The sequence below is a fragment of the Cupriavidus sp. CP313 genome, assembly GCF_054072015.1.
This window is the reverse complement of sequence record NZ_JBSVZB010000019.1, coordinates 1-54,481: the sequence shown is the minus strand read 5'-3', so window position 1 is coordinate 54,481 and position 54,481 is coordinate 1. Positions and strand designations below refer to the sequence as shown.

At 68.9% G+C, this 54,481-nt stretch carries 55 protein-coding genes and 1 tRNA gene (1 of these 56 cut by a window edge); 22 read left to right on the top strand and 34 right to left on the bottom strand.

The window, feature by feature from the left end; all coding sequences use genetic code 11:
* The 9 genes from soxY to ACW4E8_RS24050 form a co-directional block, all read left to right on the top strand.
* A protein-coding gene (gene soxY / locus ACW4E8_RS24090) for a thiosulfate oxidation carrier protein SoxY (RefSeq protein WP_010812118.1) crosses the window boundary here: on the top strand, window positions 1-326 show its 3' portion. Its footprint begins 130 nt before the window's first position; 326 of the gene's 456 nt are visible here — the last part of the coding sequence; its start codon lies off the left edge, out of view; the stop codon is at window positions 324-326.
* Window positions 327-372: 46 nt separating this feature from the next.
* Window positions 373-684, top strand: a complete 312-nt coding sequence (gene soxZ, locus ACW4E8_RS24085; RefSeq protein ID WP_018006135.1) for a thiosulfate oxidation carrier complex protein SoxZ — start codon at window positions 373-375, stop codon at window positions 682-684.
* 85 nt (window positions 685-769) lie between these two features.
* Window positions 770-1,222 (top strand): DsrE family protein, encoded by a 453-nt coding sequence (locus ACW4E8_RS24080; protein ID WP_456806811.1) that lies wholly within the window; start codon window positions 770-772, stop codon window positions 1,220-1,222.
* A gap of 73 nt (window positions 1,223-1,295) precedes the next feature.
* A complete protein-coding gene (soxA, locus tag ACW4E8_RS24075; protein WP_456806810.1) occupies window positions 1,296-2,123 on the top strand; it encodes a sulfur oxidation c-type cytochrome SoxA in 828 nt (275 codons plus the stop codon).
* A 19-nt stretch (window positions 2,124-2,142) separates the two neighbouring features.
* Window positions 2,143-2,805 carry a sulfur oxidation c-type cytochrome SoxX gene (gene soxX, locus ACW4E8_RS24070; RefSeq protein ID WP_456806809.1) on the top strand — a complete coding sequence of 221 codons (663 nt, stop codon included), beginning with the start codon at window positions 2,143-2,145 and terminating at the stop codon, window positions 2,803-2,805.
* Window positions 2,806-2,810: 5 nt separating this feature from the next.
* Window positions 2,811-3,302: a TlpA family protein disulfide reductase gene (locus tag ACW4E8_RS24065; protein ID WP_456806808.1), complete on the top strand. Its 492-nt coding sequence runs from the start codon at window positions 2,811-2,813 to the stop codon at window positions 3,300-3,302.
* Window positions 3,303-3,524: 222 nt separating this feature from the next.
* A complete protein-coding gene (gene soxB, locus ACW4E8_RS24060; protein WP_456806807.1) occupies window positions 3,525-5,246 on the top strand; it encodes a thiosulfohydrolase SoxB in 1,722 nt (573 codons plus the stop codon).
* A 74-nt stretch (window positions 5,247-5,320) separates the two neighbouring features.
* Window positions 5,321-5,396 (top strand) — tRNA-Ala (locus tag ACW4E8_RS24055).
* Window positions 5,397-5,651: 255 nt separating this feature from the next.
* The gene (locus ACW4E8_RS24050; RefSeq protein ID WP_456806806.1) at window positions 5,652-6,329 is read left to right on the top strand and encodes an aspartate/glutamate racemase family protein; all 678 of its coding nucleotides are present in this window, start codon (window positions 5,652-5,654) and stop codon (window positions 6,327-6,329) included.
* Window positions 6,330-6,408: 79 nt separating this feature from the next.
* Here ACW4E8_RS24050 and ACW4E8_RS24045 read toward each other — a convergent pair whose 3' ends face one another.
* Entirely contained in the window at window positions 6,409-6,660 is a 252-nt protein-coding gene (locus ACW4E8_RS24045; protein ID WP_456806805.1) for a hypothetical protein, read from the bottom strand.
* Window positions 6,661-6,810: 150 nt separating this feature from the next.
* Between ACW4E8_RS24045 and ACW4E8_RS24040 the strand changes: the two genes are divergently transcribed.
* Window positions 6,811-7,779, top strand: coding sequence for a cation diffusion facilitator family transporter (locus ACW4E8_RS24040; RefSeq protein WP_456806804.1), 969 nt, complete (start codon window positions 6,811-6,813; stop codon window positions 7,777-7,779).
* Between the two features lie 416 nt (window positions 7,780-8,195).
* Here ACW4E8_RS24040 and ACW4E8_RS24035 read toward each other — a convergent pair whose 3' ends face one another.
* Entirely contained in the window at window positions 8,196-8,813 is a 618-nt protein-coding gene (locus ACW4E8_RS24035) for a DNA-3-methyladenine glycosylase I (protein WP_456806803.1), read from the bottom strand.
* A 105-nt stretch (window positions 8,814-8,918) separates the two neighbouring features.
* Between ACW4E8_RS24035 and ACW4E8_RS24030 the strand changes: the two genes are divergently transcribed.
* Window positions 8,919-9,275 carry a DUF2314 domain-containing protein gene (locus ACW4E8_RS24030; protein WP_340521787.1) on the top strand — a complete coding sequence of 119 codons (357 nt, stop codon included), beginning with the start codon at window positions 8,919-8,921 and terminating at the stop codon, window positions 9,273-9,275.
* A 97-nt stretch (window positions 9,276-9,372) separates the two neighbouring features.
* On the opposite strand, the gene ACW4E8_RS24025 is transcribed toward ACW4E8_RS24030, so the two are convergent.
* Window positions 9,373-10,389 (bottom strand): hypothetical protein, encoded by a 1,017-nt coding sequence (locus tag ACW4E8_RS24025; protein ID WP_456806802.1) that lies wholly within the window; start codon window positions 10,387-10,389, stop codon window positions 9,373-9,375.
* A 152-nt stretch (window positions 10,390-10,541) separates the two neighbouring features.
* Entirely contained in the window at window positions 10,542-10,925 is a 384-nt protein-coding gene (locus ACW4E8_RS24020) for a hypothetical protein (protein ID WP_456806801.1), read from the bottom strand.
* Between the two features lie 233 nt (window positions 10,926-11,158).
* Here ACW4E8_RS24020 and ACW4E8_RS24015 point away from each other — a divergent pair, with 233 nt between their 5' ends.
* Complete coding sequence (locus ACW4E8_RS24015; RefSeq protein WP_456806800.1) at window positions 11,159-12,043, top strand: DODA-type extradiol aromatic ring-opening family dioxygenase; 885 nt, start codon at window positions 11,159-11,161, stop codon at window positions 12,041-12,043.
* A 4-nt stretch (window positions 12,044-12,047) separates the two neighbouring features.
* Here ACW4E8_RS24015 and ACW4E8_RS24010 read toward each other — a convergent pair whose 3' ends face one another.
* The 5 genes from ACW4E8_RS24010 to ACW4E8_RS23990 all read right to left on the bottom strand — a co-directional run bounded on the left by ACW4E8_RS24010 (window position 12,048) and on the right by ACW4E8_RS23990 (window position 15,986).
* Window positions 12,048-13,271, bottom strand: coding sequence for an MFS transporter (locus ACW4E8_RS24010; RefSeq protein ID WP_456806799.1), 1,224 nt, complete (start codon window positions 13,269-13,271; stop codon window positions 12,048-12,050).
* An 87-nt stretch (window positions 13,272-13,358) separates the two neighbouring features.
* Complete coding sequence (locus ACW4E8_RS24005; protein ID WP_456806798.1) at window positions 13,359-14,648, bottom strand: MFS transporter; 1,290 nt, start codon at window positions 14,646-14,648, stop codon at window positions 13,359-13,361.
* 108 nt (window positions 14,649-14,756) lie between these two features.
* Window positions 14,757-15,176 (bottom strand): VOC family protein, encoded by a 420-nt coding sequence (locus tag ACW4E8_RS24000; protein ID WP_456806797.1) that lies wholly within the window; start codon window positions 15,174-15,176, stop codon window positions 14,757-14,759.
* A 7-nt stretch (window positions 15,177-15,183) separates the two neighbouring features.
* Entirely contained in the window at window positions 15,184-15,534 is a 351-nt protein-coding gene (locus ACW4E8_RS23995; protein ID WP_456806796.1) for a GFA family protein, read from the bottom strand.
* Window positions 15,535-15,566: 32 nt separating this feature from the next.
* Complete coding sequence (locus ACW4E8_RS23990) at window positions 15,567-15,986, bottom strand: GNAT family acetyltransferase (RefSeq protein WP_456806795.1); 420 nt, start codon at window positions 15,984-15,986, stop codon at window positions 15,567-15,569.
* 138 nt (window positions 15,987-16,124) lie between these two features.
* Between ACW4E8_RS23990 and ACW4E8_RS23985 the strand changes: the two genes are divergently transcribed.
* Window positions 16,125-16,736, top strand: coding sequence for an HD domain-containing protein (locus ACW4E8_RS23985; protein WP_456806794.1), 612 nt, complete (start codon window positions 16,125-16,127; stop codon window positions 16,734-16,736).
* A gap of 56 nt (window positions 16,737-16,792) precedes the next feature.
* On the opposite strand, the gene ACW4E8_RS23980 is transcribed toward ACW4E8_RS23985, so the two are convergent.
* The gene (locus ACW4E8_RS23980) at window positions 16,793-20,386 is read right to left on the bottom strand and encodes an indolepyruvate ferredoxin oxidoreductase family protein (RefSeq protein WP_456806793.1); all 3,594 of its coding nucleotides are present in this window, start codon (window positions 20,384-20,386) and stop codon (window positions 16,793-16,795) included.
* Between the two features lie 348 nt (window positions 20,387-20,734).
* Here ACW4E8_RS23980 and ACW4E8_RS23975 point away from each other — a divergent pair, with 348 nt between their 5' ends.
* Entirely contained in the window at window positions 20,735-22,054 is a 1,320-nt protein-coding gene (locus ACW4E8_RS23975; protein ID WP_456806792.1) for an NYN domain-containing protein, read from the top strand.
* Between the two features lie 66 nt (window positions 22,055-22,120).
* Here the strand turns inward: ACW4E8_RS23975 and gspF are convergent, their stop codons facing one another.
* The 11 genes from gspF to gspG form a co-directional block, all read right to left on the bottom strand.
* A complete protein-coding gene (gene gspF, locus ACW4E8_RS23970; protein ID WP_456806791.1) occupies window positions 22,121-23,338 on the bottom strand; it encodes a type II secretion system inner membrane protein GspF in 1,218 nt (405 codons plus the stop codon).
* A gap of 15 nt (window positions 23,339-23,353) precedes the next feature.
* Window positions 23,354-24,907, bottom strand: a complete 1,554-nt coding sequence (gene gspE / locus ACW4E8_RS23965) for a type II secretion system ATPase GspE (RefSeq protein WP_456806790.1) — start codon at window positions 24,905-24,907, stop codon at window positions 23,354-23,356.
* An 8-nt stretch (window positions 24,908-24,915) separates the two neighbouring features.
* Complete coding sequence (gspD, locus tag ACW4E8_RS23960) at window positions 24,916-27,345, bottom strand: type II secretion system secretin GspD (protein WP_456806908.1); 2,430 nt, start codon at window positions 27,343-27,345, stop codon at window positions 24,916-24,918.
* A gap of 34 nt (window positions 27,346-27,379) precedes the next feature.
* Window positions 27,380-28,189: a type II secretion system protein N gene (gene gspN, locus ACW4E8_RS23955; protein WP_456806789.1), complete on the bottom strand. Its 810-nt coding sequence runs from the start codon at window positions 28,187-28,189 to the stop codon at window positions 27,380-27,382.
* Window positions 28,189-28,797: a type II secretion system protein M gene (locus ACW4E8_RS23950; RefSeq protein ID WP_456806788.1), complete on the bottom strand. Its 609-nt coding sequence runs from the start codon at window positions 28,795-28,797 to the stop codon at window positions 28,189-28,191. Before ACW4E8_RS23950 ends, gspN begins: the two co-directional genes overlap by 1 nt.
* Window positions 28,798-28,815: 18 nt before the next feature.
* The gene (gene gspL, locus ACW4E8_RS23945) at window positions 28,816-30,243 is read right to left on the bottom strand and encodes a type II secretion system protein GspL (RefSeq protein WP_456806787.1); all 1,428 of its coding nucleotides are present in this window, start codon (window positions 30,241-30,243) and stop codon (window positions 28,816-28,818) included.
* A 270-nt stretch (window positions 30,244-30,513) separates the two neighbouring features.
* Window positions 30,514-31,554 carry a type II secretion system minor pseudopilin GspK gene (gspK, locus tag ACW4E8_RS23940; RefSeq protein WP_456806786.1) on the bottom strand — a complete coding sequence of 347 codons (1,041 nt, stop codon included), beginning with the start codon at window positions 31,552-31,554 and terminating at the stop codon, window positions 30,514-30,516.
* Entirely contained in the window at window positions 31,551-32,255 is a 705-nt protein-coding gene (locus ACW4E8_RS23935) for a PulJ/GspJ family protein (protein WP_456806785.1), read from the bottom strand. Before ACW4E8_RS23935 ends, gspK begins: the two co-directional genes overlap by 4 nt.
* Window positions 32,233-32,655, bottom strand: a complete 423-nt coding sequence (gene gspI, locus ACW4E8_RS23930) for a type II secretion system minor pseudopilin GspI (protein WP_456806784.1) — start codon at window positions 32,653-32,655, stop codon at window positions 32,233-32,235. Before gspI ends, ACW4E8_RS23935 begins: the two co-directional genes overlap by 23 nt.
* Window positions 32,652-33,152: a GspH/FimT family pseudopilin gene (locus ACW4E8_RS23925; RefSeq protein ID WP_456806783.1), complete on the bottom strand. Its 501-nt coding sequence runs from the start codon at window positions 33,150-33,152 to the stop codon at window positions 32,652-32,654. Before ACW4E8_RS23925 ends, gspI begins: the two co-directional genes overlap by 4 nt.
* A 29-nt stretch (window positions 33,153-33,181) precedes the next feature.
* On the bottom strand, window positions 33,182-33,649 hold the full coding sequence (gene gspG / locus ACW4E8_RS23920; RefSeq protein WP_035823430.1) for a type II secretion system major pseudopilin GspG: 468 nt from the start codon (window positions 33,647-33,649) through the stop codon (window positions 33,182-33,184).
* Between the two features lie 219 nt (window positions 33,650-33,868).
* On the opposite strand from gspG, the gene ACW4E8_RS23915 reads away from it, so the two are divergent.
* The 5 genes from ACW4E8_RS23915 to ACW4E8_RS23895 all read left to right on the top strand — a co-directional run bounded on the left by ACW4E8_RS23915 (window position 33,869) and on the right by ACW4E8_RS23895 (window position 38,108).
* A complete protein-coding gene (locus ACW4E8_RS23915; RefSeq protein ID WP_018310196.1) occupies window positions 33,869-34,321 on the top strand; it encodes an RrF2 family transcriptional regulator in 453 nt (150 codons plus the stop codon).
* A 93-nt stretch (window positions 34,322-34,414) separates the two neighbouring features.
* On the top strand, window positions 34,415-35,635 hold the full coding sequence (locus ACW4E8_RS23910; RefSeq protein WP_456806782.1) for a globin domain-containing protein: 1,221 nt from the start codon (window positions 34,415-34,417) through the stop codon (window positions 35,633-35,635).
* 114 nt (window positions 35,636-35,749) lie between these two features.
* The gene (locus ACW4E8_RS23905; protein WP_456806781.1) at window positions 35,750-36,445 is read left to right on the top strand and encodes a type II secretion system protein N; all 696 of its coding nucleotides are present in this window, start codon (window positions 35,750-35,752) and stop codon (window positions 36,443-36,445) included.
* 152 nt (window positions 36,446-36,597) lie between these two features.
* Entirely contained in the window at window positions 36,598-37,209 is a 612-nt protein-coding gene (locus ACW4E8_RS23900) for an EF-hand domain-containing protein (protein WP_456806780.1), read from the top strand.
* A 404-nt stretch (window positions 37,210-37,613) separates the two neighbouring features.
* Entirely contained in the window at window positions 37,614-38,108 is a 495-nt protein-coding gene (locus ACW4E8_RS23895; protein ID WP_010813460.1) for an Lrp/AsnC family transcriptional regulator, read from the top strand.
* A gap of 88 nt (window positions 38,109-38,196) precedes the next feature.
* Here ACW4E8_RS23895 and ACW4E8_RS23890 read toward each other — a convergent pair whose 3' ends face one another.
* Window positions 38,197-38,895: a GNAT family N-acetyltransferase gene (locus ACW4E8_RS23890; RefSeq protein ID WP_010813461.1), complete on the bottom strand. Its 699-nt coding sequence runs from the start codon at window positions 38,893-38,895 to the stop codon at window positions 38,197-38,199.
* 330 nt (window positions 38,896-39,225) lie between these two features.
* Between ACW4E8_RS23890 and kefF the strand changes: the two genes are divergently transcribed.
* Together kefF and kefC are read left to right on the top strand one after the other, a co-directional pair.
* Window positions 39,226-39,780 (top strand): glutathione-regulated potassium-efflux system oxidoreductase KefF, encoded by a 555-nt coding sequence (kefF, locus tag ACW4E8_RS23885; protein ID WP_456806779.1) that lies wholly within the window; start codon window positions 39,226-39,228, stop codon window positions 39,778-39,780.
* A complete protein-coding gene (kefC, locus tag ACW4E8_RS23880; protein ID WP_456806778.1) occupies window positions 39,777-41,591 on the top strand; it encodes a glutathione-regulated potassium-efflux system protein KefC in 1,815 nt (604 codons plus the stop codon). The genes kefF and kefC overlap by 4 nt, the downstream gene beginning before the upstream one ends.
* Window positions 41,592-41,618: 27 nt before the next feature.
* On the opposite strand, the gene ACW4E8_RS23875 is transcribed toward kefC, so the two are convergent.
* From ACW4E8_RS23875 to paaA, 7 genes are all read right to left on the bottom strand, one after another.
* Complete coding sequence (locus ACW4E8_RS23875; protein ID WP_316151782.1) at window positions 41,619-42,236, bottom strand: TetR/AcrR family transcriptional regulator; 618 nt, start codon at window positions 42,234-42,236, stop codon at window positions 41,619-41,621.
* An 8-nt stretch (window positions 42,237-42,244) separates the two neighbouring features.
* Window positions 42,245-43,048, bottom strand: a complete 804-nt coding sequence (locus ACW4E8_RS23870) for a DUF1835 domain-containing protein (RefSeq protein WP_456806777.1) — start codon at window positions 43,046-43,048, stop codon at window positions 42,245-42,247.
* A 195-nt stretch (window positions 43,049-43,243) separates the two neighbouring features.
* Window positions 43,244-44,332, bottom strand: coding sequence for a 1,2-phenylacetyl-CoA epoxidase subunit PaaE (paaE, locus tag ACW4E8_RS23865; RefSeq protein ID WP_456806776.1), 1,089 nt, complete (start codon window positions 44,330-44,332; stop codon window positions 43,244-43,246).
* Between the two features lie 27 nt (window positions 44,333-44,359).
* Window positions 44,360-44,920, bottom strand: coding sequence for a 1,2-phenylacetyl-CoA epoxidase subunit PaaD (gene paaD, locus ACW4E8_RS23860; RefSeq protein ID WP_456806775.1), 561 nt, complete (start codon window positions 44,918-44,920; stop codon window positions 44,360-44,362).
* Window positions 44,921-44,951: 31 nt separating this feature from the next.
* Window positions 44,952-45,803: a 1,2-phenylacetyl-CoA epoxidase subunit PaaC gene (paaC, locus tag ACW4E8_RS23855; RefSeq protein WP_456806774.1), complete on the bottom strand. Its 852-nt coding sequence runs from the start codon at window positions 45,801-45,803 to the stop codon at window positions 44,952-44,954.
* 10 nt (window positions 45,804-45,813) lie between these two features.
* Window positions 45,814-46,101: a 1,2-phenylacetyl-CoA epoxidase subunit PaaB gene (gene paaB / locus ACW4E8_RS23850; RefSeq protein ID WP_012354162.1), complete on the bottom strand. Its 288-nt coding sequence runs from the start codon at window positions 46,099-46,101 to the stop codon at window positions 45,814-45,816.
* Between the two features lie 31 nt (window positions 46,102-46,132).
* Window positions 46,133-47,152, bottom strand: coding sequence for a 1,2-phenylacetyl-CoA epoxidase subunit PaaA (gene paaA, locus ACW4E8_RS23845; RefSeq protein WP_456806773.1), 1,020 nt, complete (start codon window positions 47,150-47,152; stop codon window positions 46,133-46,135).
* A 210-nt stretch (window positions 47,153-47,362) separates the two neighbouring features.
* On the opposite strand from paaA, the gene ACW4E8_RS23840 reads away from it, so the two are divergent.
* Window positions 47,363-47,833: a universal stress protein gene (locus ACW4E8_RS23840; protein WP_456806772.1), complete on the top strand. Its 471-nt coding sequence runs from the start codon at window positions 47,363-47,365 to the stop codon at window positions 47,831-47,833.
* A gap of 53 nt (window positions 47,834-47,886) precedes the next feature.
* Here ACW4E8_RS23840 and ACW4E8_RS23835 read toward each other — a convergent pair whose 3' ends face one another.
* The 5 genes from ACW4E8_RS23835 to ACW4E8_RS23815 form a co-directional block, all read right to left on the bottom strand.
* Complete coding sequence (locus ACW4E8_RS23835) at window positions 47,887-48,165, bottom strand: DUF1488 family protein (RefSeq protein WP_013958269.1); 279 nt, start codon at window positions 48,163-48,165, stop codon at window positions 47,887-47,889.
* A gap of 100 nt (window positions 48,166-48,265) precedes the next feature.
* Window positions 48,266-50,383, bottom strand: a complete 2,118-nt coding sequence (locus tag ACW4E8_RS23830) for an FUSC family protein (RefSeq protein WP_456806771.1) — start codon at window positions 50,381-50,383, stop codon at window positions 48,266-48,268.
* A 401-nt stretch (window positions 50,384-50,784) separates the two neighbouring features.
* Window positions 50,785-52,029: a nucleoside recognition domain-containing protein gene (locus ACW4E8_RS23825; protein ID WP_456806770.1), complete on the bottom strand. Its 1,245-nt coding sequence runs from the start codon at window positions 52,027-52,029 to the stop codon at window positions 50,785-50,787.
* 57 nt (window positions 52,030-52,086) lie between these two features.
* Complete coding sequence (locus ACW4E8_RS23820; RefSeq protein ID WP_456806769.1) at window positions 52,087-52,473, bottom strand: DUF488 domain-containing protein; 387 nt, start codon at window positions 52,471-52,473, stop codon at window positions 52,087-52,089.
* A 40-nt stretch (window positions 52,474-52,513) separates the two neighbouring features.
* Window positions 52,514-54,187 carry an AMP-binding protein gene (locus tag ACW4E8_RS23815; RefSeq protein ID WP_456806768.1) on the bottom strand — a complete coding sequence of 558 codons (1,674 nt, stop codon included), beginning with the start codon at window positions 54,185-54,187 and terminating at the stop codon, window positions 52,514-52,516.
* Window positions 54,188-54,481 lie beyond the last annotated feature (294 nt).

Below are 54,481 nucleotides of genomic sequence, written 5' to 3'. Positions count from 1 at the left end.
ACGTGATCAAGGCGCTCGGCGGCAGCGGCACCGAGAAAAGCACCGCCATCACCTTCACCGCCCCCGATATCGCCGAGAACGGTGCCGTGGTGCCGGTGGCCGTGACCAGCACCATCCCGGATACCGAGCAGATCGCGATCCTGGTGGAAAAGAACCCCAACACGCTGGCCGCCGACTTCATCATCCCGGCCGGCACCGAGCCGTTCGTCTCCACGCGTGTGAAGATGGGCCAGACCTCGGTCGTGCATGCCGCGGTCAAGGCCGGCGGCAAGTGGTACGTGGCATCGAAGGAAATCAAGGTCACGCTGGGCGGCTGCGGCGGCTGACGCCGCGCCCCGGATCGAGATTCCCAAACTGCAACAGGAGAAACACATGGCAGACCCGATGCGCGTACGCGCCACCGAAAACGGCGGCGTGGTTGACGTCAAGATTCTGATGAAGCACGACATGGAAACCGGCCAGCGCAAGGACGCGTCCGGCAAGGTCGTGCCGGCCTGGCATATCCAGACCGTGACCGCCCAGTGCAAGGGCAAGGAAGTGTTCCGCGCCCAGTTCGGCCCGGCGGTGTCGAAGGACCCGTTCCTGAATTTCAAGTTCAAGGGCGGCGCCAAGGGCGACAAGGTCGCCGTGACCTGGATCGACAACAAGGGCGACAAGCGCACCGACGAAGCGACCATCGCCTGATAGCCGTTCCGCGGCCGGCGGGCCACGCCGTCGTCTGCTAAGGTTCGGGACGGATGCCGGGGCTGGCCCGGCGGGAAGGAACAACATGCGGCGAGCATTTATTCGAGCATCGGCGGCACTGGCCGCCATCGGCCTGAGCGCCAGGGCGGCAGCGCAGGCTGCTCCGGCTGCTGGCAAGGGCGGGCGCGTGAAAGTGGTGTACCAGCTGTCCGAAGGCATCGACCAGGCGGTGCGCGCGATGGGCAACCTGCGCAACCACCTGAACGGCGCGCCGGGCACCAGGATCGTGGTGGTGGCGTTCGGCTACGGCATCGATTTCCTGGTCGAAGGCGCCAAGGATGGGCGCGGCAACACCTTTGATGGCCCGGTGGGCGCGCTGGCCTCGGCTGGGGTGGAGTTCCGCGTGTGCCGCAACACGCTGACCGCACGCAAGATTGCAGAATCGAGCCTGTTGATGGAAGCCAAAGTGGTACCGGCCGGCGTGGTCGAGATTGCCCGCCTGCAGGCCGAAGAAGGCTACGCCTATATCAAGCCCTGAGCCGGGCGGCGCAGCTTCCGGCAACAAAAGAGAGAACGGCCCGCCACGGTGCGAGGCCGCGAGGAGAAGCCCCATGAACACCATCCGAAGCCTGGCCCGGCGCGCCGCGCTGGCCGCGGCGGCCACCGCTGCGGTGGCCTCCGCTGCCGCCGTGCATGCGCAGGGCAGCACCGCCGACGAAATCGCCAAGTACCGCCAGATGCTGGCCGAAGGCAATCCCGCCGAGTTGTGGGAAGCCGCCGGCGAAGAGCTGTGGAAGAAGCCGGCCGGCCCGAAGAACGCCTCGCTGGAACAGTGCGACCTGGGCAAGGGCCCGGGCGTGACCAAGGGCGCCTACGCCGAGCTGCCGCGCTACTTCAAGGACGCCAGCAAGGTGATGGACCTGGAGCAGCGGCTGGCTTACTGCCGCATGACGCTGCAGGGGCTGACCAGGGAAGAGGCAACGAAGATCCCGTTCTCGTCGTCGGGCAAGCCGTCCGAGATCGAGCGCCTGGTGGCCTACCTGACCGGCGAGTCGCGCGGCGTGAAGATGAACGTGCAGCTCAGCCATCCCGAAGAAAAGCGTACCTATGCGCTGGGCGAGAAGATGTTCTTCTACCGCGGCGGCGCCTATGACTTTGCCTGCGCCACCTGCCATGCAGTGGACGGCCAGCGCATCCGCCTGCAGGATCTGCCCAACCTGCTGACCGACAAGGGCGCGCAGGCGGCCTACACCACCTGGCCCGCCTACCGCGTCTCGCAGGGCGAGGTCCGCACCATGCAGCACCGCCTGTACGACTGCCTGCGCCAGCAGCGCTTTCCCGAACCCGCCTATGGCTCGGACGTGATCACCGCGCTGACCATGTTCCTGGCGAAGAACGCCAACGGCGGGACCTACGACGGCCCGGCGATGAAGCGCTGACCAGTACGGGAGAGACACCATGCAACGACAACACCAGGCACTGGCCATCGCGGCCCTGGCCACCCTGCTGGCAACCGGCGCCCACGCGCAGGACAGCACCAAGGCCCACGCGCCCAAGGGCAAGCCCGCCGCCGTCAGCGGCGCCGACATGAAGCACCTGATCGAGGATTCGTTCTCGTCCCGCGGCCCGGTCACGGTCGAGGGCGTGCTCAGCCAGGACGGCATGCAGCAGGCCTGCAGCCAGTACCCGGACCGCACCAAGGTGCCGGCAAAGCTTGCCAAGAAGATCGAAGCCGCCGAGCTCAAGCAGGTGAAATACCCCGCCGAAGACAAATGGCTGGGCGACTGGAAGGAAGGCGAAAAGGTCGCCCAGAACGGCCGCGGCATGCAGTTCACCGACCAGGTCGGCGGCACCAACGGCGGCAACTGCTACGCCTGCCACCAGATGACCAAGGCCGAGATCTCGTTCGGCAATATCGGCCCGTCGCTGTACCAGTACGGCAAGCTGCGCGGCAACTCGCAGGATGTCATCAAGTACACCTGGGGCAAGATCTGGGACTCCAGCGCCTACGCCGCCTGCTCCAACATGCCGCGCTTTGGCCACAAGGGCATCCTGACCGAGGCCCAGATCCGCGACGTAATGGCGCTGCTGCTCGACCCGGCCTCGCCGGTCAACCAGTAAGGCCGATGCGCGCGCCTGCCGTGCTGCTGCGCTGGCTGCTGGCCTTCGGCCTGGCCGGCGCTGCAGCCGGCGCGGCGGCGCTGGAGGTAGGCGACACCGTGCGCCTGCCCGAAGTGCGTACACTCGACGGTCGCACGCTCGGCGCCGCCGCGCTGGCCGGCAAGCCGCTGGTGGTTGAATACTGGGCCTCGTGGTGCCCGTTCTGCGCGATGCAGAACCCGCGCCTGCAGAAGCTCCATGAACGCACGCGCGGCACGCTGCAGGTGCTGACCATCAGCATCGACAAGGATCCGCGCGAGGCAGCCGACTACATGAAGAAGCGCGGCTACACTTTCCCGGCGACGATGGATTCGCCCGCGCTGCAGGCCGTGTTCGGCAAGCGCAAGGGGCTGCCGGAGCTGTACGTGATCGACGCGCGCGGCCGCGTGGTGCAGAAGGAAGTGGGCGAAATGCTTGAAGACGACGTGGCGGCGCTGGAGCGGTACGCGCGGCCATAGTGTCCTGTTCCGTAGATGGCTTGCCAAAATGAAATCGTCCAGTTGGCTGTCAGGCTAGGCGCGAGGAGGCGCCATAGCCGTAGCTATGGCAACGACGAGCAACGACGCATGGCGGCCAACTGGGCGATTTCATGGCAAGGGATCTGCGGAACAGGACACCTTAATGCGATGGCGGACGCCTGCGCCACGGGCCGACCGCCACCGCCAATTCCAGGAAGAGACATGAACCGACGCGAGTTCCTGCAGGTGCTGGCCATTGCCGGCGCCGGCGGCATGACGTTCCCCCATCAAGACGCGCACGCCGCGCAGGCCGCCGAGGCCATGTACGAGCTGCCGCGCTTTGGCAACGTCCACCTGCTGCATTTCACCGACTGCCATGCGCAGCTGCGGCCGGTGTACTTCCGCGAACCCAACGTCAACCTCGGCATCGGCGACTATGCCGGCAAGCCGCCGCACCTGGTCGGCGACGCGCTGCTGCGCCAGTACGGCATCCGCCCCGGCACGCCGCAGGCGCATGCGTTCACCTACCTGGACTTCAACGAGGCCGCGCGCCGCTATGGCAAGGTCGGCGGGTTTGCGCACCTGGCCACGCTGGTGAAACGGCTGAAGGCGGGCCGGCCGGGCGCCTTGCTGCTGGACGGCGGCGATACCTGGCAGGGCTCGGCCACCGCGCTGTGGACCAAGGGCCAGGACATGGTGGATGCCGCGCTGGCGCTGGGCGTGGACGTGATGACGCCGCACTGGGAGATGACCCTGGGTGCGGACCGCGTGAAGGAGATCGTCGACAAGGACTTCAAGGGCAAGGTCGCCTTCCTGGCGCAGAACATCAAGACCAACGATTTCGGCGATCCGGTGTTCGATCCGTACGTGATCCGCGAGATCAACGGCGTGCCGGTGGCCATCATCGGCCAGGCCTTCCCGTACACGCCGATCGCCAACCCGCGCTACTTCGTGCCGGACTGGACCTTCGGCATCCAGGAAGAGAACCTGCAGCAGGTCATCGACGCAGCGCGCGGCAAGGGCGCGCAGGCGGTGGTGCTGCTGTCGCACAACGGCATGGATGTGGACCTGAAGCTGGCCTCGCGCGTGCGCGGGCTCGACGCCATCCTGGGCGGCCATACCCATGACGGCATGCCCGCGCCGGTGCCGGTGAAGCATGCCGGCGGCACCACGCTGGTGACCAATGCCGGCTCCAACGGCAAGTTCCTCGGCGTGCTGGACTTTGACGTGAAGGGCGGCAAGGTCGCGGACTTTCGCTACCGGCTGCTGCCGGTGTTCGCCAACTACCTGCCGGCCGACCCTGCCATGGACGCGCTGATCAAGAAGGTTCGCGCGCCCTATGAGCAAAAACTGGGCGAAGTGCTGGCCGTCAACCGCGGCCTGCTATACCGCCGCGGCAATTTCAACGGCACCTTCGACCAGCTGATCCTGGACGGCCTGATGCAGGCCCAGGGCGCGCAGATCGCGTTCTCGCCGGGCTTCCGCTGGGGCACCACGCTGCTGCCGGGCGAGGCCATCACCATGGAACACCTGATGGACCAGACCGCCATCACCTACCCGTACACCACGGTGACGCAGATGAGCGGCGAGACCATCAAGACCATCCTGGAAGACGTGGCCGACAACCTGTTCAACCCCGACCCGTACTACCAGCAGGGCGGCGACATGGTGCGCGTGGGCGGGCTGCAGTACACCATCGATCCGACCGCTGGCATGGGCAAGCGCATCAGCGACATGCGCCTGGCCGGCAAGCCGCTGGAAGCCGGCAAGACCTACAAGGTGGCGGGCTGGGCGCCGGTGGCCGAAGAAGCGCGCCAGGCCGGCGGCGCGCCGATCTGGGACGTGATGGCACAGTGGCTGCGCAGCACCAAGGAAGTCAGCGCCCGCCCGCTGAACCTGCCGCGCGTGCGCGGCATGGACGGCAATCCGGGCATGGCCGCCTGATGTTGCGCAGCCCCCTCATGCGCCGCCCCGAGGATTGAAGGGCGCTGCCGTATTACGCTACAATCAACCGCCACGGGCCGATAGCTCAGCTGGGAGAGCGCTGCGTTCGCAATGCAGAGGTCGGGAGTTCGATCCTCCTTCGGTCCACCAGATATCACTCGCAAAAGCCCCGGAAAGCCAACGCTTTCCGGGGCTTTTGTGCTTCTGCTGCCTGCGCTGTCCGCCATCTCGCGCTGGCAGCCGCCATACGCTATCGTTGACCCCTCGGCACAGGCGTACGCGCCTTGTGCCGCCGCCAACCTACGCCCGCCGGGGCCTTGTTCGATCCCATGCAAGCCAACAGGAAATCGAGCCACCCGCTGGCGATGTACCTGCGCTGGCATTCCTGAATCTCAAGAGGCATCCATGAGCCACATCCTGCTGATCAACCCGAATACGTCGAGCGCCACCACGCAGATGATGGTCGAGATCGCGCGCGCCTGGTTCGCGCAGGCCATGGCCGCGCCGCCGGCCGTGGTCGGCGCGACGGTCACGCGCGGGGCGCCGATGATCATCGACGAAGACGACCTTGCCGTGGCCGCTGAGGCGATCTGCGATGCAGACATGCTGCGCCTGGCCGGCGGTGCCGACGGCGTGATCGTCGGCGCCTTCGGCGACCCCGGCATCGAGGCCCTGCGCGCGCACCTGTCGGTGCCGGTGGTAGGCATCGGCGAAGCCTCGATGCATGCGGCCGCGGCCGGGCGGCGGCGCTTCGGCATCGCCACCACCACGCCGCGGCTGGCGGCGTCGATCAGCGCCGGCGTGCGCCGGCAGGGGTTGGGCGAGCTCTTCACGGGCGCGCGCTTCACCGAAGGCGATCCGCGCGCGCTGGGCGGCACGCCGCAGCAGCAGGAAGACCTGCTGGCGGGCGCGGTCGATACCTGCATCCGCGCCGATGGGGCGCAAGCCGTGATCATCGGCGGCGGCCCGCTGGGGGAGGCCGCCCGGGCGCTGGGCCAGCGCTTTCCGATTCCCGTCATCGGCCCGGTGCCGGCCGCGTGCGAAGCCATGTCGCAGGCGCTGCGCTATTGCCCGGCGGCGTAGGCCGGCCCGTGGGGACAACAAGGAGCGCGAGCGATCTGCCCGGCCGTGTGGATCGCGCCAGCGTACAGGCGCGGGTAGGCTAGGCCACCCGGGTCGGCCGGCGGGCCTTCATCGCCGACGGCCGTACCTGTTGCAGCGCGCGCAGCGACTGCAGCGCGTCCTCGACCGCCTCGATGCCGTCGCGCAGGCGGCCGATGGCATAGCCAAGGCGGCTTTGTGCGTCGTCGTCGGGGGTGGAAAGGTTTTCTAGTGCGTCGACTTCCGCCTGCATCTGTCCGACCAGGTGGCGCAGCTGGGATGTGCTGTGCGAGGCAAGTGACCGAATCGCCATCGTTGGGCCCTCCTTGCAGTGACCGGGTGTGCCCGTTCCGTCTAACGGTAAAGGCGACACCAAAACTTCGCCAGCGCTGTTACGAAATCGGCACGGCAGCGCCGCTATGGCCCGATCCGCCCATCGCGGATGTTGGGCTATAGTCACCCGATGGAATCGCAATACAACCCTCTGCGGCCCGCCTCCGCCGGCCTTCCGGACGATGCCACCGCCGCCAGCGCGGCCGAGGCCGACGCGCGCCACCGGGCCGGCCGGCGCAGCACGCTGGTCAGCGTGGCCGTCAATATCGGCCTGACCGCCGTTCAGGCCGTGGCCGGTGTCATCTCTGGCTCGCAGGCGCTGATCGCCGACGCCGCGCATTCCCTCTCAGACCTGCTGTCCGACTTCGTGGTGCTGCTGGCCGGCTGGCAGAGCCGCAAGGACCCGGACGCCGACCACCAGTACGGCCACCTGCGCTTCGAGACCGCGGCGTCGCTGGCAGTCGGCGGGCTGCTGCTGGCGGTGGGGGCGGGCATGCTGTGGGCGGCGGTGGACAAATTGCAGCATCCGGCCAGCCTGCAGCCGGTGCAGCCGGTGGCCTTGTGGGTGGCGCTGGCCGCGCTGGTGTCCAAGGAGCTGCTGTTCCGCTACATGCTGGCGGTGGCGCGGCGCGTGCGCTCGGGCATGCTGGTGGCCAATGCGTGGCATGCGCGCTCGGATGCGGCTTCGTCGCTGGTGGTGGCGCTGGGCATTGGCGGCAACCTGCTGGGCTACCACATGCTGGATCCGGTGGCGGCCATCGTGGTGGGGCTGATGGTGGCACGCATGGGCCTGCGTTTCGGCTGGGATGCGCTCGACGACCTGATGGACCGCGCGGCCGACGAGGAGACCGTCGCGGCGATCCGCGCGACCATGCTGGGCACGCCCGGCGTGCTGGGCCTGCACGACCTGCGCACCCGCAAGATGGGCGACCAGGTGCTGGTGGACGTGCACCTGGAGATCGATGCCACGCTGACGGTGGCGCAGGGACATGCAATCGCAGTCGAAGCCCGGCGCCGCACCCTGGAGCACCATCACGTGCTCAACGTGATGACGCACGTCGACCCCGTATACATGAGCAGCCAGGCCAGCGCTGCCTGAGCCCGGCCTGTGGACATCTTCGCCGGTTGCTGGGGATAACCGGCCGGACAAGCTGTGCCCGGCCTGGGGGCGCCTTGTGGGACGTATACGGATAACTCCGGTGCCCGCATCGCCGACGTATACGTGACTGCCAGGCTATCCCGGCGAATCAGGGTTATCCCGGAGTGGTTATCTTTGCTGCAAGTCCCTGAGCCGAAAGGGAAAAGGTGACTTATCCACGGCCCGAAGCCTGGTTTACCTACTACTACTATGTTTACATATGTAAACAATATTAAAGACATAGGCAGGACCGTTGCGCTGTTCGCAGTGGCCTGACGTTTACGCGGGCATCGCCGGGCGCCGGGCGTATACCGTCGCCCCCAGCCGGCGCACGCGGCCGTATACCTGGCGCGTGCCGGGTATACGGCCGCGCAACGCTAGCGCGGCACCTTGAAGGCCTTGCGCGCAGCCAGCACCTCGGCACGGGTCGTGCAGCCTTCCTGGTGGTCATTGACCAGGCCCATTGCCTGCATCAGCGCGTACATGGTGGTGGGACCGACAAAGCGCCAGCCGCGCTTCTTCAGGTCCTTTGACAGCGCCGTGGATTCCGGCGAGGTCGCCATGGTGCGCAGCACCTCGGGTGTCATCACCTTGGGCCGGCTGGCCGGATCGGGCTCAAAGCGCCAGAAGTAGGCGGCCAGCGACGATTCCGTCTCCAGCAGTTCGCGGGCCCGCTGCGCATTGTTGATGGCTGCCTCGATCTTGCCGCGGTGGCGCACGATGCCGGCGTCGCCCAGCAGGCGCGCGATATCGCGCTCGCTGAAGCGTGCCACCTTTTCGATGTCGAAATTGGCAAACGCCTTGCGGAAGGCCTCGCGCTTGCGCAGGATGGTCAGCCAGCTCAGGCCGGACTGGAAGCCTTCCAGGCACAGCTTCTCGAACAGCCGGCGGTCGTCGGCGACCGGGAAGCCCCACTCGGTGTCGTGGTAGTGGCAATAGTCCGCCAGCGTGCCGCACCAGCCGCAGCGCACCGCTGCTTCCTTCTTGCTTGTCATGGGTACCTGTTCCCTGTTGAAAGTCCCGGACGCCGGCCAGGCTCTCGCCGACCGGCGCATTTGCTGCGATCATGCCCGCACCTGAGAGATTGCGGAAGGCTGAAAATGGACATGCGATTGACAACCCTGGACGAAGACGGATGGGAGCTCGACGACGCCGAGCCCATCGCCGCCGCCCATCCCGACACCTTCTGGATGCCGCCGCGCGAGGAGCGTGATGCACTCGCACCCGGCCAGCTGGTCAAGCTGATCTTCCGCATCCTGGTCGCCGACGAGGCGGGCAGCGAAGAGGTCCACGTCGAACGGATGTGGGTGATCGTCACCGGGCGTGAGGGCAGCCTTTACACCGGCGAGCTCGACAACCAGCCGTATTGCACCGAGGAGATGAACCCGGGGATGCCGCTGTGCTTCGAGGCGCGGCATGTGATCAATATCCACCGGGATGAGGGCGAGGCGAGCTAGGTTGGGTTGTCCGCGGGCAACGAAGAAGGGTTCTATCAGCGGCGCAAAGCCGCCGAAGATGTTCACGGCGAAGTTGTAGGCCAGCGACAGGCCAGGCTCAGAAGCTGGCCGCCAGCCCCAGCGAGACGCCCGACACGTTGTTGCCGAACACATAGCGCACCACCGCCCGGATCCGCGTGACAAAGACCTCGTGCGCGCTGGTGTCCAGCTCCAGCCCGGTGCCGAGCGTGGTCAGGTAATTGAAGCCGAGGATGCCGGCCTGGCTGCCAAGGTAGTGTGAATGTGACAGCTCCAGCACGTACCGCACCGGCCGGTCGAACGCATGCATCCCGGTTGGCGCACGCCAGCGCGCCCACAGGTTGGCGGTCTGCGCCGTGGCCGTGCCCGTCACCGAGCTGGTCGTGCCGCCGAAGCTCTGCAGGTGGATATTGGTGTAGCGCAGTTCCACGTCGATCTCGTAGTTCTCGCGGTAGTGCTCCCAGTCCAGCATCACCGAGCCGCCCAGCCCGTAGGCGTTCAGGCTGCCGCCGTCGAGGAAGTTGATCTGGCGGTCGGTGACCTGCTCGACCACGAACTTGCCGACCGACAGGTCGCTGGAGACATTGCCCAGCGAGGCGTTGAAGATCGGCCGGAACACCAGTTCCTTGTTGGCCGTCAGCGGAAAGTCCCAGCCGACGCCGATGGTGCCGGAAAAGGTGTTCCAGCGGGTCGGGATGGCGCGGGAGTCGGCGCCATTGGTGGCAACGAAGGTGGGATCGTAGCGGCTGTAGGCGATGGCGCCTTCCAGGTAGAGCGGGAACGATTTGCTGATGGTGAAGCCGCCACCCAGCTGCGACATGACAATGCCGGGATCGTCGGTGCTGGCGTTATTGATCGACAGCGAGCTGGAGGTCAGGTCCGGCACCACCGAGTACGCCATCAGCGACAGCACCGCGTTGGCGTGCCGCTGCACATTGGCCCCGGCCAGGCGCAGTCCGGGCGCGCCCTGGGCATGTGACGCGCCGGCGGCCAGCATCAATGCCATGCCCATGGCGGCCCGTGCAGCCCGCCAACGGGGCTGCACGGGCCGGCCTGGCGCGGGGGGGATCCGGCTCTGGCGCTGGCGTGCGGACATGGACAATCTCTGTGCAGTCGGTGCCGGTGCGCGCTGCAGTGCGGCATGCGGCAGTCTCCCGCGCATTCTAGCGACGCAGGATAGTGTGGGAGCGTCGCGCGAAATCTTTCAGATCGGACTGTTGCCGCTTTATATCGGCGCGGCGGCGCCGGTCAGCCGGCCGGGTGGCGTCGGGTTGACGGCCTGGAGGGCGAGGCGGGCGGGGAAGGCGGCGTAGCCGGCATGGCCGGATAGGTGGGCGCCGGCCGGCGGCGCGTGAGCCACAGCAGCAGGGCGCTGGCGCCCCAGCCGGTCACGAACACGGTGTCGCCGGCATGGTTCAGCCAGGTTGCCGCCGCGGGCGTGCCGGCCAGGAATGCCAGCAAGCCGGCCGGCAGGCGCGCCAGGATCCACAGGGCGACGGCGGGTACGCTGCCGTAGACGCCCGGTTGCCACCAGTGGGCCAGGAAGGGAGGGTGCCGCCCGGGGCGGCGCGGGATGCGCGGTACCACCGAAGTCTCCGGCCACGCATGGCGCGCGGGGCGTGCCGGTGGCATCAAGGCGTTGCAGGAGCCCCGCCGGATGACACCGCCGGCGGGCTCACGGTTGCATCATAGGCTGATCGCCCCTGGCTGCGCTGCCGGTGCCCGAGGCGCTGTGTGCGCCACGCCACGCTGCGCCCGGCCATTCAACTTTTTTGCACGACGTGTCCGCAAATGGCGCCCGTGCCCGGCGCGGATCTTTGCCAAACTGGATGCAGGTACACAAACAGTTTGAAGGTGGTCCTGCCATGCTTCCCTCGCTTTATATTTCCCACGGTTCCCCGATGCTCGCCATCGATCCCGGCCCCACCGGCGCCGCCTTCGATGCACTGGGCGGGCAGTTGCGTGCCCAGCACCCGCGCGCGGTGCTGGTGATCTCGGCGCACTGGATCTACAGCACGCTGGCTGTCACCAGCCGCGAGCGCCAGGAAGCGTGGCACGACTTCGGCGGCTTCCCGCGCGAGCTGTACGCATTGCGCTACGACGCCCCGGGCTCGCCGGCGCTGGCCGAGCGGGTCAAGGCCCTGGTCGAGGCGGCAGCGGTCCCTGGCGCCGGGTTTGTCGGCCAGGACGACGAGCGCCCGCTGGACCACGGCGCCTGGATGCCGATGCGCCATTTCTTTCCGGATGCCGACGTGCCGGTGGTGCAGCTGGCGCTGAACCCCTACCTGTCGCCCGCCACGCAGATCGAGATCGGCCGCGCGCTGGCCCCGCTGCGCGATGAGGGCGTGCTGGTGCTGGCGTCCGGCAGCTTCACGCACAACCTGCAGGAAGTGTTTGGCGGCGGCCGGCGCGACCAGCATGGGCCGCAGGCCGAACCGTATGTGGAAGCCTTCCGCGGCTGGATGGCGGATGCCCTGGACGAGGCCCTGGCCACCGGCGATACCGGCCGCATTGCCGACTACCGCGCCCAGGCGCCGTATGCGCGCCGCGCGCACCCGACCGACGAGCACCTGCTGCCGTTCTTTGTGGCGCTGGGCGCGGCGTTGGGGCCGCAGGCTGCCAGTGGCGCAGGAGCGGCGCCGGCCAGCGTGTCGCGGGTTGCCGATGAAGTGACCTATGGCGTGCTCGCCATGGACAGCTTCGTGTTCGAGGGCCTGGGCGCCGGCGCGCCGCTGCGCGCGGCCGCCTGACGCCTTACCGCTCGGCCGGGGCCTGCGCCGCCGGCGTGCCGGCGCGCGCCGGCAGGTAGCGCCGTGCCGCGCGCGCGCCCGCCAGCGCGATCCAGCCCATGGTCAGCGCCACCAGCGCCAGCCCGATGCGCAGGTTGGCCAGGTGCGCCACCCCGCCGATCAGCACCGGCCCCAGCAGCAGCCCCAGGTAGGCAAAGCGCGCCACGCGCGAAATCGCTTCGGCCGGCGCCACGCCCGGCAGCCGCGACGCGGCAACGAAGAAGATCGGCACCATATTGGCCGCGCCCAGCCCCATCAGCGTAAAGCCCGCCAGCGCGGCCAGCGGCAGCGGCACCAGCAGCGCCAGCGCGATGCCGCCAAAGCCCAGCCAGGCACTGCCAGTCAGCGTGGCGCCGTCGCCCAGGCGCGCGCGCAGGCGGTCGCCGCCGAAGCGTCCGCACGCCATCCCGCCCGAGAACGCGGCGTAGCCCAGGCTGATCCAGCCATCGGGCGCCTGCGCCACGTCGCGCATATAGACGCTGGTCCAGTCGTACATCGCGCCTTCGCCGACCAGGCCCAGGAACGCCAGCAGGCCCAGCAGCCACAGCGCGCGCACCGCATGGTCGCGATGGTGGGCCGCCGATGGCAGCACCGGATGGTCCGCCAGCAGCCCGGGCAGCGCACCCAGCGCCACCGCCGCGGTCACGCCCGCCATCATCGCCGCATGCGCCAGCGGCGCCACGCCCAGCGACAGCATCAGGCCGCCCGCGCCGGCACCCGCCATGCCGCCCAGGCTGAACATGCCGTGCAGCGCCGACATCACGGGCCGCGTGCGGCTGGCCTCGACCGTGGCGGCCTGCGCGTTCATGGCGACATCGAAGGCCGCATTGGCCATGCCGAACGCCACCAGCGCGGGCAGCAGCAGCCAGAACGACGGCATCGCCAGGATCGCCACCGTGGCCAGCGCGAACAGCAGCCCGCCCGTCATCGACGCCCGTGCGCTGCCCGCGCGCGCCACCCAGCGCCCGACCGGGCCCATCGCCAGGATGGCACCGCCGGCCACGGCCAGCATCGCCAGCGACAGCATCGCGTCGGACAGGCCGAAGCGTGCCTTGATGGTGGGAATATGCACGCCCCACGTGGCAAAGGTGGCGCCGTTGACGAAGAACAGCGCCATGGTGCCGCGCGTGGCGCGCGACACCGCAGCCGGCAAGGGCGCGGAGGCGGTCGGGGAATGCGGATCAGGCATGGGAGGGTGCGGCAGGCGGGGCAGTGGTGCCCCTGCAAAGGCCGTCATTGTCCCGCATCGGCGTGAGGCGGGTATGACAGCGCCGCACTACCGGCTGGCGGCATCCACGCGCAGCAGCCCGCGCCGGTGCAGCGCGTAGCCGAAGGCCAGCAGCGCGCCCAGCGCCAGCGCCACCATCACCCACAGCATCAGCCAGTAGCCGCCGGCGGCACGCCAGAGCAGCGCGCCTAGCCACGGCGCGGCGGCCTGCATTAGCAGCACCGGCGTCATCATCAGCCCGTTGAGCGTGGCGTAGTGATGGCGCGAGATCAGCTCCGGCATGGCCATCGCCCGCAGCATGGTGTTGACGCCGTTGGCGCAGCCGTACAGCACCGCGGCCACCATCAGCCAGGCGCCGTGCCCCAGCGCAAAGCACAGCAGCCCGGCGCCCATCAGCGCATAGACCGGCAGCGACAGCCGCACCGGGTGGCGCACGCCGGCGCGCATCATCAGCATGCGGCCCACCACCTGGGCCGGGCCGATCAGCGCGGCCACCACCAGTTGCTGCGCCACCGGCATGCCCTTCTCGGTCAGCATCGGGATCAGGTGCGCGCCCAGCAGCGAGGCCACCACCGCGGTCGCGGTAAAGGCCAGCACCACCGACCAGAACACCGGCTGGCGCAGCGTGGCGCGGGCAATGTCGCGGCTGCCGGCCTGGCCGTCGGCGGGGGTCATGCCGGTGTAAGTGGGATGCAGCGCGTAGCGCATGCGCGCGTGCAGGGGCGCGCAGACCAGCAGGTTCAGCGCGGCAAAGCCGATCAGCGTCGGGCGCCAGCCCAGATGGATCACCAGCCATTGCGCCAGCGGCACGAAGATCGTGCTGGCAAAGCCGGCCATCAGCGTGACCACCACGATGGGCTTCTGGTACTGGTCGCCATAAGCCTGGCGCAGCACCACGAAGGCGGGCTCGTACAGCGTGGTCGCCATGGCCAGCCCGATCGGCACCCACATCAGCAGGAACACCGGCTGCGACGGCGTCCATGCCCACAGTAGCAGGCCCAGCCCGGCCAGCACCGAGCCCGCGCCCATCACCTTGCGCGCCGGCGCGCGGTCCAGCAGCCGCCCCACCGCGAACGAGCACAGCGCCCATACCAGCAGGCCCAGCGAATAGCCGCCCGCCAGGAAGGGCTTGGACCAGCCCAGGCTGCGGATCATGGGGTCGATGAAAACGGTGAAGGCGAAGAACAGCGTGCCCCAGGAGATGGTCTCGGTCAGGCCGAGGATCCAGACCAGCCGGCGCGGCGGCGTGGCGGGGTGCGCGGGTCCGGTGCGTGCCGGGCTGGCGTCTGGGTCGGTGCAGGCGGCGTCCGCGTCGGAGCAGGCTTCTGTTGTTGTCATGGCGGGCCCGGCGCGGGTGGTCGCCATGGGTGGCGGCGCGTGGGGCCAGACGGAAATTGTAGCGATCCCGCGCGCACTCTGCGCGCGGGGCCCCGTGGGGCACGCGCGTTACTGTGCGGTCACCGGCGCGGGCGGTCCCTTGAGCTCGACCACGTTGCCGTCCGGATCGCTCACATAGAGCGAGGGCCCCTTGCCTTCGGCGCCGAAGCGCTGCGCCACCTCGCCGGCGTCCACGCCATGCCGTGCCAGTTGCGCCCGCACCGCGTCGGCATCGAACGGGTCGATGCGCAGGCAGAAATGGTCCAGGTTGCGGCCCTCCGCACCCGGCCCCGCGCCGCCGGCGCGGCCGAGCGGGCCGTCGAGCGCGACCAGGTCGATCAGCCCGCTGCCCGCGCGCAGTTGCGTCAGGCCCAGGTCGGTTTGCTCGCGCTCCACGCTGCAGCCGAGCACCTCGACATAGAAGCGCCGCAGCGCGTCCACGTCGGCGCTGCGCAGTACCAGGTGGTCGATGCCCAGGATGCGGAACATGGCGGCCTCAGTGGTGTAGTCCGTCGTAGTCGATGACCTTCAGGCTGTCCAGGTCGACATTGTCCAGGCAGCGCACATTGACCGCGGCCATCGGCTTGCCGTCCTTGTCCTGCCCGTCCGCATACGGGCCGCAGCCGCACACCGGGCAGAAGCGGTGCGCGATCTTCATGGTGTTGAAGCGGTAGGTGGAGGCATTGCTCTCCGGCGTTTCCAGCTTGAACGTCGCGCGCGGCACGAACCACAGCAGGTGGCCGCGCCGGCGGCAGATCGAGCAGTTGCAGCGGATCACGCTGGGGATGCTGTCGGCCTCCACTTCGAAGGCAACGGCGCCGCAGTGGCAGCTTCCGTGGAAAGTCATGTCGTCTCCTTGATGTCGGTCTGGCGTGCCCACTAACTATCGGGAATCAGTCGTTTGCCCAGGCTGACCACCTCGTCGGGCGCATAGCCCAGCTTGTCGTAGAAATCGATCACGGCGCGGTTGCCTGCGCGTACCAGCAAGTTGATCTTGGGACAGCCCCGCTCGATCAGCAGCTGCTCGGCATGCGCCATCAGCATGCGCCCGTACCCCTTGCCCTGCAGGCCGGGCTGTACTGCCAGATAGTAGACCCAGCCGCGATGCCCGTCGAACCCCACCATGGCAGTGGCGACGGGATGGCCGTCGATGTCACCGACCAAGAACAGTTCAGGCTGCTCGGTCAGCTTGCGCGCGATATCGCGCTGCGGGTCGTTCCACGGACGGGTCAGGCCGCAGGCCTGCCACAAGGCAATGACGCAGGATTGGTCTTCCGGGCGGAAAGGACGGATCAGCATGTTCGGTGGTGCGCCGCAATATGCCGGCACATTGTTAGCTTTTTGACAGTGTAGCGCCGCTGCGGGTGCCACAATGCCTGCAAAACATGACGAGACGATGCGCGGCCATCGCGCACGCTGCCACAAAAGGAGACCCGCATGAGCGACATCCACGCGCCTGCACGCGCCACCTTCAGCCATATGGAACACGGCACCCGCGAAGACTGGGCCGCCATCTCCGCCGAGTTCATGCCGTTCGCGCGGGCGCTGCCGGATCGCGTGCTGGCGCACCTGCGCCTGCTGGATGGCGATTGCGGCGGCTTCCCCGTGGACCGGCTCACGCATTCGCTGCAGACCGCGACGCTGGCGCACCGCGACGGCCAGGACGAGGAATACGTGGTCTGCGCGCTGCTGCACGATATCGGCGATACGCTCGGCAGCTTCAATCACCCCGATATCGCCGCCGCCATCCTCAAGCCATTCGTCAGCCCCGAGAACCTGTGGATGGTGGAAAAGCACGGCGTGTTCCAGGGCTACTACTTCTTCCATCACCTCGGCCTGGACCGCAACCTGCGCGAGCAGTACCGCAGCCAGCCCGACTTGTTCGAGCGCACCGCGGAGTTCTGCCGCAAGTACGACGGTGCCGCCTTCATGACGGACTACGACACCTTGCCGCTGTCGTTCTTCGAGCCGATGGTGCGGCGCGTGCTGGCGCAGCCGCGCAACTCGATGTATGTGAAGCCGGGCGAGGCGACGCTGGCCCAGCCCTGAAGGCAAAACGGCCTCGCTTCATGCAAAGCGAGGCCGTTGTGTGTTGCCGTGGCAGGTCAGGCCGCGCGCTGCGCCGTCTCCGGATGGCGGAACTGCTCCAGCAGCTTGGCCCAGCGCCCGCGTACCGCCTTCAGGTTGTTTTCCTTCACATGCCCGAAGCCGCGGATATCGTCCGGCAGGTTGGCCAGCGTCACCGCGGTGTCGTAGTTGGCGGCATTGAGGCCCGCCACCAGTTCATCCAGCAAGGCACGGTACTCGCCGATCAGCGCGCGCTCGGTGCGGCGCTCCTCGGTCTTGCCGAAGATGTCGAAGGCACCGCCGCGCAGGCCCTTCAGCTTGGCCAGCACGCGGAACAGCTTCATCGTCGATGGACCGAACTTGCGCTTGACCAGGTGGCCCTTGTCGTCGCGCTTGGCGTTGATCGGCGGCGCCAGCCAGAAGTTGAGCTGGTAGTCGCGGCCCGGCTCGCCTTCAAACTGGGCGCGCAGCTTGTCCAGGAAGGCAGGGTCGGTGTAGAGCCGCGCCACTTCGTACTCGTCCTTGTACGCCATCAGCTTGGCCAGGTTGCGCGCCGCGGCCTCGGTCAGCGGCAGGGCCTTGCCGCTGCCAGCCAGCGTGCTCTCGGCCACGCGCACGCGGTCGGTGGCTTCGCGGTAGGTGCGCGCGTACGCGGCATCCTGGTAGGCGGTCAGGTGTTCCATGCGGCGGGCGACCAGCTTCTCGAGCATGGCGCCGGTTGAGGTCGGCAGCTTGACCACTTCGGCGCCTTCGGCGGTGGTCTTCAGCTTGCCGGTCAGCGACAGCACGTGCTCGGGGTCGTGCGCCATATGGCGGCCCCAGTCGAACGCGGCCTTGTTCTTCTCGACGGCGACGCCGTTGAGCTCGATAGCGCGCTCCAGCGCTTGCAGCGTCAGCGGGATCCAGCCCTTCTGCCAGGCGTAGCCCAGCACCAGCGGGTTGGTGTAGATCGCATCGCCCAGCAACGCCACGGCGAGACCCGAGGCGTTGATGAAGTCGCACTTCTCGCCCACGGCGGTGCGCACGTCCTGCTCGGCCGACAGGCCCGGGAACTGCCACTTCGGGTTCTTGATGAAGTCGGCGGTCGGCGTCTGCGCGGTGTTGACCACGGCGCGGGTGCGGCCGGCCTGGGTCTTGGAGATGACCTCGTCGGTGGCCGACACGATCGCATCGCAACCGATCACCAGATCCGCCTCACCCATGGCGATGCGGGTGGCGTGCAGGTCGTCCGGGCGCGCGGCAAGCTGCACGTGCGACAGCACCGCGCCGCCTTTCTGCGCCAGGCCCGCCATGTCGAGCACGGTGACGCCCTTGTTTTCCAGGTGCGCGGCCATGCCCAGCAGGCCGCCGATGGTGACCACGCCGGTGCCGCCCACGCCGGTCACGAGGATGCCGTAGGCGCGGCGGATCGCCGGCAGTTCGGGCTCAGGCAGCGCGGGCAGGTTGCCCATCGACACGCCGTGCTGCTCGGGCTTGCGTACCTGCGCGCCTTCGGCCGTGACAAAGCTCGGGCAGAAGCCGTTCACGCACGAGAAGTCCTTGTTGCACGACGACTGGTTGATCTGGCGCTTGGTGCCGAAATCCGTTTCCAGTGGTTCCACCGACAGGCAGTTCGACTTGACCGAGCAATCGCCGCAGCCTTCGCACACCGCATCGTTGATAAAGGCGCGGCGTTGCGGGTCCTCCATCGTGCCGCGCTTGCGGCGCCGGCGCTTTTCGGTGGCGCAGGTCTGGTCGTAGAGCAGGATGGAGCAGCCCGGCACTTCGCGCAGTTCGCGCTGCACGCTGTCGAGCTGGTCGCGGTGATAGATGGTGATGCCCTCGGGCAGCTTGATCGCGCCGTTGAACTTCTCCGGCTGGTCGCTCACGATGACGATCTTCTTCGCGCCTTCGCTGTGCACCTGCCAGGCGATGTCCCGCACCGAGAGCTGGCCGTCCACCGGCTGGCCGCCGGTCATTGCCACCGCATCGTTGTACAGGATCTTGTAGGTGATGTTGACGTTGGCCGCGATCGACGCGCGGATCGCCAGCAGCCCGGAGTGGAAGTAGGTGCCGTCGCCCAGGTTGGCGAACACGTGCTTGTCGCCCGCGAACGGTGCCTGGCCGATCCACGCCACGCCTTCGCCGCCCATCTGGCTGAAGGTGCTGGTATTGCGGTCCATCCACACCGTCATGTAGTGGCAGCCGATGCCGGCCAGCGCGCGCGAGCCCTCGGGCACATTGGTCGAGGTGTTGTGCGGGCAGCCCGAGCAGAACCAGGGCTTGCGCTCCGCCGTCACGCGCGGCGTGGCCAGCGCCTTTTCCTTGGCCTCGATGATGGCCAGGCGCGCGGTGATGCGCGCGCGCACGTCCATCGGCATGTCGAACTTGTCTAGGCGCGTGGCGATGGCCTTGGCGATGATCGCCGGCGACAGCTCATAGTGCGCTGGCAGCAGCCAGTTGCTTTGCGGGATCGACCATTCGCCGCCCGCGTTGTCCTTCTCGTCGAACTTGCCGTAGACCTTGGGGCGCACGTCGTCGCGCCAGTTGTACAGCTCTTCCTTGAGCGCGTACTCCATGATCTGGCGCTTCTCTTCGACCACCAGGATTTCCTGCAGGCCTTCGGCAAAGGCGCGGGCGCCGTGCGCCTCCAGCGGCCACACGCAGCCGACCTTGTACAGGCGGATGCCGATCTGCGAGCAGGTGGCATCGTCCAGGCCCAGGTCGGCCAGCGCCTGGCGCGTGTCGAGGTAGGCCTTGCCGCCGGTCATGATGCCGAAGCGCGCGTGCGGCGAATCGATCTCGATGCGGTCGATCTTGTTGGCGCGCACATAGGCCAGGCCCGCGTACCACTTGTAGTCGAGCAGGCGCGCTTCCTGTTCCAGCGGCGGATCCGGCCAGCGGATGTTCAGGCCGCCCGGCGGCATGATGAAGTCGTCCGGCAGCACGATCTGCACGCGGTGCGGATCCAGTTCCACCGAGGCCGACGATTCCACCACGTCGGTCACGCATTTCATCGCCACCCATAGCCCGGAGTAGCGGCTCATGGCCCAGCCGTGCAGGCCGTAGTCCAGGTATTCCTGTACGTTGGACGGATACAGCACCGGCAGGCCGCAGGCCTTGAAGATGTGCTCGGACTGGTGCGCCAGCGTCGAGGACTTGGCCGAATGGTCGTCACCGGCCAGCACCAGCACGCCGCCGTGCTTCGACGATCCTGCCGAGTTGGCGTGCTTGAACACGTCACCGGTGCGGTCCACGCCCGGCCCCTTGCCGTACCACATGCCGAACACGCCATCGAACTTGGCATCCGGATACATGTTCACCTGCTGCGACCCCCACACCGAGGTCGCGGCCAGGTCCTCGTTGAGGCCGGCCTGGAACACGATGTTGTGCGAGGCGAGGTGCTTCTTGGCCTTCCACAGCGACAGGTCCAGCGCGCCCAGCGGCGAGCCCCGGTAGCCGGAGATAAAGCCGGCGGTGTTCAGGCCGGCAGCGCGGTCGCGTTCCTGCTGCAGCATCGGCAGGCGCACCAGCGCCTGCGTGCCGCTGATATAGATGCGGCCACGCTCCAGCGTGTATTTGTCTTCGAGGGTAACGTTTTCGAGCGCGCGGCGGATGGCGTCGCTGACCGGAGGGGTCAGGGGGGCATTCATAGGTGCTCCTCTATGGGCGTGCTGTCGGGATCACCGACACCTACAGTTGTGGGCGACCGCCTCGTGACCTCTTGTGAAGGTGTCGGGCGGTCGTGTCTCTGCGCGGCATGGTAGCACCGCCACATAATTGGCGGTACCTTGCAATGCAGCACAAAGCGTGCCCGTGGCGCCGGTGATTTCCCGTATGGACAGGGGTTCGCGTGTACACTGCGTTGCATCGAGATGGCCCGTGCCGCTGCCCGGCTGTCTGCGATGCGCCACACCTGCACAGCCAGCCTGGTGCAACCTGATTTCCGATTGCCCGTCCTGAGGTACGCATGAGACGGGCAAACCAGTGACTACCTGAACATGACCAATTCCCCCCGCCAGGGCACCGCGACCCTGGCCGTGCTGATCGACGCCGACAACGCGGCGCCCGCCATCGTCGAAGGCCTGCTGGCCGAGGTCGCCAAGTACGGCGTGGCCGCCGTCAAGCGCATCTACGGCGACTGGACCCGGCCCAACCTGGCCGGCTGGAAGGAGCGGCTGCTGTCGCACTCGATCCAGCCGATCCAGCAGTTCCGCTACACCGTGGGCAAGAACGCCACCGACAGCGCCATGATCATCGACGCCATGGACCTGCTGTATACCGAGCGCTTCGACGGCTTCTGCATTGTCTCCAGCGACAGCGACTTCACCCGGCTGGCCTCGCGCATCCGCGAGCAGGGGCTGACCGTGTACGGCTTCGGCGAGCGCAAAACGCCCAAGCCCTTTGTCACCGCCTGCGACAAGTTCATCTACTCCGACGTGCTGCGCGCCGACGCGGATACGGAAGGGGCTGAAGGCGTCGACGGGGCTGCCGCGCCCACGCGCAAGCGCAGCACCGGCGAGCTGCGCCAGGACTCGCGCCTGGTGCGCCTGCTGCAGAACGCGGCGCAGGCCGTGTCGGATGAAGACGGCTGGCTGACGCTGGGCAGCATGGGCAACCATATCGCCAAGCAGGCGCCGGAATTCGACTCGCGCAACTACGGCTACGGCAAGCTCTCCGAGCTGGTGGCCGCCACCGGCCTGTTCGAGGTCGAGACCCGCAACGGTGGCAACAACAAGACCATCTGGATCCGGCTCAAGAAGCGTTCCAAGGGTGGCGGCGAGAGCGACGGGCGGGGCCAGCCGCAGCCGCAACAGTCACAACCGCAACAGTCGCAACCTCAGCAGCGCCCGGCCCAGCAGGCCCAGGCACAGCCTGAACCGCGCCGCCAGCCGCAACCGGCGCCCGTGCCCTCGGATCCGCCCGCGCCGGTCATGTCCCAGCCGGAGGCGGCACCGGAGCCGGTGCAAATCCGCGAACCCGAGCCCGATCTGCCGTTCGTCGCTGCCGATGTGGTCGAGCCGGTTCCTGCCGCCGAGCCGGTGGTCGAGGCAGCGCCGCAGCCCGAGGCCGCGCCCAAGGGCCGCACCGCGCACAAGCGCGCCGCGCGCCGCCCGGACGTGACGCTCAGCGAGACGCCGTGGCCGATCGATCAGTCGGTGTTTGCTGCGCCGGGCATGACGGTGCTGACGGCGCAGGTAGAGCCCCAGCCCGAGTTGAAGCCCGAACCCCAGCCGGAGCCGGCCGCCGCAGCCGCAGCCGCCCCGGCACCGGCCAGGAAGCCGCGCAAGCGCCCGAGCAAGAAAGAGAAAGCAGAGTGATATGGCAGGCCGGCGTGATGCCGGCCGCAAGCTGAAAAAGCGCCGGCCTTGCGCCGGCGTCTTGCTTTAGCGCACCAGCTGGTTGATTTCGATGATCGGCATCAGCACTGCCAGCACGATCAGCAGCACCACCACCCCCATGGTCAGGATCAGCAGCGGTTCCAGCAGGCTGGTCAGGAACAGCGTGCGGCGTTCCAGTTCCTGCGCCTCGCCCTGGGCGGCGCGGTCCAGCATCACCGGCAGGTTGCCGGTGGCTTCGCCGGAGCGGATCAGGTGCACCAGCACCGGCGGGAACTGGTTCTGCGCCGCCAGCGCGCGCGCCAGCGAGGCGCCTTCGCGCACGCGGGTGTTGGCGTCTTCCACGTTGGCGCGCAGCGCCTCGTTGGTCAGCGTCTCGCCCGCGGCCTGCAGGCTGCGCAGGATCGGCACCCCGGCCGACACCAGGATGGCCAGCGTGCCGGCAAAGCGCGCGGTGTTGTAGCCGCGGATCAGCTTGCCCAGCAGCGGCGCGGTCAGCAGCCAGCGGTGCCATTCCAGCCGCACCGCGGGCTGGCGCAGCAGGCGGCGGATGCTGAACGCCGCCACCGCGATCACCGCCAGCGCCGCCCACCACCAGTTGCGCACGAAGTCCGACAGCGCCAGCATGACGATGGTCAGCGTCGGCAGCTTCTGCTTGGTGTTGGCAAACACGCTCACCACCTGCGGCACCACGTACGACAGCAGGAAGATCACGATGGCAAACGCCACCACCGTGACGATGGCCGGGTAGGTGAAGGCCAGCCGGATCTTTGAGCTCAGCGTGTTGCGCGATTCGATATAGCCGGCCAGCCGCTCCAGCACCAGCCCCAGGTGGCCGGAGTGCTCGCCGGCCGAGACCAGCGCGCGGTAGATGTCGGGGAAGTCGCGCGGGTGCTGCGCCAGCGCCACCGACAGCGAGCTGCCGCCCATCACCTCGGCGCGGATGCCGGCCAGCAGCTCGTGCACATAGGCGCGCTCGGCCTGGTCGGCCAGTGCCCCCAGGGCCTCGTCCAGCGGCAGCCCGGCCACGATCAGGCTGGCCAGCTGGCGCGTGAACAGCGCCTGCTCCTGCGTCGACAGCTTGCGCGCAAACAGCTGGCTGCCGCTGCGCGGCGCCAGGCCGGCACCGGCCAGCGGGTCGACGGTCAGCGGTGTCAGCCCCCGCGCGCGCAGCTGCGAACGCGCCTGGCGCGGGCTGTCGGCCTCGATCACGCCGCGGTCGGTCTTGCCGGCGGCGTCGGCGGCTTCATAGCGGAAGGCTGGCATCCGGGCGGCTCCGCTTTAGTCGCGCGTCACGCGCAGCACTTCCTCAAGCGAGGTCGCGCCGCTGTCGACCCAGCGCTGCGCGTCGCCGCGCATGGTGTGCATGCCGTGCGCCAGCGCCACCTGCTTGATCTCGGACTCAGGCGCCTGCCGGTGGATCATGGTGCGGATCTCGTCACCGACGGTGAGCAGCTCATACACGCCCATGCGCCCCTGGTACCCGGACTGGCCGCACTTGTCGCAGCCCACCGGGTGCCACACGGTCTGCAGCGGCTTGCCCTGCGCGTGCAGCACCTCGGCCTCGGCGGCAGTGACCTCGATCACCTCCTCGCGCTTGCAGTGCTGGCACAGGCGGCGTACCAGCCGCTGCGCCAGCACCCCCAGCAGCGACGACGACAGCAGGAACGGCTCGATCCCCATGTCGACCAGCCGCGTCACCGCCGAGGCCGAGTCGTTGGTGTGCAGCGTGGCCAGCACCAGGTGGCCGGTCAGCGAGGCCTGCACCGCGATCTGCGCGGTTTCCAGGTCGCGGATTTCGCCGATCATGACCACGTCCGGGTCCTGGCGCAGGATCGCGCGCAGGGCCTTGCCGAAGGTCATGTCGATGCGCGCGTTGACCTGGGTCTGGCCGATGCCGTCCAGGTCGTACTCGATCGGGTCTTCCACCGTCATGATGTTGGTGGTGCGCGCATCAAGCCGTGACAGCGCCGCATACAGCGTGGTGGTCTTGCCCGAGCCGGTCGGCCCGGTCACCAGCACGATGCCGTGCGGCTGGCGGATCAGGTGGTCGAAGCCGCGCAGCGTGCCCGGCGCCATGCCCAGCTTGGCCAGGTCGAGCCGGCCCGCTTCCTTGTCCAGCAGGCGCAGCACCGCGCGCTCGCCGTGGCCGGTGGGCAGGGTCGAGACCCGCACGTCGACCGGGCGCCCGCCCACGCGCAGCGTGATGCGGCCGTCCTGCGGCAGGCGTTTCTCGGCGATGTCGAGCTGCGCCATGATCTTGATGCGCGAGATCAGCGCGCCGTGCAGCGCCTTTTTCGGCCGCACCACGTCGCGCAGCGTGCCATCCACGCGGAAGCGCACCACCGACGACGACTCGAACGGCTCGATATGGATATCCGAGGCGCCTTCGCGCGCGGCCTGCGTCAGCAGCGCATTGATCATGCGGATGATCGGCGCGTCGTCCTCGGATTCAAGCAGGTCCTCCACCGCCGGGATGTCCTGCATCAGGCGCGACAGGTCGACCTCGCCCTCCACTTCTCCCACCACCTGCGCGGCGCTGCCGGCGTCCTGGCGGTTGTAGGCATCGGCCATGGCGCGTTCCAGCGCTTCGGGCTCCAGCACGCGCAGGCGCAGCGCGCCGTGCACGCGCGCGACCTCGGCCAGCGCGGTCGGAGACGTGGCGCGGGTCACCCAGACTTCCAGTCCGTCAGGGCGCTGGTGCGCGATCAGCAGCGGCGCCTCGCGCGCAAAGCCGTACGAGACCAGCCGCGCGGCGATCGGCGAGGGCAGCTCCAGGGTCTCGGCCGGCGCGTTGGCGCCGGCGGGCAGGGCAGTTTGGACTTCGCTAGCCATGTCGGGGCTTAGTTCTGGAGCGCAGACTCGCCGCGCAGGCTCAGCGGCTGGGGTGCGTTCGCCGGTTGTTGCGGCAGCTGCTGCGGTGCCGGCTGCATGGGCTGTGGCTGGCCCGGCACGCCGGGCTGCGGGGCATTCTGCGGAAGGCTCTGCTGCAGGGGCAGCGGGGCGGCAACCGGACCGTTTGCACGCGGATCGATGAACGGCGTGGACGGTGCGTCGGCCGGCGGCAGCAACGGCGTGTTGGTATCACGCACCATGATGTTAGGCGAAACAAAGCCTTGCTGCTGCGCGCGCATATAGTCGTAGCGGTCCTGCGTCAGGCGGTCAGCGGCGGCGGCCGTGCGCATCACATAGGGGCGCAGGAACACCAGCAGGTTGGTCTTGGAGCGGTTCTTGTTCTCGTAGCGGAACAGGCCGCCGATCCATGGGATGTCGCCCAGCAGCGGCACCTTCTGCACGCGGTCGCCGTATGAGTCCTCGATCAGGCCGCCCAGCACGATGATCTGGCCGTCGTCGACCAGCACATTGGTCTCGATCGAGCGCACGTTGGTGGTCGGGCCCTGGAGCAGGTTGGCGGTTGACTGCACCACTGACGACGATTCCTGGAAGATCTGCATCTTCACCAGCCCGCCGTCGGTAATCTGCGGCTTCACGCGCAGCGTGATGCCCACGTCCTTGCGGTCGATGGTCTGGAACGGCGTGACCGAGGCCGCGCCGCCGGTCTGGGCATAGGAGCCGGTGGTGATCGGGATGTTCTGGCCGATCAGGATCTTGGCTTCCTCGTTCTCAAGCGTGATCAGGTTCGGCGTGGACAGCAGGTTGACGCTGCCGTTGGAGCCCAGCGCGCGCAACAGCGCGCCCAGCCCCAAGGCCCTGTTGACGAGGCCCAGGTTCAGGCCGCCGATGTCCTGCACGAACCCCTGCGCCACGCCGATGGCGGCGGCGCGGTTGCTGTCGGCCAGCGCCCCGGCCAGGGTCAGGTTCAGGATGTTCTGTCCGCCGGTGCCGAAGTTGGTGCCGGCAAAGACGTTGTTGTTGCCGCTCGACGAGCTGATCAGGCCCTGCCACTGGATGCCCAGCTCGCTCGCCTGGGTGGCGGTCACCTCGACGATCATCGACTCGATGTAGACCTGCGCGCGGCGCGCGTCGAGGTCGTCGATCACGCCGCGCAGGTTGCGGTAGACCGGTTCGCTGGCGGTGATGATGAGCGAGTTGGTGGACTGGTCGGCCTGGATGATGCCGCCGGTGGTCGGCTGGGTACTGGTGCCGAACGATGCGGCGAAGGCCGAGCTGCCATAGGCCCCGCCCGAGCCGCCGGTGCCGCCCCGCATGCTGGCCTGGGTGCCGGTGGCGCCGCCGGTGAACTGCCCGCCGGCCGGCGTCGAGACATTGGTCATGCCCGCCGCGCCGCCGATGCCGCCGGCCTGCCCGCCGGGCTGGGTGGCGCTGCCAAAGCTGCCGTCGGCGGCGACGATGGCGCGCAGCGTGGCCGCCAGCTTGACCGCATCGGCGTTCTTCAGCGGCACCACCCAGATATTGCCGGGGCGCGCATAGGGCTGGTCGAGCTTCTCGATCAGCTGGCGCGCCTGCTGCAGCCGCGCGCGGCTGGTGGCGCGGATCATCAGCGAATTGCTGCGCGGCTCCGCCACCACCGAGGTGCGCAGGCTGGCGTCGACGCCCGGTGCGGCGCCGCCGGTGGCGCCCGCGGCGCCGGGGTCGAGCAGCTTCTGCAGCACGGCCGCGGTATCGCTGGCCAGGGCGTGCTTGAGCGGCACCAGCTCGACCTCGCCCGAGGCCGGCGCATCGACCGCGGCGATGATGCGCGCCAGCCGGCGCAGGTTGTCGGCGTAGTCGGTGATGACCAGCGTGTTGTTGGCCGGGTAGGCGGTGATGGTGTTGTTGGGCGCGATCATCGGCCGCAGCACCGGCACCAGGTTGTTGGCCGACTCATAGTTCAGCCGGAACACCTGCGTCACCACCTGGTCGCCGCGGCTGGGGCTGGCGCCGATCACCGTGGGCGAGCCCTGCAGCTTGGCGTCGGCCTCGGGCACGACCTTGGTGAAGCCGTTGCTCTCGACCATGGCATAGCCCTGCATGCGCAGCACCGAGCCCAGCGTCTGCAGCGCCTGCGCGCGCGACACCGGCTGCTCGGTGACCAGGTTGACCGTGCCCTTCACGCGCGGGTCGATCACGAAGTTCTTGCCGGTGGCCTGGCCGACCGCCTTGATCACCGAATCAAGGTCGGCGTTGACGAAGTTCAGCACCACCTGGTCGCGGTTGGACGGCGTGATGTCGGGCGGCGCGGGCGGGGTACCGGTGCGCGCGCCGGGCTGGGCCCACAACGGCGCGGGCGCCAGCAGCGAGAGCCCGCACAGCAGGGCCACGGCGCGGGCGCAGGCGGTATGGAAAACAGGTCGGATGGCGTGGGTTTTCATAGTCATTTCCGGGCGCTCCTGGATTGGCCTGGCATCAGAAGCGCAGCCTTGTCACATGGTTGTCTTGTCGTCCCAGCAGGCTCAGCAGGCTGGTCAGTTGCGTTGCCGCTTCGGGCTCGGCGTGCGCGGTGCCCTCGAAGCGCGCCTGCCGCCCGAGCGTGCCGCTGCCCTCCAGGTGCAGCGGCCCGGCGATGGTGCTCAGCTGCAGCTTGCCGCCACCCTCGCCGGTCCAGTCGAGCTCGGCGCGGTAGCTGCCCAGCGGGCGCAGGCGGCTCACGGCCGACGACACCTGTTCGATGCGCAGCGTCATATGGCCGCTCATGCCCTGGCCCGAAAAGCGCCCCTGCAGCGTGGACCAGTCCACGCGCATCAGGCCGTCCGGGCGCAGCGTATTGAACGGCGCGCCGATGCCTTCAAGCAGCGCCGCGGGCAGCCGGATCGCGCCTGCCTGCGCGCTCCAGCCGCCGGGCGTCACGGTGATGGCGACCGGCGCGGCCATGGCCTCGGAGTGGCTCACCACCAGGCGCGCGCTGCCGCCCAGCAGCGGCCAGAATGCCAGCGTCCATTGCAGCCGGCCAGGCAGCACTGTCGCGGTCTGGCTGCCGGCGCCGGCCGACAGCGCCAGCGTGGCGCTACCATGCCAGAGCGAGCCGCTGGCATCGGCCAGCAGTACCCGTCCCTGTGTCTGCGTGGCCACGCGCGCGGCGATCCATGCCGCCGGCAGCATCGCCACCACGGTCACCGCGGCGCTCGCCAGGCCCAGCCCCAGCCAGCGCAGGCGCCGCCATGCGGCCGGCTGGCGCAGCTTGCGGCGCGGCAGGCGCAGCGTTTCCAGCCGTACCATCAGCTGCGGCCGCCCGGACCCTGCAGGGTCGCGCTGACGTTCACCAGCGCCGTGGCGCCGACATAGACGATGCGGGCGTCGATCACCTTCATGCGCTGCTGCTGGCGCACGTCCTGCAGCCAGCCGCTGACCGCGCCGAAGGGCACCTTGTCCAGCTGCACCTGCACGCTGTTGTCGGCGCCGGCGGCCAGCCGGGTCGCCTTCAGGCCGTGCTGGCCCAGGCTGTCCTGCAGCGCCTGCGTGAGCGCGTCGCCGCGCAGCGCCGGCGCCGGCGTGGCCTTCAGGCCGCGGGCTTCCTGTGCCAGGGATTCCATTTCGGCCAGGTCGGCGCGCAGCTTGGGCAGGTTGCGCGCCAGGCGCTCGCGGCCATCGGCGGCCGGCTCCCAGAGCACCAGGTAGCCGATCACCAGCGCCAGCACGGCGCCGCCGCCGGCCAGGATGGCCTGTTCGCGCGGGTTGCGCGCCGACCAGAAGGCGTTGAAGCGCTCCTGCCACGCCTGCGGCACGGACGGGCGCAGCCGCGCCAGGCGCGTGCGCAGCGCAGAGGTCGCGCCTGGCCGGCTGGCGCGTGGCGTCTGGCTTCGGGCTGTGTCTTTCATGGGGTTCATGCTTGCTGGTGGGCCCGCTTACAGGCCGGGCCTGACGGTCCAGCGCGAGCCGGGCGTCACCGGGGTGCCTGCGCTGCTGCTGGTACTGCCAGCGGCACCTCCGGCCTTGTCTTCTTCCATCTGCAGCCCGGCCTGGCGCGCGGCGCTGCGCAGGCCGGCCGTGTCCGTGCCCGGCTTGAGCGTCACCACCAGCATGCGGCCGCGGTACTCCAGCGCCTGCAGCGCGTCAGGCGGCAGCCTGCGCGCGGCCTGGGCAAAGCGGTCGGCCAGCGGCAGGAAGTCTTCCGGCGTGCTGCGGCCGCTGGCGGTGCGCAGCTGCTCGACCTGCCGCCGCATCTGCAGCGGTGCGTCGAGCACGGTCTGGATCTGCGGGAAGGCGCCGTGCAGCGCCTGCAACTGCGCGGCTTCCAGCCGCTGCTGCTCGCGCCGCAGCAGCAGCCAGTGCGTGTTCATGCCAATGACCTGCACCAGCACGATGCCCGCCAGCAATGCCAGCGGCACGCGCCATGCCACCAGGTTCCAGCGGTCGGCACGGCCCTGCGCGAATTCAAACTGTGCCAGGTCCAGCGCCGGCTCGCGCAGGCAGTCCTGCGCGCCTTCGATCCACAGGCGCCAGCTGGTGCGGGCGGCCTGGCGCAGGTCGGGCACCGGCGCCGCGGCGGCAGCGTCGGCATCGGCATACCAGGTGCCGGCGGGCGCAAGCGCCTGCCACGCGGCCAGGGCATCGTCGCCCAGCAGCAGCCCGTAGCCGGCGTGTGCGCCGGTGCGCACGGTCAGTTGCCACTGGCGCGCGGCATCGGCGGCGGTGCCGGGCAGTTCGTCGCTTAATTCGTCGCTCAACTCGCCGCTCCGGGCGAGGGCGCTGGCGGCGGCTTCGACCACCAGCGCGGCCGTCGGCGCCGGCGCGCCGGCGGCCGCCAGTGACGGCTCGGTGCTGGCTTGCGCGGCGGAGGCCAGCGGCACGCACAGCTGCGCGGCCAGCACATGGCGGCGCCGGTGGCGGTGTTCGGCAAAGGCGTCGAGCACGGCGCGCAGCCAGGCGCGGTCGGCCACCATCAGCAGCCGCTGGCGCGGTCCGCGCGCGGCGCTGCCGTCCAGGGCAGGACCCACGCCGATATGGCACGGCTGCGCATCGGTCGCGAGCGCGTCCTCGACCAGGTTGGGCAGCGCCTGTTTCAAACGGGCGGGCGGCAGCGGCGGCACGCTGGCGGTGGTCAGCAGTACGTCGCTGGCGGCGAGGATCAGCACCAGGCGCTCGGCCGCGGGCAGGTCAGCGATGCGGGCGTGGCCTTCGCGCAACACTTCCGGCGCCGCACGGGCCTGGCCACGCCGCGCCGTGTCGGCCGTGGCCGTGCGCACCAGCGCGAACGGCAGGGTGCCGAACTGCCACGGTTGCGGCTGGTCATGCGGCCGGTGTGGCAGGCGGACGTACAGGGTGGTGCTCAAGGTTTCCTTGCTTTGGCGTCAGTGGAACGGCTCGGGCAGGCGCATGGCCGGTTGGGATGCGCCCTGGATCGCCCCGGTGTTGGAATCATGCCGGGGTGCGGGGATGCCGGCGGGCGGCCAGGAAGGCCGGACGGCGGCGGGTGGGCTGGTGCCACGCTCGCGCCAGCGCCGCAGCATACCTTGCCTGTGTGACTAAACCGCGTCAATACCATTCTCCCCGGTTGCTTGCGCGTGCAAATTCGGCCTGTCGCCCGGCCTGGTGGGCGCCGCTCAGCGCAGGTCCGGCAGCCGGTCCGCATCCTGGATCCAGACCACGCGCGTGGTGTTGGCCGTGCCCAGCGGCTCGCCGCGGAAGACCAGCGACACCTGCAGGCGGGTGGCGCGCTCGTGCCGCACCAGTCCGTAGACCAAGAAGTAGTGCGTGCGCACGTCGAGCAGGTTGCCGAGGTTGGCGGCATCCGCCTGCGGCGCCACCGCGGCCAGCTGGGTCTGCAGGTTGCCCAGGTTGTTGAAGTAGGCGCGGTCGCGCTGGCGTACCAGTTCGCGCGCGCGCTCCAGCGGCAGCTTGTCGATGACCGCGGCCAGCACCTCGGCCTCGGCGGTGTTGGCGTTGACCAGCGTGCGCTCGGGCAGCACGGTGACAAAGGGCTCCAGCACCGCCACCATCTCCGGCGTGTAGCCGGGCAGCGCCATCAGCCCCTGCACGCTGTCCAGCGGGCGCGGCGCCGGCTGGCCGCTGGCATTGCCACCCTGCGCGGCCTGCAGCATGTAGCGCGCCGTGGTCTCGGCCAGCGCCGGGTTCAGGCCGACCGTCTGCAGCAGGCGGCGGTATGCGGCCTGCGCCGCCGGGTCGACCGAGGCCGCGCGGCCTCCCTGGGCGCCTTCGCCGCCAGTGGCGGTCCACACCACCAGGTTGGCCAGGTTCAGGCGCGCCTGCGCATCCAGGATGCGGCCCGACAGGAACGAGGTCTCGCCCGCAACGTCGGTGCGCAGTGCCGCGCCGAGGAAGTCCGACAGCCGCGTCTCGGCGATCGGCACCGCCCACGGCTCGCCCAGTTCGTCGACATTGGTGCGGCGCTGGTCGTCGCGCAGGATCAGCCGCGCCCAGTCCACGGCGGCGCGCTCGATCCAGGTGGCCTGGGCCAGCAGCCGCTGGTTCTCGATGGCGCGGATCTGCACCTGCTGGCGCCACAGCATGCCGGACACCACCACCACGGCCAGCGTCACCATCAGCAGCGCGGTGACCACGGCCGCACCGCGCGGGCGGCGGCGCAACGGCACCAGGCGAGGCAGGCGGCTGGCTTGCCTCATAGCCCGGTCATGCAGATCTTCTGGAACTGCCGCGGCGCATCGCCATCGCCCATGCGGGCGAAGATGGTCAGTTCCACCGCGCGCACCGCGGTGTTGGGCAGCGCGGCGCCGGGCGCGGAGGCGGCCACGGCGCTGGCGGCGTTGCCCGCGAACAGCACGTTGCGGATGCGCCCGCTGTCGGCCTGCCAGCCGGCGGGCTCCACCCATGCGCGCATGCTCATGCCGTCCACGTCGGCCAGCACGCGCCGCACCTGCGCGGTGTTGCTGCCGCCCTGGCGCAGCGCCAGCAGGGCGGACTGCAGGCCGGCGCGGCTGTCCACCGGCGGCGCGGCCACGCGCACCAGGGTATTGCCGTCGAGCTGGTACGACAGCGCCTGCCAGGTCGGCGGCTGGCCTTCGTCGCGCCGGTCGCGCACCAGCAGCAGCCGGTTCTGGCCGATCTCGACCGGGCTGGCCTGCAGCAGCGTGGGGTTGGCCAGGTGCTCGCAATCGGCCTGGAGCTGGCCGTAGAGCACCTTCAGCGCGTCCAGGCGCGCATCGTGGTCGGTGAGGCGCTCGCGGCTGCGCGTCAGGCTGTCCAGCGCGCGCCAGCCGATCACCGCCATCACCGCCAGCAGCGTGATGGCGACCAGCATTTCCAGCAGCGTGAAGCCGCCGGGCCGCCGCAGGCGGCGGCGCTCAGAGCACGTTGCGGGTTTCATTGGGGACAATGGTGACCAGCCACGCCAGGCGCACGGACTTATCCGTGGCGGACGGGTAGACCGCGATCTCGACGCGGCGGAAAACGGGATTGGGCGTGCCCGAGACGGATTGCTCGCAATACAGCGGCGTGCCGCCCTGCGGGCAGGCATAGCCGCTGACGCCGGGCTCGGGCCAGGTCTTGGCCAGGCGCAGCGCGGCCAGGTGGTTCTCGGCGCTCCACTCGGCCAGCATGCGCGCCTGCAGCGACGCGCTGGCATCGACCATCGAGCTCATCGCGCGCATCGCCGCGGTCAGCGCGACCGCCAGGATGGTCAGCGCCACCAGCACTTCGATCAGCGTGAAGCCGGCGTTGCGCCCGCGCCGGGCCGGCCGGGGCAAGGAGCGAGGGCAGGGTTTCATGGCGTGCTGGCGAAATAGCGGCCGCTGCCGTCGCCGGCAACGTCCACGCGGATATCGCCGCGCACCAGGATCAGCCGCTGCGGGGCATCGATCAGCTCGCGCCCGAAGATCAGCCGGGGCGGGCTGCTGGTCCCGGTGCTGCGGCCCCCTTCGGCCACGATGACCTGGTCCAGCGCCAGGCGCCAGTGGCCCGGGGCAAACACGTCGGTACGCATGGGGATCCAGCCGTTGGGGGTCGATTCCAGGAAGCGCCAGCCGCTGGCATCGCCCTCCCAGGCGATCGGGCGTGCGCCAAGCTGCGCCTCTTCCTGCGCCAGCTCGAACAGCCGCGCGATGCGCTGGCCGTCGTCGAGCACGCGGCCCCGTTCATTGGGCGAGGCGTTGACCGCCACCAGCGAGATCACGATGCCGGCGATCACCATGACCACCAGCAGCTCGAGCAGCGTAAAGCCGCGGCGCCGGGGGCCGGTCGCGCGGCGGCGCGGCGCCGTGGTCATGGTTGCAGGGGGTGGCGGCGGGGCTGTGCTTATTCCCAGTTGCCGATGTCGGCGTCGTTGCCGTTGCCGCCGGCCTGGCCGTCGGCGCCGAAGCTGAACACGTCGATCTCGCCGCGCACGCCCGGGTTCAGGTACTGGTACGGATGGCCCCAGGGATCCTTGGGCAGCTTTTCCAGGTAGCCGCCGCCCTTCCAGTTGTTGGGCACGGGCTCGGTGGTGGGCTTGGCCACCAGCGCGGCCAGGCCCTGCTCGGTGGTGGGGTAGCGGCTGTTGTCCAGGCGATACAGCTTGAGCGCCTGCATGATCGACGAGATGTCCTGGCGCGCGGCCACGATGCGGGCCTCGTCCGGACGGCTCATGATCTTGGGCACCACCAGCGCCGCCAGCACGCCAAGGATCACGATCACGACCATGATCTCGATCAGGGTGAAGCCGCGCGCACGGCGGGCACGCACGGAACGGGCGGGGCTGGCAATCTGGGGAGTGAATCTGCGCATCGTCAGTGGACCTCTTGGCTTGAATGGCTGGGCCCGCACCGGTGGGGCGGCGGCGGGCCGGGTTCGCCAGTCAGTATAACCGGCGCCACATGACTGTTTTATGGGCGGCCCGTTCGGCACCTCAGCAAAGTCTGATCCGGGTCACAGTTCGTGAGGACCGGCATCCGGGCAGGGAAATAACTTGCATCCTGAATGCATCTTTTTTAAGATGGCGGCACGATGCAGCTGACCCGCTTTTCCGACTATGCGTTGCGCCTGCTGATGTACGTCGCCCGTGGCGACGGCAGCCGGCCGATCACCATTGCTGAGGTGGGGCAGCAGTTCGACATCTCGCACAACCACCTCGTCAAGGTGGCGGCGCGGCTGTCGAAGCTGGGCTGGATCAGCGCCACGCGCGGCCGCCACGGCGGCCTGCAGCTGGGCCCCGGCGCCGAGCGGCTGACCATCGGCACCATCCTGCGCGAGCTGGAAGGGCACAAGGCGGTGATCGACTGCGACAACCCGCCCTGTGCGCTGAACGGCAACTGCCGCCTGAAGCGCGCGCTGGACGTGGCCGAGCAGGCTTTCTACCGTGCCCTGGACGACGTCACGCTGGCCGATGTCACCGGCAGCCAGACGGCCGAGTCGATCATCCGCCTGCATCGCGATTTCCTGAACCGGCGTTCGGCCTGAGCGGATCCTGTCCGCGCGGGCCGGCGAGAGCCGGTTTTATTTTGAGCAAAAACATGCATTTTATTTGCATGATTTAAAACGGAGTGTTTCCTGATGCTGTCCGCCGCTTCCCGCCCCTATATCGATGCAAGCGTCCCCGTGCTGCGCGAGCACGGCCTGGCCATCACCACGCATTTTTACCGCGAGATGTTCGCGGACCGGCCCGAGCTGACGCAACTGTTCAACATGGGCAACCAGGCCAACGGCAGCCAGCAGCAGTCGCTGGCCTCGGCCGTGTTCGCCTATGCGGCCAATATCGATAACGCGGCGGCGCTGGGGCCGGTGCTCGAGCGCATTGTCCACAAGCATGCGGCCGTGGGCCTGACGCCGGCGCACTACCCGATCGTCGGCCGCCACCTGCTGGGCGCCATCTCCGCAGTGCTGGGCGAGGCCGCCACGCCGCCGCTGCTGGCCGCCTGGGACGAGGCCTACTGGCTGCTGGCCGGCGAGCTGATCGCCGCCGAGGCGCGCCTGTACCAGCGCACCGGCGTGGCCGCCGGCGAACTGACGCCGGTGCGCGTGGTGCGCCGCGAGGCGCAGGGCGACCAGGTGGTGGCGCTCACCCTGGCTGCCGCCGACGGCCAGCCGCTGCGCGCGTTCCGCCCGGGCCAGTACATCAGCGTCGAGGCGCGCCTCGACGATGGCCAGCGCCAGCTGCGCCAGTATTCGCTGTCGGCCGAAAGCGGGCTGCCGACCTGGCGCATCTCGGTCAAGCGCGAGGCGGGCGACCGCACCACCCCGGCCGGCGCGGTGTCCAACTGGCTGCACGCCAATGCCCAGGAGGGCACTGAACTCAAGGTGAGCGCGCCGTTCGGCGAGTTCACGCCGGCGCTCGACGGCCGCCGTCCGCTGGTGCTGCTGTCGGCCGGCATCGGCATCACGCCGATGCTGTCGGTGCTGCGTACGCTGGCCGCGCAGGGATCGCAGCGCCAGGTGCTGTTTGCCCATGCCGCGCGCGATGGCCGCCACCACGCCCATCGCGTCGACCTGCAATGGGCGCGCGAACGCCTGCCGCAGCTCGCCACGCACATCAGCTATGAAACCCCGGAAGCGGGCGACGTCGCCGGTCGCGACTACGACCACGCCGGCACCATGCCGGTGGCCGAACTGCTGCGCCAGCCCGACCTGCAGCGCTTTATCGACGGCAGCTGCTACCTGTGCGGACCGCTCGGCTTCATGCAGGCGCAGCGCCATGCGCTGGTCAGCGCGGGCGTGCCGGTGGCGCATATCGAGCGCGAGGTGTTCGGGCCGGACCTGCTGGACGACCTGCTCTAAGGGTTGGCGGCGCGGCACCGGCGCGGCAGACAGTGTCATGGGGCTCTGGTACGCTTGGCGCGTCTGCGCTCACGCGCCATTGCCCGCCTTGTGGGTATCCAGGGTCCCGATCCCATGCAACTGTCCCTCCGGCCTTCGCTCCGCTTCGATGCCTCCGCGCCCTGGCTGCCGCGCCTGGCCAGCCTGGTGCTGTTTATCGCGCTGTGTGCGCTCGCCACCTACTGGGTGCTGAGCTTCAGCGCGATGCGTACCATCCCGGTGCCGCAGAGCGCGCGCGTGGCCCAGACCGAGGCGGTCGAGACCGGCGCGGTCGCGACGCTGTTCGGTGGCTCGGCGCAGGGCGGTCCGCGCGACGTGCAGCTGATCGGCGTAGTGGCCGAGGTGGATGGCGGCGCGGGCGCGGCAATCGTGTCGATCGATGGCGGCCCGCCCAAGGCGGTGCGCGCCGGCGCCGAGCTGTCGCCGCAGATCCGGCTGGTGGAGATCCGCCAGCGTGCGGTGGTGATCGAGCGCAGCGGCGTGCGCCAGGAAATCGTGCTGCCGCTGCAGGCCGGTGCCGCGCGCGGCGCACCGGCAGCGGCCGGTGCCTTGTCCACGCCGCCCGCCGGCGCCGCGGCACCGATGGCAACGCCGATGCCGGCCCCGGCGCCGGTCGTGAGCCAGCCCCCGGCCCAGCAGCCGCAAGGCCAGGCGCCTGTGCAGCAGGCCCAGCCCGCCCAACCGCAGCCGCAACCGGTCGATCCGCGCCAGTACCAGCCGGCGATGGCACCGCAGGCGGCCGGCGAAGGCCAGCTGGCGCCGAAGGACTGATTCCGGGCGCCAAATATTCGCGCTTGCTTGCGTTCCCTTACGGCGCGCGGCCCTTTCTGTGAGCCGGGTAACATCGTATTAAAAGCGCCAACTTCCCCGCATCGTCTGCGTTCTAATCCGTACATGCCAAACGTGATGAAAAGGAGCAAGACATGCAACGCAATCACAAGCCGCAGATCCTGAAGCAATTCCTGGCCGCATCGGCCGCCCTCCTGGTCGCCGGTGGCGCATTTGCCCAGGCCAGCGCCCCCGCCGCACCCGCTGCGCCAGCCGGCAAGCCCGGCATGGGCCACCATCACCATATGGGCCACGGTGGCGGCATGTGGATGAAGGCAATCGATACCGACGGCGATGGCGCGATCTCCAAGGCGGAAGCCGACGCCTGGTTCAACAAGCTCGACACCAACCGCGACGGCAAGATCGACAAGGCCGAGATGGACGCGCACCGCAAGGCCGCCATGGCCGAGCACCATGCGCGCATGCAGGCAGCCTTCGACGAGAAGTTCAAGGCTGCCGACAAGAACGGCGACGGCGCGCTGACCAAGGCTGAGGCCAACGCCGGCCTGCCGCGCCTGGCCAAGCGCTTCGACCAGCTCGACGCCAACCGCGACGGCAAGCTGACCCGCGACGAAATCCGCGCTGGCATGGAGAAGATGCACCGCGACCATTCGCACCGCGGCGACCGCGGGCCGCGTGGCCAGGCGGCTCCGGGCAGCCAGCCGGCGCCCGCGGCACCGGGCGCCCCGTCCACCAGCGGCGGCTGACCGGCCCTGGCAGGGCCGCGCCAGCGGACACTGCCAGCGACGCCACCAAGCGCGCGAGCCTTAGGGTTCGCGCGCTTTTTCTTTGCCTGTTCGCCTTGTGCGTGCACCAGGAAGAACCTGACCTCGCCCGCAAACGCCCGTAGAATGCCGCTTCCCTGTTTGCCGGGCTTGGCACCATCCTTGCCTGCTTCCGGCCGGCGGGGCGCGGCCGCGACTTGCGGTGGCGCCACCGCACAGGTTTGCCCAGCCCGACCGGCTGCCGCGCGAGTGACCGATAAGGCTGTCAGCTCATCAGAAGCGGCCCTATATCGGACGTAATTACACAAAAAATTGCGTACTTGTGCACGGCTTGCTAAATTTGCGCAAAAAAATTGCCAATAAACATATTGCGGAGCAACAATATCGTGAGCAAGGTGGAGTTGGACAAGATCGACCGGAAGATCCTGGAAGTGCTGCAGACCAACGGCCGGTTGACCAACCTGGAAGTGGCCGAGCGCGTCAACCTGTCGCCCAGCCCCTGCCTGCGCCGCATCCGGCGGCTGGAGGAGATCGGCGTGATCCGGCAGTACGCAGCGCTGCTGGAGCCCAACAAGATCGGACTTGGCCTGCTGGCCTATATCAATGTCCGGCTGGAAAAGCATGGTGGCGCGCCCAAGGGCAAGGCACCGCTGGACCTGTTCCGCGCCTCGATCGCGGTCTGGCCGGAGGTGGCCGCGTGCCACGCCATGACCGGCGAGATGGACCTGCTGCTCAAGGTCTACGTGGAAGACATGGAGCACTTCGCGCGCTTCATGCAGGAACAGCTGCTGGCGCACCCGTCGGTGATCGACGTGCGTTCCAGCTTTGCGCTGGAAAGCATCAAGGACACCACGGCGCTGCCGGTGGGCGGCGCGGCCTGATGCGGCAAGCCTGAGGCCGCAAATAAAAACGGCGCATCGATGCGATGCGCCGTTGGCGTGGAACCCGCAATAAGCGGACCCGCGGAGCTCAGGCAGTGTGCTTCTGCGGCACCATGGTGCGCCAGAAGCGCAGCCCGAAGCGGCGCGCGTCGCGCAGGTTGCGGCGCACCGCGTAGTCCAGGTCGGCGAGCTGCTCGTCCAGCGCTTCGGTCAGGCGGCTGGCGGTGTCGGCCGGCGGCAGTTCCAGGTAGGCATCGGCCTCGCCGTAGGCGTACTGGACCTTCATGCCGGCCTTCTTGGCAATGTGCATCATCGCGGCGTTGCGCGACAGGCAATGCATATACAGCGTGCGCACATTGGTGTTGCGGCCGTGGATGGCGGCACGCTCGAACAGCGCGCTGCCGATGCCGCGACCGCGGGCGCTGCCCGACACCGACACGCCGAACTCTGCCACGCGGCCCTGGGCGTTGTCGCGCAGGTTGGCGAAGTGGCCCACGCCGATCAGTTCGAGCTTGTCGTCGTACACGCCGAACACGCTGTCATGGTCGAAGTCGATGCTGTCGACATAGGCTTCGATCACGTGGTCGCCCACGGACTGGCCAAAACGGAGCAGGCGATCCTCCTCGCCCAGGGCGAGGAAATGCTTCAGCAGGCGCGAGCGGTGGTGGGCCGCCAGCTCGCGCACCAGTACGGTGGCGCGGTGGGTGGCCTGTGCGGCTTCGGCTGCCTTGCGCAGATCTTCGTCGGTCAGTGCGCCGACGGCCTTGCTCAGTTCGAGCGGATTCACGTTATTTCCTTCCAGGTGCAGTCACAGATAAACATAGCACTGCGTTGGTGTTTTTCCAGGCACTTTTCCCTGCATCGGTGCAGGACTCGGGGAAACACCATCTTGATGCGGCGCCAAAAGTATTGTAGTGGAATTGTCAGTTCGGCGTAAGCTTCCCGCGCCGCAGCAGGCCGACGTCTCGCCACAGCATCAATAAAAATCGAATAAAATCAACAGCTTGAAAAAATGTGATGAATTGTTGCCTGACACTGGATGTGGATTTGGTGCAACGCCGCAATTCCACGCTTTCCCGCAGGTTCGTCTGCTCCCTTGCCCAGCCGATCGCCTTTGATGACCGAGCCCCCAATCGTTGTGATCTACGCGCATCCCACGCCCAGCCGTTCGCGCGTCAACCGGCCGCTGGCCGATGCATTGGCCGCGCTGCCGCAGGTACAGGTACGCGATCTCTACCGCAGCTATGTCGACTATGACATCGACGTCGTCGCCGAGCAGCGCGTGCTGTCGGTCTCGGACACCATCGTGCTGCAGTTCCCGGTGCGCTGGTACAGCGTGCCGGCGCTGCTCAAGCTGTGGCTCGATGAGGTGCTGGAGCCAGGCTGGGCCTATGGCCCCGGCGGCACCGCGCTGCGTGGCAAGTCCTTGCTGGCGGTGGTGAGCACCGGCGGCACGGCCGATTCCTACGGGCCGGACGGCACCCATGGCCACCCGATCGGGGACTTCCTGCTGCCGCTGGAGCAGAGCGCCTTGCTGTGCGGCATGAACTGGCTGCCGCCGGTGGTGCTGCACGACGCCAACAATGCCGACGCCCAGGCGCTGGCCGAGCATATCGCCCATGTCTGCGGGCGGCTGGGCACCGGTGCCGCGCCGGCGGGGGGGCAGGCATGAATCAGCACGACTTCCTGATTGCGCTGCTGGTGTTCCTGGTGGCGGCGGTGGTGGCGGTGCCGCTGGCGCGGCGCGGCGGCCTGGGCGCGGTGCTGGGCTACCTGCTGGCGGGGGCGGCGATCGGGCCGTTTGCGTTGCGCCTGGTGACCAATGTCGAATCGATCCTGCATTTCTCCGAGTTCGGCGTGGTGCTGATGATGTTCGTCATCGGCCTGGAGCTGGAGCCGCGCAAGCTGTGGGCGCTGCGGCGGAGCATCTTTGGCTACGGCGGCGCGCAGCTGGCCGCCTGCGCGCTGGTGATCGGCGCGGTGGCGGCGCTGGCGGGCGCGCCGTGGCAGGTGGCGCTGGTGGCGGGCCTGGGACTGGCGTTGTCGTCCACCGCGATCGCGCTGGCGACACTGACCGAGCGCAACCTCTTCGGCACGCCGGCGGGGGCGGCCAGCTTCGGCATCCTGCTGTTCCAGGACATCGCCGCGATCCCGATGATCGCGCTGTTGCCGCTGCTGACCACGCAGGGCGCCGAAGGCGCGGGTCCGGGCGCGGCCGGCTGGCTGGCGGCAGGCAAGGCGGTGGCGGTGATCGGTGCGGTGGTGGTCGGCGGTCGCTACCTGGTGCGCCCGGCGCTGCGCTTTATCGCCCGCACTGACATGCGGGAGATGTTCACGGCGTTTGCGCTGCTGCTGGTGGTGGGCATTGCGTTGATGATGGACGCGGTGGGCTTGTCGATGGCGCTGGGCACCTTCGTGGCCGGCGTGCTGCTGGCCGATTCGGAATACCGCCACGCGCTCGAGGCCGACCTGGAGCCGTTCAAGGGCCTGCTGCTGGGCCTGTTCTTCATGGCCGTCGGCATGTCGATCGACTTTGCCGTGCTGGCGCGCTCGCCCTGGCTGGTGCTGGGTCTGGTGGCCGCGTTCGTGGTTGCCAAGACCGCGGTGCTGGCGCTGCTGGCGCGGTATTTCGCCATCGCCCGCGGCCAGCGGCTGCTGTTTGCGCTGCTGATCTCGCAGGGCGGTGAGTTCGCCTTCGTGGTGTTCGGCGTGTCGGGCACCGCCGGCCTGCTACCGCGCGAGACCGAGGCCCTGCTGGTGCTGGTGGTGGCGCTGTCGATGGTGGCCACGCCCTTGCTGCTGCTGGCCTATGACCGGCTGGTGGCGCCGCGCCTGGGCAGTGGCAAGGCCCGGCCCGACGAGGCCATCACGCCGCAGCACAATCCGGTGCTGATCGCCGGCTTCGGGCGCTTCGGCCAGATCGTCGGCCGCCTGCTGTACACCCAGGGCGTGGGCGTGACAGTGCTGGACCACGACCCCGACCAGATCGAGTTCCTGCGCCAGTACGGCTTCAAGGTCTTCTATGGCGACGCCACCCGGCTGGACCTGCTGGAGGCCGCGGGCATTGCCGACGCGCGCATCCTGGTGGTCGCCATCGACGGCATGGACGAAAGCCTGGAACTGATCGACCGCGTGCGCCAACGCTTTCCCGAACTGCAGATCTACGCCCGGGCGCGCCATGTGTCACATGTCTACCAGCTCAAGGACCGCGGCGTGCACCTGTTCGAGCGCGAGATGTTCGAGGGCTCGCTGATGCTGGGCCGCCGCGTGCTGGAGGGGCTGGGCTTCGATCCGGCCGAGGCCCGCAACGTGGCACTGCGTTTCCGGCGCCACAACATCCAGGCGATCGACCGCTTCTATCCGCACTACACCGACCAGAAGAAGCTGGTCTCGCTGGCGCGCCAGGCGCGCGACGAACTGGAAGAGATGTTCCGCCAGGACCGCGAGCAGCGGCGCCAGCGCGAAGAGGCCGAGTGGATGTGAGTGGCAGGGCGACGGGCCAGCGCCGGGTCAGCGCGCGGCCGCGGCCCGGCCGGGCAGGCCGCCTTCGAGCAGGTCGACCACCATCTCGGCAAACTCTGCATAGGACAGCCGGCCGCCCGGCTTGAGCCAGGTGAAGGTCCAGTTGATCATGCCGAAGATGGTCATGGTCAGCGCGGTCTGGTTCTCGCGCGTGACGCGCTCCGGGTAGGCCCGGCGCAGCAGGCGCGAGAAGGCCGCGACCACGTCGCGCTCGCGGCCCAGGATCAGGTCGCGCTGGGTCTCGGCCAGGAACTTGACGTCGTTGATCAGCGCGATATGGCGCGTCTGCGAGGTCTCGTACTCCGCCAGGAAGGCACGGATCAGGTTGCCGAAGGCTGCCTTGTCGGTGCGCGCGTGGCGCTCGGCGTCGGCCTCCACTTCAGTGACGAGCAGCATCAGCCGGCGCGTGTAGCGGTCCAGCAGGTCGAACAGGATCGCTTCCTTGCTCTCGTAATAGTGGTACAGCCGCGCCTTGGAGGTGCCGCAGGCGGCGGCCAGGTCGGCCATCGAGGTGCTGGGGTAGCTGCTGTTGGCAAAGGCGGCGGCGGCCAGGTCCAGGATCTGCTCGCGCTGCGCCTCGAAATCGGGTGCCTTGGTACGGGCCATATTCTCGTTTATTCGCCGCCGGTGCCACTGCTGCCGAAATGGCGGCGCAGTTCGCAGGTATCGAGCGAGTCAGCATTGCCGCGCAGCACCAGCTGGCCCATGGCGATCAGCTCGCGGCAGCGCCAGAACACGAACCAGTCGCTGGCCAGCAGACCCTCGATCGCGCCCATCACGCTGCCCACCATCTGCGCCGCGGGCGTCCAGTCGGACGGGGCGCGATCCATGATGATCTCGTCGATGGTGTGGTACGCCGCCGGCACCAGCGTGTTGCCCTTCCAGAGCCGCACGTCGGCGTTTTCCTTGACGTTCTGCTGCCACTCGTAGCCGAGGCGGCCCAGGCGCAGCACCGAGACCGGGGCGATGGTGGAAAAGCGCCGCGCCAGCCGCGCGGGCGTGTACATGCCGATCGCCGCCAGGTTGCCCTGCGCAGGCATTTCCAGCTCGCGCAGGTCCATGGCGATTTCATTGATCCGCTGCGGCGCCTGGTACAGGTGGAACACCACCCGGCGCAGCATCAGCTGGTCGGCTGCGCTCTGGCCGTGCCAGATGGCCACTTCCATGCTGTCCTGACGCAGTGCCTGGAGCTGGTCCAGTGCCTGGCGCATCTCGGCGCCGAAATCGATGTCGGTATGCGGGGCGACCCGCTGCCAGAAGCCGGAGCGGATCAGGCCGGTGCTGTCGATGTCGGCCAGCGGTCCCACCGCCAGGTCGTCGCGCAGCACCACGACAGGGTCCGGCCGCGCAGCCTGGGCCAGGGCCTGGCGCAGGGTCGTGCCTGCTACATCACCATTGACGACGTGGATATATTGCATGGCCGTGATTGTATATGGGTGGGACGGTTCGCTGGCACCGCCGCGGCGGCGATGCGACAGGCGCGATCGCGGCCCGCCCGGTCACTGTCCTGCAAGCATCGCGCCAGCAGGAAGCTGCCTGCCGCCATTGTAGTCACGGCCCGTGCTGGCCAATGTCGGCAATTGTCTGAATACGCACGCGCCGGCGTGCCCGGATCAGCGTTCGTCGTAGCTGACCACCACCCGCGGCGTCAGCGCCCGCGCCTGGCAGGTGAGCACGAAGCCCTTTTCCATCTCCCAGGGCTCGAGCGTGTAGTTCTTTTCCATCTCCACCTGGCCCTCCAGCACCTTGGCGCGGCAGGTGCAACAGACGCCGCTCTTGCAGGCAAAGGGCAGGTCCAGGCCGGAGGCCAGCGCGGTGTCGAGTACGTTGGCGTCTTCCAGTGGCAGACGCAGGCTGTGCTGCTTGCCGTCGAGCACCACCACCAGCTCGGCCGTGCCGGCATGGTCGGTGTGGGCGGGGGCAGGCTTTCGCTTTGCCTGCGCGAGCGGCACGCCGAAGCGCTCGGCATGGATGCGGTGCGGATCGAGGCCCGCATCGCGCAGCGCCGCCTCCGCTTCGTCGATCATCGAGGCCGGCCCGCAGACAAAGGCCGCGTCGATATCTTCGACGGGGATCAGCGTCTGCAGGAACGCGCTCACGCGGTCGTGGTCGAGCCGGCCGTGCAGCAGGTCGACCTCCTGCGGTTGGCGCGACAGCACGTGGTAGAGCGTGAAGCGCGCCAGGTACTGGTTCTTCAGGTCCTCCAGCGCCTCGGAGAAGATGATGCTGTCGACGTTGCGGTTGCCGTAGACCAGCGTGAACCGGCTGAGCGGCTCGGCCTGCAGCGTGGTGCGGACGAGCGACAGCACCGGCGTGATGCCGCTGCCGGCGGCAAAGGCAACGTAGTGGCGCGCCGCGCCGGCATCGAGCGGCACGTGGAAGCGCCCGTCGGGGGTCATCACGTCGATCACCTGGCCCGGGGCGATGGAGTCATGCAGGTGCGTGGAAAAGAGTCCGTCCTCGACCAGCTTGACCGCCACGCGCAGCTCGCCGTGCGCGTCGTAGTCCTGCACGGCCGAGCAGATCGAGTAGGAGCGGCGCAGGTCCTTGCCGTCGACCGGCGCCTTCAGCGTCAGGAACTGGCCCTGGGTGAAGCGGTAGGCGTCGCGCAGCGCCTCCGGCACCTCGAATGCGATCGAAATGGTGTCGGCGGTCTCGGGGCGCACCTGCGCCACGCGCAGCGGATGGAACTGTGGTGTCATGGCAGCCTGGCTTCGGCCCGGCGGGGCTCAGTAGGGTTTGAAATAGTCGAACGGCTCGCGGCAGTCCAGGCACCGGTACAGCGCCTTGCAGGCGGTCGAGGCAAAGCGCGAGATTTCCTGCGTATGCACGCTGCCGCAGCGCGGGCAGGCCACGACATCGGGCGCGCCCGCGCGGGCGGCGCGAGGCACAAAGCCCAGCGGCTGCGCCGCGGCCGGCGTGCGGCACTGGCCCGGCGGCGCAATGCCGAAGGCGCGCAGGCGCTCGCGCGCGGCCGGGGTGATCCAGTCGGTGGTCCAGGCCGGCGCCAGCACGGTGCGGATGCGCCACGGCGCCAGCCCGGCGCCGTCCAGCGCCCGGCCGATGTCCTCGGCGATCTGCGACATCGCCGGGCAGCCGGAATAGGTGGGCGTGATGACGATCTCAAGCGCGCCGTCGGCGCCGGTCAAGACATCGCGCAGGATGCCCAGGTCGCGGATCGACACCACCGGGATCTCCGGGTCCGGCACCGCCTCCAGCGCCGCCCATGCACGCGCGATTTGGCCATCGGTGGCGCGGTCGTTGCGCGGGGGGAGGGCGGCGATGTTCATGTTGGTCAACCCTTTTCGGCGAAGCGGGCGCTTACCATTGCGCGCCCGGATGGGCCCGCGCCAGCCCCTGCATCTCGCCCAGCAGGTAGCTCATGTGTTCGGAGTGCAGGCCGTGCTTGCCGGTCGAGACAAAGCTCGTGGCCTGGGGCAGGGTTAGCGTGGCGGCCTGCAGCGTCTCGGCGACGGTGGCATCCCAGGCTGGGCGCAGCGTGGCCGTGATGACGCCGATGCCCTGCGCGGCGGCCCCGGCTTCCACCGCGTCTTCGGCAAAGCACTCGTTCATATAGGGCAGCAGGTGCTCCAGTGCGCGCTGCATGCGCGCGTGCGATGCCTCGGTGCCGTCGCCCAGGCGCACTACCCAGCCAGCCGCGTGGTGCAGGTGGTAACGCGCTTCCTTGACCGACTTGGCGGCGATCGCGGCCAGTTGGTCATCGCCGCTGGCCAGCAATGCTTCCCACAGCTCGACCATCAGCGCGCTGTACAGGAAGTTGCGCATGATGGTGACGGCGTAGTCGCGCTCGGCGGCGGCGTTGCCGGCCAGCGGGCCGCGGTGCGGCAGCTCCAGCAGTGTCCAGTTGCGGAAGTCGCGCTCGGCGCGCCAGTAGGCGTAGTCGTCCTCATGGCGGGGCAGGCCGGTCAGCTCGCCTTCGAGCTCGCCGGCGCGGCCGTACAGCAGCCGCGCCTGGCCGATCAGGTCCAGGCTGATGTTGGCCAGTGCGATGTCTTCTTCCAGCACCGGGCCATGGCCACACCATTCGGCGTTGCGCTGGCCCAGGACCAGGGCGTTGTCGGCCAGGCGCAGCACGTAGCGCAAGGCCGCGGTGCGCGCCGGCGGCAGGTGGTCGAGCGAGGCGGGCACAGTCGGCTGTGGGGACGCGGTCATGGTGCGGGCCTTACATGTGGTTGACTTCGTCGGGCAGCTGGTAGAACGTCGGGTGCCGGTAGATCTTGTCGGCCATCGGGTCGAACAGCTCCGGCTTTTCCTCGGGCACGCTCGCGGTGATGGCCGCTGACGGCACCACCCAGATCGACACACCTTCCTGGCGCCGCGTATAGACGTCGCGCGCCATGTGCAGCGCCTGCTGCGCATCGGCGGCGTGCAGGCTGCCGCAATGCTTGTGTTCCAGGCCTTGCTTGCTGCGTACGAACACTTCCCACAGCGGCCATTCCTTGCGTTGCATCGTTTGTCTCCTCCGTCCTCGGGCGCGGTGTTCAGGCCGCGGCGCGGCTGGCGCGGGCTTCGCGTTCGGCCACCTTGGCGGCGTGCGCCAGCGCGGCCTCGCGCACCCAGGCGCCGTCCTCATGCGCTTTCACGCGGGTGGCCAGGCGCTCGCGGTTGCAGGGCCCGTCGCCGTTGATCACGCGCCAGAACTCATCCCAGTCCAGCGGGCTGTAGTCATAGTGGCCGCGCTCGGCATTCCATTGCAGGCCGGGGTCGGGCAGCGTCACGCCCAGCACGCGGGCCTGCTCGACCGTGGCATCGACAAACTTCTGGCGCAGGTCGTCGTTGGAGATGCGCTTGATGCCCCAGGCCATGGTCTGGGCGCTGTTGGTCGAGGCCGCGTCGGGCGGGCCGAACATCATCAGCACCGGGAACCACCAGCGGTTGACCGCGTCCTGCACCATCTCGCGCTGGGCCTCGGTGCCGCGCATCATCGCCAGCAGCGCGTCGAAGCCCTGGCGCTGGTGGAACGACTCTTCCTTGCAGATGCGGATCATGGCGCGCGCATACGGGCCATACGAGCAGCGGCACAGAGGGATCTGGTTCATGATCGCCGCGCCGTCGACCAGCCAGCCAATCACGCCCACGTCAGCCCAGGTCAGCGTCGGGTAGTTGAAGATCGACGAATACTTGGCCTTGCCGCTGTGCAGCGCGTCGACCAGGTCATCGCGTGAGGCGTCCAGCGTCTCGGCGGCGGAATACAGGTAGAGCCCATGGCCGCCTTCATCCTGCACCTTGGCCAGCAGGATGGCCTTGCGCTTGAGCGACGGGGCCCGGCTGATCCAGTTGCCCTCAGGCAGCATGCCGACGATCTCCGAGTGCGCATGCTGCGAGATCTGGCGCACCAGGGTCTTGCGATAGGCCTGCGGCATCCAGTCCTGCGGCTCGATCTTGCCGTCGGCGGCCATGCAGGCATCGAACGCGGCCTGGCGGGCGGCTTCGTCCTGGGGCGCGCTGGCCTGTGCCGCTTCGGCGTGCTGGCCGGGCAGGTCAAGACTCTGCGTGTACATATTGTCTCCTCTGGCGGGGATGCCGCTCGGATCGCGGGCAGCGACTGGCCCTATTATATATATGCCGACCGGTCGGTCAATTTAAGGGAAAGCCCGCTACTGTGGCCGTGCTTGATTCAGCTCGCCACGTGGCGGCTGCCGCACGTGTAGTATCGAAGACAGGCGGCGTTACCGCCGCGATCCCTTTCCCCGTTAACGGAGGCAATACCAATGACTAGCACGACATACAGCAAGATCGTGGTGGCGGTGGACGGCAGCAGCACGTCCGACCTGGCGCTGGGCGAAGCCATCCGCGTGGCGGCCCCGGGCGGCGCCACCGTGCTGGCGCTCTATGTCGTGGACACCGGCACGCCCATGTTCGATGCCGGGTACTACGACCCGAGCCAGCTGCAGAAGGCGTTCGAGGAAAGCGGCCAGCGCGCGCTGCAGGCCGCCTCGCAGCGGCTGGCCGCGGCCGGCGTGGCGCATGAAACCCGGCTGGTGTCCGAAGCGCCGGTGCCCGGTGACCTGGGGGCGTCAATCAACGAGGCCGCGCGCCAGTGGGGCGCCGACCTGCTGGTGATCGGCACGCACGGACGCCGCGGCGTGCGCCGGCTGGTACTGGGCAGCGTGGCCGAGGCTGTGATGCGCCAGTCCACCATGCCGGTGCTGCTGGTGCGCGGCGAGGCGAAGGCCGACTGAATGGCCGAATGAAATCACGCCCCCGATCGGGGGCGTCAGGACACTGACGGGATTCAGCCGGCAAAGCGGAAATGGCCGCTGCGCAGCACGATCTCGCGCGCCTCGGTCAGCTCGAACAGGCTTTCGGCCAGGCGCTCGATGCGCTGGCGGTTGCTGGTGAAGGCTGCGACCAGGTCTTCCTCGCGCGGCGAACGCGCGCCGAAATGGGCTTCGAGGGCCTCGGCGGTGACGGAATACAAGGTGGGGCTGCCGTTGACCGTGGCGGGGCAGGACAGCGTGAGGCTGGCTGCGCAGTAGGTCGGGAGGCTGCGAGGGAACGTGATGTCGGACATGGCGTGCCTCGTGCTGGCGGCGGGCGTATTAAATCAATATAGGCCATCGCCGCGTTCCGTAAAGCCCGGCCGGTCCGGCAACCTTCTTTTTTGGTACCGCTCAGCCGCTGTGCGCCCGCCGGCGCCCCGGCAGCTTGCGCGCGGCCGCGCCCAGCGTGCGCAGGTCCGCCACCGCGGCATGGGCGGCGGCGATATGCGCGGCGGCGTAGTCGACCTGTTCCGCCAGGAAGGCGTCGAAAGCGGCGGCGGGTGGCAGCGCCGGGCGTTCGGTGCTGCCGGCAGGGCCCGCCAGGCCCGGCCGCATCGCCAGCTCGGCCAGTTGCGCGTCCAGTTGCGTCAGGAGCGCGCGCACTTCAGCCCCGGCGGGCAGCGTGAAAACGCCCGACTCCACCCCGGCTCGCACCACGCCAGCCAGCGCGGCCATGCGGCGCGCGCTCGCATGCACGCGCTGGTAGGCCCCGGCATAGTCCGGCGCTAGCGCGCCGGCGGTCTGTGCCAGCGTGTGTTCCGCGCGGGTGGAAGCCCGGCCGGCGGCAACGCGCAAGGCTTCCAGCCGCGGCACGGCGCGCGGCGTCGCGGCCTCGGCCACGCGGCTGGCGGCAAAGGCGGCACGCAGGTAGACCGCGTTGACCGCCACCGCGTCGACGGCATGGCGGAACACACGCGACATTTCCACGCGCGGTGCCAGCACATAGTAAGTCGCCAGCGCGATCAGGCAGCCCAGGGCGGTGTCGATGCCGCGCAGCGCGGCAAAGTGGCTGCTGTCGACGGCCGGCGCGCCCACCCATGAGAACAGGATCACGGCCGGCGTCAGGCAGAACGCGAACGCCCCGGGCTGCCCGGCAAGGCGGCTGGCATAAGCCCCGGCCAGGAATGCCGCGCTGATGCCCAGCGCCACCACTGGCGCCGGATGGAGCAGGCCAATCACACAGGCGCACAGTGCGCCCGCCAGCGAGCCCGCAAAGCGTTTCACGGAAACCTGCCGGGTGGTCTGCAGCTGGGGGCTGAGCACCATGATCACGGTTACCGCCACCCAGTAGCCGTGGTCCAGCCGCCACCACTGCGCCGGCACCAGGCTGAGGCTGCCGGCCAGCGCCAGCCGTAGGGCGTGGCGCGTGGCCAGGGCATCGCCTGCGGCGTGGTCGGCCAGCCCGCGCAGCATCTGGGCCAGCCCGTGCCCGATGCCGCGCCGCGGCCAGCGGAAGCTTGCGCGCCATCGGTCGAAATCCGGATGGCGCGCCAGGGCGGATAGTGCCGACTGATAGGGGGGCGGGGCGCTGGCATTGGCCACGGGCGCGGTCAGGCGCCGCAGTTCGTGGCGCAGCGCCGCGCTCAATGCCGGCAGGTCGGGCGCGTGCCGCGCCAGTGCCTGGCCGACTTGCTCGCGGGCGTCGGCGACGCAGCGCGCGATATGACGCAACGGCGGCTGCATCGGCAAGCCATGGGCGGCGCCGGCGCGCTCGCGCAGCTCGCCCGCGACGATCAGCAGCCCAAACAGGGCGTCTGCGACACCCACGGCATAGGCATAGTGCAGGAGCGTGTAAGCGTCGCGCAGGCTGCGTCGGGCCTCGATGGCCTGGCGCGCGGCCTCGATGCGGTTGCGGATGTCCTGCTTGCAGGTGGCGAGGTCATTGCCGTGGCGGGTGTCGGCGAGTGCCGTGGCGAGCCGGACCAGCGCGTCGTAGGCGGCCAGGATCTCGGTGCGTGGCCGGTCGTCGCGGGCCGACGGGATCAGTGCCAGGCAAGCCAGGCACGCGAACACGCCGCCGCGCAGGAAGTCGAGCCCGCTTTGCAGGGCCTGCACGGCCAAGTCAGGCCCGGCCGCAGGCTGCAGGCACGCGGCCACCAGCACGACATAGAGCAGCTTGGCCGCGAGCGCACTGGCCGGGCCGCGCGTCTCTGCCAGGCCTGCGGCAAGCCCTCCCGCCATCACCACCAGCACGGCCAGCCAGGGCGCCGGCGCCACGGCCGCGCCCAGCGCGCTGGCCACCGCCCCGCCAATGCCGACCGCTCCCAGGCTGGAAAGCCGTGCCGACGCCGTGCCTTGCCGGTCCGCCAGGCAGGTCCAGATCGAGGCCGTGGCCGACCACAGGTAGCCTGCATCGCCGGTCAGCCAGCCAATACCGGCAAGGGCCAGGAACGACAGCGCATAGATGATCCCGCGCCGGAGCAGCACGGGGTCAGGCCAGTAGCGGGCAAGGAGGGCGGAGGCGAACATGCGGGGCCGGGATCCACGCGGGCCTGCCAGGTTGGGCACCCGTCGTGTGGCCACTCTACGATACCGTTTGCTGCGGCGCAACAAAACTGGCTTGTTGGCCACAGCAGCGGCTCGCCGCACCACGGTGGAGCGAGAAAGCCGCGTGGCGAGGATCCAAGCACGATTGCTGCGCCAGCAGGGGCAAACGTGCACAGGGGTTGTGACCGTTCCGGCGCGAAGGCGAAAAAAAACCCACGCAGGTTGTGCGTGGGTTGGAATCCACCGAGGTGGTGGAGGAGACAGACTCCACTATACATGGTTTGTTGCGACGCACCAAGTGGCCATGTGTCAATGTCTGACAATGCGCACAATGGTGTTGTATCGATGCGACAAAATCCGGTTTCCGACCATCCGGCCGTGTTCTAACGGAACAGATATGCGGCACCTACGGCACACACAATCCCGGCAGCATCGGCCACCAGCGCACAACCCAGCGCATGGCGCGTATTGCGCACATTGATGCTGCCGAAGTAGACCGCCAGCACATAGAAAGTGGTCTCGGTCGAGCCCTGGATGATCGCCGCCAGCCGTCCCTGGAACGAGTCCACCCCATAGGTCGTCATCACATCCACCATCAGCCCGCGCGCGCCGGCGCCGGACAGGATCTTCATCAGCCCGACCGGCAGCGCCGGCACGAAGTCCGTATTGACGCCCAGCTGGGCAAAGCCCAGCGTCAGCCAGCCCATCAGCACGTCCATGCAGCCGGTGGCCCGGAACAGGCCGATAGCTACGAGGATCGCCACCAGGTAGGGAATGATCTGCACGGCGACGCCAAAGCCTTCCTTGGCGCCATCGATAAAGGCGTCATAGACATTGACCCGCCGCAGCGCGCCGCAGACCAGGAACAGCGTGATCAGCGACAGGATGAAGCCGGCGCCGGCCAGTGCCGTCACGCTGCCGACCTGCTCCGGCGGCGCGTGCCGCAGCCAGGCGAACATCCCGCCCAGCAGCGCCGCGACCAGCCCGAACGCCACCAGCACGGCCGGGCGCAGCAGGTTCAGCCGCTGCACCCACGCCACCGCCAGCAGGCCGGCCAGGCATGAGCCGCCGGTGGCCAGCAGCGTCGGCAGGAAGATATCGGCCGCATTGAAACCCACCAGCCCCTGCTTGACCGCAATGGCCTGCCGGATCGCGATCACCGAGGTCGGGATCAGCGTCAGCCCGGCCGTATTCAGCACGATGAACATGATCTGCGCATCGGTGGCCACGTCCGGGCGCCGGTTCAGCGTCTGCAGCTCGCGCATGGCATTCAGGCCGAGCGGCGTGGCGGCATTGTCCAGCCCGAGCAGGTTGGCCGACACGTTCATCATCATCGCCCCCTGTGCAGGATGGCCCTGCGGCACGCCGGGGAAGAAATGGCGCAGCAGCGGGTTCACCAGCCGGGCGAAGGCATCGACCACGCCGGCGCGCTCGCCGATGCGCATGATGCCAAGCCACAGGCTCATCACCCCGGCCAGGCCGAGCGCGATCTCGAAGGCCGTGCGCGCGCTGTCGAACAGGCTCGCCAGCATCGCCGGGAAGACGGTGAGATCGCCGCTGGCCAGGCGGACGCAGGCGGCGACAAAGGAAATCAGGAAGAAACCGAGCCAGACAACGTTCAGGGCCATCGGAATGCGGGAAGCGGGGAAATCAAAGCCGGGGAGATTCCCGGCACGGCGTGCAGCTTAGCCGACCACGGCCCCGCGTTCGGCCAGCAGCTCGCGCAGGATCGAGCGGTGGCAGTGCGCCTCGTTCTCGCAGTAGCAGCCCACTGAGAAATTGGTCTGGTGCGACAGCGCCGCCAGCAGGTCGAGCGTGCGGCTGGGGTCCGGCGCGGCCATTTCCTTGCGGAAGTGCCGCACGAACGCCCACCATTGCTTGTCATCGGTGGCCTGCAGCGCCTGGGCCACCAGCTCGGGCGATGGCGATAGCACGGGATACCAGACATCGTAGAAATCGCGGCTGGCAAACTCGGATTTGGGCACGCCCCGCGGCGGCCGGCGCACGGTGCCGATGCGCAGGCCTTCATCGGCCGCGCGCGGCGCGCCCAGCCTTACGATTCGGATGGTCATGGAGGATCCCGCTTATGTCTGCCGACGCGAGTGCGTCCGGCTAAAGTCCCAGATCATGAATCATGGTGTCGCGCATGACAAACTTCTGCACCTTGCCCGTCACAGTCATCGGCATTTCCGAGACAAAGCGGATATAGCGCGGAATCTTGTAGTGGGCGATCTGGTCGCGGCAGAACGTCCGGATCTCGTCCTCGGTGGCGGTCTGTCCGGGTTTGAGCACGATCCAGGCGCAGACCTCCTCGCCGTATTTCTGGTCAGGCACGCCAAAGACCTGTACCGCCTGCACCTTGGGATGGCGGAACAGGAATTCCTCGATCTCGCGCGGGTAGATGTTCTCGCCGCCGCGGATCAGCATGTCCTTGACCCGGCCGACGATGTTGCAGTAGCCCGCGTCGTCAATGGTGGCGAGGTCGCCGGTGTGCATCCAGCCGTCGCGGATGGCCTCGCGGGTGCGCTCGTCGTCTTCCCAGTAGCCTTGCATCACGGAATAGCCGCGGGTGCAGAGCTCGCCGGTGGCGCCGGTCGGCACGACCTCGCCGAGGGCGTCGACGACCTTGCATTCCAGGTGCGGCTGCACCCGCCCGACGGTGGCGACGCGCTTGTCCAGCGGATCGTCGGTGGCGCTCTGGAACGAGACCGGGCTGGTTTCGGTCATGCCATAGGCAATGGTGACCTCGGACATATGCATGTCAGCCACCACGCGCTTCATGATCTCGATCGGGCAGGGGGCGCCGGCCATGATGCCGGTGCGCAGGGTCGAGAAGTCGAAGCGGCTGAACTCCGGATGGTCCAGCTGGGCGATAAACATGGTCGGTACGCCATGCAGGGCGGTGCAGCGTTCCTCGCTGACCGCCTGCATGGTCGCGAGCGGATCGAAGGCCTCGCCCGGGAACACCATGCAGGCGCCGACCGAGACGCAGGCCAGCACCGACAGCACCATGCCGAAGCAGTGATAGAGCGGCACCGGGATGCACAGTACGTCACTGTCGCCAAGGCGCATCGCCATGGCGACAAAGCGGCCGTTGTTGACCACGTTGTGATGCGTCAGGGTGGCGCCCTTGGGGTTGCCGGTGGTGCCGCTGGTGAACTGGATATTGATGGCGTCATGCGCGGAGAGCGTGGCGGTCACCGCATCGAGGCGCGCAGTATCGGGTTCGGCCAGGAGTGCATCGTAATTAAGCATGCCGGGCGTCGCCTCGGATCCCATGCGGACCACCCACTGCAGCCGCGGCAGCCGGGCGGCGCGCAGCGCACCCGGCTCGGCCTCGGCCAGTTCCGGCGCCAGCGCCTGCAGGGTGGCCAGGTAGTCGCTGCTCTTGAAACGCGCGGCCGTGATCAGCATGCGCACGCCAGCCTTGTTCAGCGCATATTCCAGCTCCGCCTGGCGGTAGGCAGGGTTGATATTGACCAGGATGGCGCCGGTGCGCGCGGTGGCGAACTGGGTCACCAGCCATTCGGGGCGGTTCGGCGCCCAGATGCCGACGCGGTCGCCCGGCTGGATGCCGCGCTGGAGCAGGCCGCAGGCCAGGCGATCGACCTGGTCGCTGAACTCCGTCCAGCTCCAGCGCACGCCATGCTCGCGGAATACCACTGCCGGGCCGCCCGGGCTTGCGGCGACTGTGCGCGCCAGCAGTGCCGGAATCGTCTGATCAGACAGGGGGATGTCGGTGCTGCCGGCGACCAGGGAGAGGCCGGGCGTCACGGGTCGGGTCATCTTGTCTCCTTCAACTGCTCTGCTTGGCATTCGACGCCTATATATAGAGGAAGGCGTTTCGGGTTGGGCCAACGCCCACGGTCTCAGCTTAAGCCGAGGCGTCGCTGGATGTTGTCACCACCGCGACATTTGCGCCTCCTACGCAACTTTTAAGGGTACTTCGAATTATTTCGCGAAATCGCTTGCCAGTCGGTCCGGCGTCCCTTAATATTCGCCCCCTCGCAACACAACGCAGCGCTGCAAAGCAGACGCAGCAAGGGTTGCGGGGTCGACCGGGAGGTTGGCGCAGCGAAG

What these genes read in the sequence shown, in the direction of transcription:
- ACW4E8_RS23980 (WP_456806793.1), bottom strand. Translation starts at nt 20,386, where the DNA reads ATGAATGCCCCCCTGACCCCTCCGGTCAGCGACGCCATCCGCCGCGCG.
- gspE (WP_456806790.1), bottom strand. Translation starts at nt 24,907, where the DNA reads ATGGCTAGCGAAGTCCAAACTGCCCTGCCCGCCGGCGCCAACGCGCCG.
- ACW4E8_RS23875 (WP_316151782.1), bottom strand. Translation starts at nt 42,236, where the DNA reads ATGGCCCGTACCAAGGCACCCGATTTCGAGGCGCAGCGCGAGCAGATC.
- ACW4E8_RS24005 (WP_456806798.1), bottom strand. Translation starts at nt 14,648, where the DNA reads ATGACAACAACAGAAGCCTGCTCCGACGCGGACGCCGCCTGCACCGAC.
- ACW4E8_RS23975 (WP_456806792.1), top strand. Translation starts at nt 20,735, where the DNA reads ATGACCAATTCCCCCCGCCAGGGCACCGCGACCCTGGCCGTGCTGATC.
- ACW4E8_RS23840 (WP_456806772.1), top strand. Translation starts at nt 47,363, where the DNA reads ATGACTAGCACGACATACAGCAAGATCGTGGTGGCGGTGGACGGCAGC.
- ACW4E8_RS23900 (WP_456806780.1), top strand. Translation starts at nt 36,598, where the DNA reads ATGCAACGCAATCACAAGCCGCAGATCCTGAAGCAATTCCTGGCCGCA.
- paaA (WP_456806773.1), bottom strand. Translation starts at nt 47,152, where the DNA reads ATGTACACGCAGAGTCTTGACCTGCCCGGCCAGCACGCCGAAGCGGCA.
- ACW4E8_RS24050 (WP_456806806.1), top strand. Translation starts at nt 5,652, where the DNA reads ATGAGCCACATCCTGCTGATCAACCCGAATACGTCGAGCGCCACCACG.
- ACW4E8_RS23870 (WP_456806777.1), bottom strand. Translation starts at nt 43,048, where the DNA reads ATGCAATATATCCACGTCGTCAATGGTGATGTAGCAGGCACGACCCTG.
- paaE (WP_456806776.1), bottom strand. Translation starts at nt 44,332, where the DNA reads ATGACACCACAGTTCCATCCGCTGCGCGTGGCGCAGGTGCGCCCCGAG.
- ACW4E8_RS23925 (WP_456806783.1), bottom strand. Translation starts at nt 33,152, where the DNA reads ATGACCACGGCGCCGCGCCGCCGCGCGACCGGCCCCCGGCGCCGCGGC.
- ACW4E8_RS24000 (WP_456806797.1), bottom strand. Translation starts at nt 15,176, where the DNA reads ATGTTCCGCATCCTGGGCATCGACCACCTGGTACTGCGCAGCGCCGAC.
- ACW4E8_RS23835 (WP_013958269.1), bottom strand. Translation starts at nt 48,165, where the DNA reads ATGTCCGACATCACGTTCCCTCGCAGCCTCCCGACCTACTGCGCAGCC.
- gspD (WP_456806908.1), bottom strand. Translation starts at nt 27,345, where the DNA reads ATGAAAACCCACGCCATCCGACCTGTTTTCCATACCGCCTGCGCCCGC.
- ACW4E8_RS24010 (WP_456806799.1), bottom strand. Translation starts at nt 13,271, where the DNA reads ATGCCTGATCCGCATTCCCCGACCGCCTCCGCGCCCTTGCCGGCTGCG.
- ACW4E8_RS24065 (WP_456806808.1), top strand. Translation starts at nt 2,811, where the DNA reads ATGCGCGCGCCTGCCGTGCTGCTGCGCTGGCTGCTGGCCTTCGGCCTG.
- ACW4E8_RS24080 (WP_456806811.1), top strand. Translation starts at nt 770, where the DNA reads ATGCGGCGAGCATTTATTCGAGCATCGGCGGCACTGGCCGCCATCGGC.
- ACW4E8_RS24015 (WP_456806800.1), top strand. Translation starts at nt 11,159, where the DNA reads ATGCTTCCCTCGCTTTATATTTCCCACGGTTCCCCGATGCTCGCCATC.
- ACW4E8_RS23815 (WP_456806768.1), bottom strand. Translation starts at nt 54,187, where the DNA reads ATGACCCGACCCGTGACGCCCGGCCTCTCCCTGGTCGCCGGCAGCACC.
- ACW4E8_RS24030 (WP_340521787.1), top strand. Translation starts at nt 8,919, where the DNA reads ATGGACATGCGATTGACAACCCTGGACGAAGACGGATGGGAGCTCGAC.
- ACW4E8_RS24025 (WP_456806802.1), bottom strand. Translation starts at nt 10,389, where the DNA reads ATGTCCGCACGCCAGCGCCAGAGCCGGATCCCCCCCGCGCCAGGCCGG.
- ACW4E8_RS23830 (WP_456806771.1), bottom strand. Translation starts at nt 50,383, where the DNA reads ATGTTCGCCTCCGCCCTCCTTGCCCGCTACTGGCCTGACCCCGTGCTG.
- gspN (WP_456806789.1), bottom strand. Translation starts at nt 28,189, where the DNA reads ATGGTACGGCTGGAAACGCTGCGCCTGCCGCGCCGCAAGCTGCGCCAG.
- ACW4E8_RS23820 (WP_456806769.1), bottom strand. Translation starts at nt 52,473, where the DNA reads ATGACCATCCGAATCGTAAGGCTGGGCGCGCCGCGCGCGGCCGATGAA.
- soxZ (WP_018006135.1), top strand. Translation starts at nt 373, where the DNA reads ATGGCAGACCCGATGCGCGTACGCGCCACCGAAAACGGCGGCGTGGTT.
- gspG (WP_035823430.1), bottom strand. Translation starts at nt 33,649, where the DNA reads ATGCGCAGATTCACTCCCCAGATTGCCAGCCCCGCCCGTTCCGTGCGT.
- kefF (WP_456806779.1), top strand. Translation starts at nt 39,226, where the DNA reads ATGACCGAGCCCCCAATCGTTGTGATCTACGCGCATCCCACGCCCAGC.
- paaC (WP_456806774.1), bottom strand. Translation starts at nt 45,803, where the DNA reads ATGACCGCGTCCCCACAGCCGACTGTGCCCGCCTCGCTCGACCACCTG.
- ACW4E8_RS23825 (WP_456806770.1), bottom strand. Translation starts at nt 52,029, where the DNA reads ATGGCCCTGAACGTTGTCTGGCTCGGTTTCTTCCTGATTTCCTTTGTC.
- ACW4E8_RS23990 (WP_456806795.1), bottom strand. Translation starts at nt 15,986, where the DNA reads ATGCTGATCCGTCCTTTCCGCCCGGAAGACCAATCCTGCGTCATTGCC.
- ACW4E8_RS23915 (WP_018310196.1), top strand. Translation starts at nt 33,869, where the DNA reads ATGCAGCTGACCCGCTTTTCCGACTATGCGTTGCGCCTGCTGATGTAC.
- soxB (WP_456806807.1), top strand. Translation starts at nt 3,525, where the DNA reads ATGAACCGACGCGAGTTCCTGCAGGTGCTGGCCATTGCCGGCGCCGGC.
- paaD (WP_456806775.1), bottom strand. Translation starts at nt 44,920, where the DNA reads ATGAACATCGCCGCCCTCCCCCCGCGCAACGACCGCGCCACCGATGGC.
- ACW4E8_RS24035 (WP_456806803.1), bottom strand. Translation starts at nt 8,813, where the DNA reads ATGACAAGCAAGAAGGAAGCAGCGGTGCGCTGCGGCTGGTGCGGCACG.
- ACW4E8_RS23985 (WP_456806794.1), top strand. Translation starts at nt 16,125, where the DNA reads ATGAGCGACATCCACGCGCCTGCACGCGCCACCTTCAGCCATATGGAA.
- ACW4E8_RS23995 (WP_456806796.1), bottom strand. Translation starts at nt 15,534, where the DNA reads ATGACTTTCCACGGAAGCTGCCACTGCGGCGCCGTTGCCTTCGAAGTG.
- soxA (WP_456806810.1), top strand. Translation starts at nt 1,296, where the DNA reads ATGAACACCATCCGAAGCCTGGCCCGGCGCGCCGCGCTGGCCGCGGCG.
- ACW4E8_RS23935 (WP_456806785.1), bottom strand. Translation starts at nt 32,255, where the DNA reads ATGAAACCCGCAACGTGCTCTGAGCGCCGCCGCCTGCGGCGGCCCGGC.
- ACW4E8_RS24040 (WP_456806804.1), top strand. Translation starts at nt 6,811, where the DNA reads ATGGAATCGCAATACAACCCTCTGCGGCCCGCCTCCGCCGGCCTTCCG.
- ACW4E8_RS23905 (WP_456806781.1), top strand. Translation starts at nt 35,750, where the DNA reads ATGCAACTGTCCCTCCGGCCTTCGCTCCGCTTCGATGCCTCCGCGCCC.
- gspI (WP_456806784.1), bottom strand. Translation starts at nt 32,655, where the DNA reads ATGAAACCCTGCCCTCGCTCCTTGCCCCGGCCGGCCCGGCGCGGGCGC.
- gspK (WP_456806786.1), bottom strand. Translation starts at nt 31,554, where the DNA reads ATGAGGCAAGCCAGCCGCCTGCCTCGCCTGGTGCCGTTGCGCCGCCGC.
- ACW4E8_RS24045 (WP_456806805.1), bottom strand. Translation starts at nt 6,660, where the DNA reads ATGGCGATTCGGTCACTTGCCTCGCACAGCACATCCCAGCTGCGCCAC.
- ACW4E8_RS23910 (WP_456806782.1), top strand. Translation starts at nt 34,415, where the DNA reads ATGCTGTCCGCCGCTTCCCGCCCCTATATCGATGCAAGCGTCCCCGTG.
- ACW4E8_RS24020 (WP_456806801.1), bottom strand. Translation starts at nt 10,925, where the DNA reads ATGCCACCGGCACGCCCCGCGCGCCATGCGTGGCCGGAGACTTCGGTG.
- kefC (WP_456806778.1), top strand. Translation starts at nt 39,777, where the DNA reads ATGAATCAGCACGACTTCCTGATTGCGCTGCTGGTGTTCCTGGTGGCG.
- ACW4E8_RS23950 (WP_456806788.1), bottom strand. Translation starts at nt 28,797, where the DNA reads ATGAACCCCATGAAAGACACAGCCCGAAGCCAGACGCCACGCGCCAGC.
- soxX (WP_456806809.1), top strand. Translation starts at nt 2,143, where the DNA reads ATGCAACGACAACACCAGGCACTGGCCATCGCGGCCCTGGCCACCCTG.
- gspF (WP_456806791.1), bottom strand. Translation starts at nt 23,338, where the DNA reads ATGCCAGCCTTCCGCTATGAAGCCGCCGACGCCGCCGGCAAGACCGAC.
- paaB (WP_012354162.1), bottom strand. Translation starts at nt 46,101, where the DNA reads ATGCAACGCAAGGAATGGCCGCTGTGGGAAGTGTTCGTACGCAGCAAG.